The sequence below is a fragment of the Anaerovirgula multivorans genome, from assembly GCF_900188145.1.
In the GTDB taxonomy this organism is placed as follows: domain Bacteria; phylum Bacillota; class Clostridia; order Peptostreptococcales; family Natronincolaceae; genus Anaerovirgula; species Anaerovirgula multivorans.
The window spans coordinates 1-57,671 of the sequence record NZ_FZOJ01000007.1 but is presented as its reverse complement, the minus strand read 5'-3'; the positions used below and the strand labels follow the sequence as shown (position 1 = coordinate 57,671).

At 34.2% G+C, this 57,671-nt stretch carries 51 protein-coding genes and 2 riboswitches (1 of these 53 running past the window's edge); of the genes, 42 read left to right on the top strand and 9 right to left on the bottom strand.

What is annotated here, in order from left to right:
- The 6 genes from CHB72_RS09040 to CHB72_RS09020 all read left to right on the top strand — a co-directional run.
- Positions 1-7 carry the 3' portion of a response regulator transcription factor gene (locus tag CHB72_RS09040; RefSeq protein WP_089282566.1) on the top strand. The gene continues 668 nt to the left of window position 1, outside the view, so 7 of the gene's 675 nt are visible here — the last part of the coding sequence; the start codon falls outside the window, past its left edge; its stop codon occupies positions 5-7.
- Entirely contained in the window at positions 4-1,299 is a 1,296-nt protein-coding gene (locus CHB72_RS09035; RefSeq protein ID WP_089282565.1) for a sensor histidine kinase, read from the top strand. The genes CHB72_RS09040 and CHB72_RS09035 overlap by 4 nt, the downstream gene beginning before the upstream one ends.
- 306 nt (positions 1,300-1,605) lie before the next feature.
- A complete protein-coding gene (locus CHB72_RS09030) occupies positions 1,606-2,355 on the top strand; it encodes a GTP pyrophosphokinase (protein ID WP_089282564.1) in 750 nt (249 codons plus the stop codon).
- Positions 2,356-2,434: 79 nt separating this feature from the next.
- Positions 2,435-3,136, top strand: coding sequence for a zinc metallopeptidase (locus tag CHB72_RS09025; protein WP_089282563.1), 702 nt, complete (start codon positions 2,435-2,437; stop codon positions 3,134-3,136).
- A 456-nt stretch (positions 3,137-3,592) separates the two neighbouring features.
- Entirely contained in the window at positions 3,593-3,754 is a 162-nt protein-coding gene (locus CHB72_RS26485) for a hypothetical protein (RefSeq protein WP_176431285.1), read from the top strand.
- A 63-nt stretch (positions 3,755-3,817) separates the two neighbouring features.
- Positions 3,818-4,936, top strand: a complete 1,119-nt coding sequence (locus CHB72_RS09020; protein ID WP_089282562.1) for a TMEM165/GDT1 family protein — start codon at positions 3,818-3,820, stop codon at positions 4,934-4,936.
- Positions 4,937-5,087: 151 nt separating this feature from the next.
- Here CHB72_RS09020 and CHB72_RS09015 read toward each other — a convergent pair whose 3' ends face one another.
- Positions 5,088-5,315 (bottom strand): hypothetical protein, encoded by a 228-nt coding sequence (locus tag CHB72_RS09015; RefSeq protein ID WP_089282561.1) that lies wholly within the window; start codon positions 5,313-5,315, stop codon positions 5,088-5,090.
- A 130-nt stretch (positions 5,316-5,445) separates the two neighbouring features.
- Positions 5,446-6,030 carry a pentapeptide repeat-containing protein gene (locus CHB72_RS09010; protein ID WP_089282560.1) on the bottom strand — a complete coding sequence of 195 codons (585 nt, stop codon included), beginning with the start codon at positions 6,028-6,030 and terminating at the stop codon, positions 5,446-5,448.
- Positions 6,031-6,765: 735 nt separating this feature from the next.
- Between CHB72_RS09010 and CHB72_RS09005 the strand changes: the two genes are divergently transcribed.
- From CHB72_RS09005 to CHB72_RS08945, 13 genes are all read left to right on the top strand, one after another.
- Entirely contained in the window at positions 6,766-7,203 is a 438-nt protein-coding gene (locus CHB72_RS09005; protein WP_089282559.1) for an N-acetyltransferase, read from the top strand.
- A gap of 457 nt (positions 7,204-7,660) precedes the next feature.
- The gene (locus CHB72_RS09000; RefSeq protein WP_089282558.1) at positions 7,661-9,271 is read left to right on the top strand and encodes a response regulator transcription factor; all 1,611 of its coding nucleotides are present in this window, start codon (positions 7,661-7,663) and stop codon (positions 9,269-9,271) included.
- Positions 9,272-9,280: 9 nt separating this feature from the next.
- Positions 9,281-10,288: a sensor histidine kinase gene (locus tag CHB72_RS08995; RefSeq protein ID WP_089282557.1), complete on the top strand. Its 1,008-nt coding sequence runs from the start codon at positions 9,281-9,283 to the stop codon at positions 10,286-10,288.
- Positions 10,289-10,321: 33 nt separating this feature from the next.
- Entirely contained in the window at positions 10,322-11,758 is a 1,437-nt protein-coding gene (locus CHB72_RS08990; protein WP_089282556.1) for an ATP-binding cassette domain-containing protein, read from the top strand.
- A gap of 120 nt (positions 11,759-11,878) precedes the next feature.
- Positions 11,879-13,396 (top strand): sugar ABC transporter ATP-binding protein, encoded by a 1,518-nt coding sequence (locus CHB72_RS08985; protein ID WP_089282555.1) that lies wholly within the window; start codon positions 11,879-11,881, stop codon positions 13,394-13,396.
- A gap of 23 nt (positions 13,397-13,419) precedes the next feature.
- Positions 13,420-14,433 carry an ABC transporter permease gene (locus tag CHB72_RS08980; RefSeq protein WP_089282680.1) on the top strand — a complete coding sequence of 338 codons (1,014 nt, stop codon included), beginning with the start codon at positions 13,420-13,422 and terminating at the stop codon, positions 14,431-14,433.
- A gap of 55 nt (positions 14,434-14,488) precedes the next feature.
- On the top strand, positions 14,489-15,424 hold the full coding sequence (locus CHB72_RS08975) for an ABC transporter substrate-binding protein (protein WP_089282554.1): 936 nt from the start codon (positions 14,489-14,491) through the stop codon (positions 15,422-15,424).
- A 61-nt stretch (positions 15,425-15,485) separates the two neighbouring features.
- On the top strand, positions 15,486-16,142 hold the full coding sequence (locus CHB72_RS08970; RefSeq protein WP_242975084.1) for a D-sedoheptulose-7-phosphate isomerase: 657 nt from the start codon (positions 15,486-15,488) through the stop codon (positions 16,140-16,142).
- Positions 16,139-17,089, top strand: a complete 951-nt coding sequence (locus tag CHB72_RS08965; protein ID WP_089282553.1) for an ROK family protein — start codon at positions 16,139-16,141, stop codon at positions 17,087-17,089. Before CHB72_RS08970 ends, CHB72_RS08965 begins: the two co-directional genes overlap by 4 nt.
- A gap of 99 nt (positions 17,090-17,188) precedes the next feature.
- A complete protein-coding gene (locus CHB72_RS08960; RefSeq protein WP_089282552.1) occupies positions 17,189-18,046 on the top strand; it encodes an ROK family protein in 858 nt (285 codons plus the stop codon).
- A gap of 235 nt (positions 18,047-18,281) precedes the next feature.
- Complete coding sequence (locus CHB72_RS08955) at positions 18,282-19,217, top strand: hypothetical protein (RefSeq protein ID WP_089282551.1); 936 nt, start codon at positions 18,282-18,284, stop codon at positions 19,215-19,217.
- Positions 19,218-21,440 (top strand): DUF3160 domain-containing protein, encoded by a 2,223-nt coding sequence (locus CHB72_RS08950; protein ID WP_089282550.1) that lies wholly within the window; start codon positions 19,218-19,220, stop codon positions 21,438-21,440.
- An 11-nt stretch (positions 21,441-21,451) separates the two neighbouring features.
- Complete coding sequence (locus CHB72_RS08945) at positions 21,452-22,486, top strand: CapA family protein (protein ID WP_176431283.1); 1,035 nt, start codon at positions 21,452-21,454, stop codon at positions 22,484-22,486.
- Positions 22,487-22,715: 229 nt separating this feature from the next.
- On the opposite strand, the gene CHB72_RS08940 is transcribed toward CHB72_RS08945, so the two are convergent.
- Together CHB72_RS08940 and CHB72_RS08935 are read right to left on the bottom strand one after the other, a co-directional pair.
- On the bottom strand, positions 22,716-23,144 hold the full coding sequence (locus CHB72_RS08940; protein ID WP_089282548.1) for an ImmA/IrrE family metallo-endopeptidase: 429 nt from the start codon (positions 23,142-23,144) through the stop codon (positions 22,716-22,718).
- A 14-nt stretch (positions 23,145-23,158) separates the two neighbouring features.
- Positions 23,159-23,626, bottom strand: a complete 468-nt coding sequence (locus tag CHB72_RS08935) for a helix-turn-helix domain-containing protein (RefSeq protein ID WP_089282547.1) — start codon at positions 23,624-23,626, stop codon at positions 23,159-23,161.
- Positions 23,627-23,778: 152 nt separating this feature from the next.
- Here CHB72_RS08935 and CHB72_RS08930 point away from each other — a divergent pair, with 152 nt between their 5' ends.
- The 3 genes from CHB72_RS08930 to CHB72_RS08920 all read left to right on the top strand — a co-directional run bounded on the left by CHB72_RS08930 (position 23,779) and on the right by CHB72_RS08920 (position 27,236).
- Complete coding sequence (locus CHB72_RS08930) at positions 23,779-23,979, top strand: helix-turn-helix transcriptional regulator (protein ID WP_089282546.1); 201 nt, start codon at positions 23,779-23,781, stop codon at positions 23,977-23,979.
- A gap of 258 nt (positions 23,980-24,237) precedes the next feature.
- On the top strand, positions 24,238-25,620 hold the full coding sequence (locus CHB72_RS08925) for a uroporphyrinogen decarboxylase family protein (protein WP_089282545.1): 1,383 nt from the start codon (positions 24,238-24,240) through the stop codon (positions 25,618-25,620).
- A 218-nt stretch (positions 25,621-25,838) separates the two neighbouring features.
- Positions 25,839-27,236, top strand: coding sequence for an MFS transporter (locus CHB72_RS08920; protein WP_176431282.1), 1,398 nt, complete (start codon positions 25,839-25,841; stop codon positions 27,234-27,236).
- Between the two features lie 126 nt (positions 27,237-27,362).
- Here CHB72_RS08920 and CHB72_RS08915 read toward each other — a convergent pair whose 3' ends face one another.
- The 3 genes from CHB72_RS08915 to CHB72_RS08905 form a co-directional block, all read right to left on the bottom strand.
- Positions 27,363-29,990 carry a PEP/pyruvate-binding domain-containing protein gene (locus tag CHB72_RS08915; protein ID WP_089282543.1) on the bottom strand — a complete coding sequence of 876 codons (2,628 nt, stop codon included), beginning with the start codon at positions 29,988-29,990 and terminating at the stop codon, positions 27,363-27,365.
- Positions 29,991-30,069: 79 nt separating this feature from the next.
- On the bottom strand, positions 30,070-30,741 hold the full coding sequence (locus CHB72_RS08910) for a TetR/AcrR family transcriptional regulator (protein WP_089282542.1): 672 nt from the start codon (positions 30,739-30,741) through the stop codon (positions 30,070-30,072).
- A 442-nt stretch (positions 30,742-31,183) separates the two neighbouring features.
- A complete protein-coding gene (locus CHB72_RS08905; protein WP_089282541.1) occupies positions 31,184-32,146 on the bottom strand; it encodes a M15 family metallopeptidase in 963 nt (320 codons plus the stop codon).
- Positions 32,147-32,585: 439 nt separating this feature from the next.
- Between CHB72_RS08905 and CHB72_RS08900 the strand changes: the two genes are divergently transcribed.
- The 12 genes from CHB72_RS08900 (at position 32,586) to CHB72_RS08845 (ending at position 46,125) form a co-directional block, all read left to right on the top strand.
- The gene (locus CHB72_RS08900) at positions 32,586-33,965 is read left to right on the top strand and encodes an MATE family efflux transporter (protein WP_242975083.1); all 1,380 of its coding nucleotides are present in this window, start codon (positions 32,586-32,588) and stop codon (positions 33,963-33,965) included.
- Positions 33,966-34,464: 499 nt separating this feature from the next.
- Positions 34,465-35,679 (top strand): branched-chain amino acid ABC transporter substrate-binding protein, encoded by a 1,215-nt coding sequence (locus CHB72_RS08895; RefSeq protein ID WP_089282540.1) that lies wholly within the window; start codon positions 34,465-34,467, stop codon positions 35,677-35,679.
- Positions 35,680-35,758: 79 nt separating this feature from the next.
- On the top strand, positions 35,759-36,718 hold the full coding sequence (locus tag CHB72_RS08890; RefSeq protein ID WP_242975082.1) for a branched-chain amino acid ABC transporter permease: 960 nt from the start codon (positions 35,759-35,761) through the stop codon (positions 36,716-36,718).
- Positions 36,719-36,721: 3 nt separating this feature from the next.
- Positions 36,722-37,990, top strand: a complete 1,269-nt coding sequence (locus CHB72_RS08885) for a branched-chain amino acid ABC transporter permease (protein ID WP_089282539.1) — start codon at positions 36,722-36,724, stop codon at positions 37,988-37,990.
- Between the two features lie 11 nt (positions 37,991-38,001).
- The gene (locus tag CHB72_RS08880) at positions 38,002-38,784 is read left to right on the top strand and encodes an ABC transporter ATP-binding protein (protein WP_089282538.1); all 783 of its coding nucleotides are present in this window, start codon (positions 38,002-38,004) and stop codon (positions 38,782-38,784) included.
- 15 nt (positions 38,785-38,799) lie between these two features.
- Positions 38,800-39,513 carry an ABC transporter ATP-binding protein gene (locus CHB72_RS08875; protein ID WP_089282537.1) on the top strand — a complete coding sequence of 238 codons (714 nt, stop codon included), beginning with the start codon at positions 38,800-38,802 and terminating at the stop codon, positions 39,511-39,513.
- A gap of 341 nt (positions 39,514-39,854) precedes the next feature.
- Complete coding sequence (locus CHB72_RS08870) at positions 39,855-40,946, top strand: TMEM165/GDT1 family protein (RefSeq protein WP_089282536.1); 1,092 nt, start codon at positions 39,855-39,857, stop codon at positions 40,944-40,946.
- Positions 40,947-41,280: 334 nt separating this feature from the next.
- Positions 41,281-41,760 (top strand): flavodoxin domain-containing protein, encoded by a 480-nt coding sequence (locus CHB72_RS08865; RefSeq protein WP_089282535.1) that lies wholly within the window; start codon positions 41,281-41,283, stop codon positions 41,758-41,760.
- 109 nt (positions 41,761-41,869) lie between these two features.
- Positions 41,870-42,454 carry an HDIG domain-containing metalloprotein gene (locus tag CHB72_RS08860; protein ID WP_089282534.1) on the top strand — a complete coding sequence of 195 codons (585 nt, stop codon included), beginning with the start codon at positions 41,870-41,872 and terminating at the stop codon, positions 42,452-42,454.
- Between the two features lie 61 nt (positions 42,455-42,515).
- Positions 42,516-43,283, top strand: coding sequence for an MBL fold metallo-hydrolase (locus CHB72_RS08855; protein ID WP_089282533.1), 768 nt, complete (start codon positions 42,516-42,518; stop codon positions 43,281-43,283).
- 231 nt (positions 43,284-43,514) lie between these two features.
- Positions 43,515-45,008: an aminotransferase class I/II-fold pyridoxal phosphate-dependent enzyme gene (locus CHB72_RS08850; protein ID WP_089282532.1), complete on the top strand. Its 1,494-nt coding sequence runs from the start codon at positions 43,515-43,517 to the stop codon at positions 45,006-45,008.
- Positions 45,009-45,183: 175 nt separating this feature from the next.
- Complete coding sequence (locus CHB72_RS08845; RefSeq protein WP_089282531.1) at positions 45,184-46,125, top strand: AEC family transporter; 942 nt, start codon at positions 45,184-45,186, stop codon at positions 46,123-46,125.
- 3 nt (positions 46,126-46,128) lie between these two features.
- Here the strand turns inward: CHB72_RS08845 and CHB72_RS08840 are convergent, their stop codons facing one another.
- On the bottom strand, positions 46,129-47,256 hold the full coding sequence (locus tag CHB72_RS08840) for an amidase domain-containing protein (protein ID WP_089282530.1): 1,128 nt from the start codon (positions 47,254-47,256) through the stop codon (positions 46,129-46,131).
- A gap of 635 nt (positions 47,257-47,891) precedes the next feature.
- On the opposite strand from CHB72_RS08840, the gene CHB72_RS08835 reads away from it, so the two are divergent.
- The 8 genes from CHB72_RS08835 to CHB72_RS08800 all read left to right on the top strand — a co-directional run bounded on the left by CHB72_RS08835 (position 47,892) and on the right by CHB72_RS08800 (position 56,921).
- Positions 47,892-48,833 (top strand): AEC family transporter, encoded by a 942-nt coding sequence (locus tag CHB72_RS08835; RefSeq protein ID WP_089282529.1) that lies wholly within the window; start codon positions 47,892-47,894, stop codon positions 48,831-48,833.
- Between the two features lie 228 nt (positions 48,834-49,061).
- The gene (locus CHB72_RS08830) at positions 49,062-49,994 is read left to right on the top strand and encodes a helix-turn-helix transcriptional regulator (protein ID WP_089282528.1); all 933 of its coding nucleotides are present in this window, start codon (positions 49,062-49,064) and stop codon (positions 49,992-49,994) included.
- A 127-nt stretch (positions 49,995-50,121) separates the two neighbouring features.
- Positions 50,122-50,568, top strand: a complete 447-nt coding sequence (locus tag CHB72_RS08825) for a DUF3788 domain-containing protein (protein ID WP_089282527.1) — start codon at positions 50,122-50,124, stop codon at positions 50,566-50,568.
- A gap of 184 nt (positions 50,569-50,752) precedes the next feature.
- On the top strand, positions 50,753-52,333 hold the full coding sequence (locus tag CHB72_RS08820; RefSeq protein WP_207652530.1) for a glycoside hydrolase family 26 protein: 1,581 nt from the start codon (positions 50,753-50,755) through the stop codon (positions 52,331-52,333).
- A gap of 10 nt (positions 52,334-52,343) precedes the next feature.
- The gene (locus tag CHB72_RS08815; protein ID WP_089282525.1) at positions 52,344-53,471 is read left to right on the top strand and encodes a leucine-rich repeat domain-containing protein; all 1,128 of its coding nucleotides are present in this window, start codon (positions 52,344-52,346) and stop codon (positions 53,469-53,471) included.
- Positions 53,472-53,555: 84 nt separating this feature from the next.
- Positions 53,556-53,646, top strand: a riboswitch (SAM riboswitch).
- A 110-nt stretch (positions 53,647-53,756) separates the two neighbouring features.
- A riboswitch (SAM riboswitch) is annotated at positions 53,757-53,873 on the top strand.
- Between the two features lie 113 nt (positions 53,874-53,986).
- Positions 53,987-55,219 (top strand): homoserine dehydrogenase, encoded by a 1,233-nt coding sequence (locus tag CHB72_RS08810; RefSeq protein WP_089282524.1) that lies wholly within the window; start codon positions 53,987-53,989, stop codon positions 55,217-55,219.
- A gap of 209 nt (positions 55,220-55,428) precedes the next feature.
- Complete coding sequence (locus tag CHB72_RS08805; RefSeq protein WP_089282523.1) at positions 55,429-55,971, top strand: TDE2712 family protein; 543 nt, start codon at positions 55,429-55,431, stop codon at positions 55,969-55,971.
- 107 nt (positions 55,972-56,078) lie between these two features.
- Positions 56,079-56,921, top strand: a complete 843-nt coding sequence (locus CHB72_RS08800; protein WP_089282522.1) for a CvfB family protein — start codon at positions 56,079-56,081, stop codon at positions 56,919-56,921.
- A gap of 78 nt (positions 56,922-56,999) precedes the next feature.
- Here CHB72_RS08800 and CHB72_RS08795 read toward each other — a convergent pair whose 3' ends face one another.
- Entirely contained in the window at positions 57,000-57,194 is a 195-nt protein-coding gene (locus tag CHB72_RS08795; RefSeq protein WP_089282521.1) for a zinc-ribbon domain-containing protein, read from the bottom strand.
- Positions 57,195-57,671: the final 477 nt, after the last annotated feature.

Genomic DNA, 57,671 nt, shown 5'->3' with positions numbered 1-57,671 from the left:
AATATGAAAAGGATTACCGTGAAATTAGCCTTGTTTTTTATTTTTCTCATTTGTATTTCCTCAGCTTTATCTTTTTTTGTATCAACTCTTTTTACTCATAATATCGAAAATGAAATGAAATTGAATCAAGAAGTAATAGCCATTTCTATATTAGGATTAGAACAAAAAACAGATTTAAGTATAGAGGAAATTGTTAACATTATACCTACTTCTATGTATGATGTCCGTAGAATTGAAGATATTGGCTTAATGGAAATAACCAAGGAGGAATTAGAAAAAATCCAAAATCATGAAATTCTTTTTATGTCCCACAGCAGATTTCGTGATCCAACTACAATACTAATGTTAGGGGATGATTATATCCAAATCAGTCTTCATCCTCATAATACGATCTTTAAAATTGTTGCATCTCGTGTATGGTTTTCACTGTTTTTATACGTTGTTATAGGAGCATTGTTAATTATATTATTAGCTAAAAGAGTAGTTAAACCAATATTAAAACTAACTTCAGCTACACAAGAAGTGGCAAAGGGTAATTTTGATATACAGGTTGAAAATAAAAGTTATGATGAGATTGGACAGCTTACAAAGAACTTCAACAAAATGACAAGGGAACTAAAAAATATAGAATATCTTCGCAAGGATTTTATCACCAATGTATCCCATGAGTTTAAAACACCGATTGCATCGATCCAAGGCTTTGCTAAATTGTTACAAAAAGGCAATTTATCCGAGGAGGAGAAACAGGAATACACCAATATTATTGTTGAAGAAACGGCGAGATTGTCTAATCTTTCTTCCAATATATTAAAGCTCTCAAAGCTTGAAAATCAGGAAAAAGTCGAGAAAAAGATTGCATTCTCTTTGGATGAACAAATAAGAAAAAGTATTTTACTTCTTGAGCATCAGTGGAGTAAAAAGAATATTGAATTTGATATTGAACTTGATAAAGTTCAGTATCAAGGAGATGAGGAACTACTTCAACAGGTTTGGATGAATCTTTTAGGTAATGCCATCAAGTTTTCAAATAGCAATAGCATAATCGATATAAGACTTAATCAAACAGCCACTACTGTAAAAGTCAAAATAACTGATCATGGCATCGGTATGAGTGAAAAAACCATGGTGCGTATTTTTGAGAAGTTTTATCAAGGGGACAAAGCTCATTCTTATGAGGGCAGCGGGCTAGGCTTATCCCTTGTAAAGCGTATTCTGGATTTGTGTGGTGGTAATGTCTATGTGGAAAGCAAGCTGAATGAAGGATCTACCTTTACTGTTAAGTTACCGTTACAGTATTGAAAAGTTGTAGGCTCTCTAGGATTTCGTGTCAGTCGCTTACTTGTTTCATCGAAAGCCAACCTATGGATCTTCCAAAGGAAGGCTTTTTTATGGCTAAGATAAATTCTTGTTTACAATAGTTCATATTTAGTTCACATTAAATTTATATAATAAAGTTATAACCTAAAAAATCATGCAAGAGAGTGGTAAAAAATATCGACAGAAAATTATTTTGCAAAAGGGAGTTGTGACTTGAAAAAAGAAAAAAATCCGAAAAAGCCAATAATTTATTATTATATGGCAACGATGATAAAGGAGTGAGAGAAAATGGAAATCAAACAAAAAAACATTGACTTAAAGCAAATAGAATCAATAAAAACAGAGTTAACTCGATTTATGATGTCTTATAAATTTGCATTGGATGAGGTAAATACAAAAATTGATATTTTGAAGCAAGAATTTCATTATATTCATGATTATAATCCCATTGAACATGTTAAATCTCGACTTAAAACACCAGAGAGTATTGTAAAAAAAGTTTATAGAAAAGGATATGGGCTTTCATTGTCTTCGATAAAAGAAAATATTCAAGATATCGCTGGCATTCGAATTACTTGTTCTTTTATCTCTGATATTTACGAATTAAGTGACATGCTACAAAATCAAAGTGATATAAAAGTTATTGAATGCAAGGACTATATAAAAAATCCTAAGCCTAATGGCTACAAAAGCCTGCATTTGATATTACAAATTCCCATTTTTATGTCTGACAGAGTAGAAGAAACCTATGTAGAAGTGCAAATTAGAACTATCGCTATGGATTTTTGGGCAAGTTTAGAACACAAAATTTACTATAAGTATGGTAAAGAGATTCCTGAAAGATTAGTGACAGAGCTTAAGGAAACAGCAAATTCAATATCACAATTAGATAAGAAAATGGAAAACATCCATAAGGAGATCAATGAAATTAAAGAAGCAATTGATTTCAATGATGGTACTCAAGAAATCTTTATTAATAATGAAAGATTTTATCTTCCCCATGATTTTTTAACACAACATTTCAATTTAACAAAATAGATTGATAGTTAATATTGAATGAAAGAAATATGTTTGTTTTAATAAGAAGTTTATCAAATTATATTAAGGAGTGAGAAAAATGTTTTTTCCATATGGTTTTTTTCGATTTGATCCAACGATGATTATTTTAATTCCTGCAATTATCTTTACCCTCTATGCTCAAGGAAAAGTAAAATCAAATTTTGCCAAATATTTAAGGGTACCAACACGAAAGGGATATACAGGGGTTCAAGTAGCCAGAACACTTTTAGATCAACATGGATTACAGCATATACCGATTGAGCTTGCAAGGGGACAGTTAAGTGATCATTATGATCCAACAAAGCGTGTATTAAGGCTGTCTGGGGAAGTATACCAAGGCAGTTCTATTGCCTCAGTTAGTGTTGCTGCCCATGAGGTAGGGCATGCAATTCAGCATGCAAATGGATATATACCATTGTCTCTAAGAAATATGGTTTTTCCTGTGGCAAGATTTGGATCTTCTGCTGCTTGGTTTTTCATTATGATAGGGTTACTGATCCCAAGTCTTGGAGGGTTAATGGATGTAGGCATTTTACTCTTTGGAGCAGCAGTTGTTTTTCAACTTATTACCCTACCAGTAGAATTTAACGCTAGTAGTCGGGCTTTACGGTTACTTGACGCCAATGGACTTATTGTGGATGAAGAAGCAAAGGGAGCACAGAGTGTACTTAAGGCTGCAGCTTTAACTTATGTGGCAGCTATGGCAAGTGGAATCGCACAACTACTGAGACTTATTTTGATCAGAAATAGAAGAAGATAATAAAGTAAGACACAGTAGGCTTAATGAACGCTATGGAATATTGAAGTCATATTCTATAAGCATAATTTTTTTGCTGGCCTATTACCCTCCATAGAAGGATATGAAGAGCATCAATTTAAAAATTTATAACGGATTAAGAGGGCTGTAAGCGAACAAATTACTAGAGAATAATATTTGATAATTTGGCAGCAGACAAATCCCTGTCCCTTAGTCTGTCCTTCAAAAATGATGAATTGTTATTGACATGATATTAACTGTGTGTTAAATTATGGGTAGATTCTAAAAGGGAGTAGCTGTGGCTAAGCCAAAAATAAAATCAACACACTGGAGAAATCCTGGTTTTATTTGCTTTAAGACTATCTTAAAGAAGCGAGACTTTTAGATTAGTAAGTCATTGATAAATGGCTTGTTAATCTAAAAGTCTCGCTTTTTAATTTTTAAAGAAGGAGGAGTAATATGTATACTGGAAGTGATTACTGGAAGAATTATATAGAAAGATGGTTTGGAAAAGAGGTGATTGAAAAATGGGAAAAGCACGTAGTAATTGAAAATGCATCTCATTTTCCAACTGATAAAAACACTATGATTAATGGGCGGAGGAAGTTGATAGTTTTATAAAAAGCATAGAGGGATAATTATTAAGTAATCTTATTGAAATATTAATATGATGAGGTGGAGACTATGATCCAAGAATTATTAAAGGCATTTATTCTTATTTTTATAGCTGAAATGGGGGATAAGACTCAAATACTAGCAATGGCTTTTGCTACAAGATATCCAGTAAAAAAGGTGTTACTAGGCATCTTTCTGGGAGCTTTTTTGAACCATGGTTTAGCTGTACTTCTAGGTAATTATATTTCTTATTTTATTCCAATAAATACAATTCATATAGTTGCTGGTTTCGCATTTGTTGGGTTTTCTCTTTGGACATTAAAGTCAGATGGAGATAAGGATACAGATGAAGAACAAAAATTTAACTTTGGACCAGTTATAACTGTAGCCTTAGCTTTTTTTATAGGAGAATTAGGAGATAAGACTCAACTAACTGCGATAACCCTAGCAATTAGTGCTACCTACCCATTAGTTATATTAGGAGGAACTGTTTTAGGTATGATTGTTACTGGTGGAATAGGTATTGTAATCGGAAAAAAATTAGGAGATAAGACACCTGATTTTGTCATAAAAATAATGGCAGCTTCTGTATTTATGTTCTTCGGAATAACTAAGCTCTACCAAACCTTACCAAGTGAATATTTAAACTTACGAAATGGTTCTATCTTTATTGGAATATTAACTATTATAGTTTTAACGATGCTAAGACCAATGATAGTAAGAAGACAGCAGGGTCAGGAATCTGTATTCAGAAGAAAATCTAGAGAACTATATAATTATTATCATCAAGTTGAAGAAAATATAGATAAAATCTGTTTAGGACTAGACACATGTGGAGAATGTCGAGGTAATAACTGCATAGTAGGTTATACCAAAACATTAATTAAGAATGGCTTAGAAGAAAATGAACCATTTAAACAGGAAATTTTTATATTTAGAGAGGAAACTTTAAACAAGCATTATGATAAAGAAAAGGTATTGGAGAGCTTAAGAATAACACTTGTATTACTGAAAAAAGATCTCTGTAGTAATGAATATGATAATATACATGAAATAAGAAAGAAGCTTGAAACGATATTATTTGGGAGAAGTGTTGAACATATGGATAGCTGGGAGGAATATAAAAGATGTTTGATAGACATTGATGAAACTATTGCTATTAGGATTTTTGAAGCTATGAATCATTAGTACTATTTATACAGGGGGAATAATATGGAGATTATTAATATTGGCAATCGCATAAGCAACAACTATATAATAAAGCTGGAAAAAGGTTGTTCGGGTCAAAAATATCTTTCATCATTTTTAAAAGGTTAGTAGACTGTGCATTTTTGTTAAGCTAAAGCTTTGACCAGATACCGTATGGTCTAGAGAAATATGTTCCCATACCAGAAAATTCTTCACTGGCTGTGGTAAACAATTTTTCCATTCTGTTTGCCTCATTTTTATTTTCGGGATTATATGGAAGACTGAATTCACAATGGTAGGATGTTCTCATATCCTGAGGCTGTAGGTATACGCCGATGTCCTGGTAGGGATAGCTTGCCTCTTCCACTAATGAGTACATTTTTTCAATGAATTCTGGAGCCGTATCTAATGTAGTCGCATATACCTAAAATCCTTAAGGCAATGATACAATAAGCATGTTTATAGAATAATTAAAAAGAGGGCAGTTTAAAATGATCATAGCTTTACCTTTATTTTATAATAAGGTCGAAATGCTTTAAAAGCGATATTGCATCAGGTAACGTAACTATGGTTTTATTTGTTTTATTATTCGATGGGTTTATCTCATAATCCTTAGCAAAAGAAAAATCTGCCTTTGACAAATTTGAATTACTAAATTTTGTTCCAGTTAATATTGAATAGGTAAAATTACTTTCTGATAAGTCTGTATTGATGAAGTCACTTTCTAATATCTTACATTGTTGAAAAATACCTTTTCTTAAGATAAGGTCAGAAAAATTACAATTTTGAATTAAACAATCTTTAAAGCTTATATCAATAATAAATGAATCAATTTTATTAAAGCTTATACCTAATAATTTACAGTTTTCAAATTCAACAGTTCTTAGTTTTGAATCACTAAATTGTGCCAAGCTTAAATTACACTCTTTAAATGAACAATCTTCAAAGAATGCCAAAGAAAAATCTGATTGTGAGAAGTCACAGTTTGTAAATTGACAATTGACAAATGTTTTATTGGCCATGTTTTGATTAATTGCCTTTATATGTGTAAAAACTATATCTTCATGTTCACTTTCGTATAATATATCTATCATTTCTATTCTCCTTTTTATCTTCTATATTGTTTAGAACACATTCTTTGAAACATTTTTTCTATCAACTATAATATGTGACATTAAAGTATTCCACATAGATTTGCAAAATTCCTTTACAAAGAATATAAATATGCTGATAGGGAGAGGGTTTACCAGATCAGTTCTTCTAAATGGTAAATCTAAAAAGTATTAGTCAGTATTATGTGGTTAATATATAAAATATAAATTGCTTTAATTGATTAGGAGAGTTCAGTATACCGAAACATGTATAAGTAACGGGGTATAATATAGATCTAATTAATTAAAGATTGGTAGAGTATGAAAATATTTGACATAACAAGTAATGTATATTAATATTACTATGGATGGATTTAAGATAAATAAGTGAGGTGTTTGATGCGCAGAGTAGTTCTTTAATATTTATATTTAGAGATATATTTTAATTTGTCATAAATTAGGTGGATATAGCACCTTTATTTGTGATGTCATTATTCTAAATAACTATGAAGATACTATGTCCGCTCGTCAAATACTATTATAATAGATTAAATATATATCTACTTTTCTTTTTAAAGTTTTGATATATGATAATTTTATATATTGTATAGTTTTGACATTAAGCTGTGGACCATTGCTACAGCTTTTTATTTTTTTAGAAAAAATCTTAAACCCATCTAGTGGATATATATTTTCATAGTGAAAATAAAAGACACTATGAATTTGGAGGAAAGTATTATGATAAGAAAGTTGAATGTAAATGAACAAGAAATAAATAAAATCATGGAAATCTGGAGAGAGTCAACTATTGAGGCACACAGATTTATTTCCCAGGAATATTGGTTAAAAAGCTATGAAGTTGTAAAAGAAAAATATCTCCCAATGGCTGAAACTTATGTGTATTTAGACGAAAATGAAATAAAAGGTTTTATCAGCATATTACAAGGGGAACATATAGGAGCATTGTTTATTGATATAAATTGTCAAGGTAAGGGTATTGGGAAAAAATTGATTGAGCATATCAAGGAAATATATGATAGCTTAACATTAGCAGTTTACAAGGAAAATAAAAAGGCAGTCAATTTCTATGAAAAAGTTGGATTTATTAAAAAGTATGAGAAATTAAATGAAGAAACTAATGAATCAGAATATAGTATGAGTTTTGAAAAGCACTAAAAGTAAAGCTTAAGGCAGGGAGTTAATCCCTGCCTTAAATTTGTTTTCTTCTGAGTAGTAACATCCTTTCTCCTAAAAGTGCTTGAAGGATGTTTTTCTTTTTAAGAGAGAATATAGATGCAAAAAACACCGAATATTGATACAATAAGATTATTATAACCAATAGGAAATTAAATCAATTTTATTAATTAAAGATTAAAAGGAAAAAATTGATAAAACTAGCGTTATAAACATTTTAAATCTGTAGAAAAGTTATAATTTTCGTTATTGGTTTCAAATAAGTCAACCAATAAACCTTTCAAAGGAAGACTTGTTTATAACCAATAGGAAATTATAAACATTTTAAATCTGTAGAAAAGTTATAATTTTCGTTATTGGTTTCAAATAAGTCAACCAATAAACCTTTCAAAGGAAGACTTGTTTATAAAGCAAAATTCTATAATAGGGGTTGAAGCATATGATTAGAGTGATAATAGCAGATGACGAAACTCGAATATGCAAGCTTATAATCAAATTTATAGATTGGGATAAACTAGATATGCTTATCGTGGGAACTGCCAATAATGGCATCGAAGCACTTGAACTTATTGAAAAAGAAAAACCAGACATCGTTATTACCGACATAAGAATGCCTGGTTACGATGGGATAGATATGATAGAAAAAGCAAAAAAAATGAATAATGATTTGGAATTTATTATAATAAGTGGATATGGCCAATTTGAATATGCTAAGAAAGCAATAGAGTTTGGCGTAAAAGATTATCTTCTTAAGCCTATAAATAGAGATGACTTACTTAAAGCACTGCTTAAAGTAATGGGATGCGTAAAAAAGAAAAACGGACAAATTAGCTTAGAGAAAGAGTATGAATTAATCCTTAAAAATGATGTAAATAAAATCAGAGAATCATTTTTAAATAATTTTATATTATTTAATTCAGAAAGCTTTAAAGAGTATACTTTAAATGAGGTCAATGAAAATTATCATTTTAATTTTCAAGAGGGCTTTTTTAGTATCGTTGCATTAAAAATTGATTATATGGGTAAAGAGGATTCAAATATTATAAAAAATATCATTGATAACACAGTAGATATGACTAAACCAAAGTTGCAAAACATTACTTACGAATTAGGCATCATTAAAGATAAAAGCAATTTATATATTCTAATTAACTATAATCCAAATGAGAAAAAACAAATTGAGGCAGTTCTTTTAAAGATTTTAGAATATTTTAATCAAAGGATTTCTACTGCTGAGAAAATTGAGGTCACAGTTGCATTGGGAGAAGAAGTAGCAGATTTAAAGGACATTACACAATCATTTAAATCAGCAAAACTATTAATAGAAGATAGAATACTAAAAGGAACAGGAAAAATAATAGAAATTGATGGGAGAAGAACGGATCAGACTGAAATAGAAGATATTTTCTATTATTTCTCCAAGAAATTTATTAAAGCTGTAGAATTATTAGATATAGATGAGGTAAAGAAAATAATATTCAATTTCAAAAAGGATATAAGCTCTAAAAATATAAGGGGTGCTGAATTAAAAAAATTGCTCAATGAGGTAGGAAATATTTATGATATAACGATGAAAAGCAATAATATGAAAATTGATCATGTTCCTGAAAACGATAAAAAATTAAAAAATATAATAGACAATTGTAACTCTATTGACTGTTTGTTTAATGAGTTATTGGCGTATATTACTTCTTCTTTAATGATTTTAGCTGGAGATAAACCCTACAATAATCTTAGACAAATAAGGCAGGCCAAAAAATATATAGAAGAGAACTACATGAAAAATATCACTTTAGAGGATTTAGGTGCGCATATAGGATTTAATCCAAGCTATTTCAGCAGTCTTTTTAAGAAAGAAACTGGAACCTCCTATATCGAGTATCTTTCTAAGATTAGGATTGAGAAGGCCAAGGATTTGTTAAAAGAATCAGATTTAAGGATACAGGATATATGCCTCATGGTGGGATATAATGATGCCAAATACTTTACCAAATCATTTATTAAACACACAGGCTTAAAACCTAATGAATATAGAAAAATATTTGCATAGGAGAATGAGATGAAGGATAAAAAAAGACTTTATTTATTTGATAGAATTTTTATTGTTCTCATTACCATGACTATTATGCTTCTAATAGCTTTTTTACACTTAATATCTAGTTCTATAAGTAATGGAACCTATATTTTTTTATTCATCTATACACTTTTTATAGCCGGGGTTTTATATCTCTCCTATGAATGGATATACAGACCCTATAAAGAAAGCAACAAGGTATTAAGACTCTTTCATGAAGGATATATTTTTAAAGGGGTCTTCGACCTTAGAGTACCTTTCAATCACGAATCATTACTTGCCTTTCAAAAGTTTAAAGAGATTATTGATACAAAAGAACTTATAGAAGGCTCTAAGAAGCATGCTGAATATTTAGCTCTTCAGAATCAGATTAATCCACACTTTCTATATAATACACTGGAAGGGATAAGAAGTGAAGCTTTAATTGAAGGTGTAGATAGTATTGCTAATATGACTGAAGCCTTGGCAACTTTTTTCAGATATACAATATCAAATGTGGATAAACTTGTAAGCCTTGAAGATGAAATAACAAATGTGGAGAACTATTATAAAATACAAAAATTCAGGTTTGGTGAAAAACTAGATTTTAGTACCGACTTTCAAGTTGATCATGATAAAGAAATACTTAAAGCAAGAATTCCAAAACTTACTTTACAGCCTATTTTTGAAAATGCTATTTTCCATGGAGTAGAACGAAAAATGGGAATGGGGATATTGACATTGAAGGTTCTTGCCACAAGTAAAAGGCTTATTATTACAATATCTGATAATGGTGTAGGGATAGAAGAAGAAAGAGTTAGAAAACTGAATAAAAAGTTTAGGGGAGCCTCTCTTGAATATATGAAAGAAGATAAAAATAAAGGCGGGATTGCATTACTCAATGTAAACAATCGGATTAAGCTTATTTTTGGCGATGAATATGGAATTTATGTGTATAGCAAAGTAGGGGCAGGAACAGATGTTGAAATAACAATACCTTTTATAATGGATTAATATTTTTAATGGGTTCAATATGAGGATGGGATCATGAGAGAAGAAATATTAAGAATTGAGAATGTAACAAGAAAGATAGAGGGCATTACATACTTAGATAATATAAACTTCCATGTTTTTAAAGGGGAAATTATGGGTTTAATCCCTCTTAATAATCATGGGAAAAGGCAGCTTATAGAACTTATATCACAAAATCTATCCATTAATTTTGGGAGAATATATTTTAATGAGGAGCTTGTAAATTATTATGAGCACAGCAACATGACCAATAACAAAGTTTATTCAATTGATAAAGAGACGAAATTAGTAGAAGATCTTAAGGTGACAGATAATATTAATGTTCTTAATCATACTTTTCACGATTATATTATAAGAGAAAAGAAGCTAAAAACAAAAACTGATGAATTACTAAAACAACTGGAAATAAAGATAGAGACATATGAATATGTTTCTGAATTATCTCTCTTTCAAAAAACAGTGATTGAACTTATTAAAGCAGTGATAAGTGGGGCACAACTCATCATATTTAATGAACTGTCAAGCTTTTTAAGTATTGAAGAACTTTCCAATTTTCAAAAGTTAATCTTATATTATACGAAGCGAGGTATATCCTTTCTCTATATGGCCAATCATCATGAAGAGGCTTTTAAGATATGTGATAGGGTTTGCCTTTTAGAAAATGGAGGGATCATCAAGGTAATCGATAAAAAAGATTTTTCTGATGAAATTTTAAAACCTTATATTATATCCTTCGATAATAGCACAGAGCTAAATGAACTAAGTGAAAATTCAGGAATTTTTGAATTCAGAAATTTTATCACAGAAAATCTTAAAGGCATAAGTTTTTCTGTAAAGAGAAGTGAATGTATAACGATTCTTGATATTAATAATAAAGGGATTCAAGATATTGTTGAAATATTTAGTGGGCTCAATCAACCTATAAGTGGGGACATCCTATTAGATCATCATACTATCGATCCTATAAATGCTAATAATCTATTGATAAACAAAGTAGTGTTTATACCTGAAAACCCTGTTAATAAAACATTATTTTATGATATGTCCTATTTGGAAAATTTAACATTTCTTATAGATCGTAAACTAAATAAAAGTATTATCAATAGAAAGATATTAAGAAATATAAAGGAAGAATATAGATCATTCGTAGGAGATAATGTAGATGTAAGGAATCTTAGAGGAATGGATGCTACATCCTTGTATGAACTAGTATATTTCAAAATACATATATTTAGCCCTAAGGTTGTTTTTATCATGCAGCCCTTTTCTGATGCGGATATGTATTTAAGAGGAAGAATCATAGAACTTATCAATAAACTTAAGAAAAAAGGGATTGCAGTGATCATTCTTGCTGTCAATATATCTGATACCTTAACTGTTTCTGATAGACTTTTAGTCATGGAGAATGGAAAACTCTTAAGAAATTATGATAAAAAAGATTTAGCACTTTAAAAAAGTAAACATCTAATAAATGTCCCCCTAATTCAAAAGAATCTCTACCATGTAATTTTTTAAATTGTGATATGATTTATTTAAAGAATTACATCGTAGAAGTTGAATTAGGGGGTTTTTATGGATAATTATATTGTTGAATTAGAAAACGTTTGCAAAAAATTTCCGGGAGTAAAGGCTCTTGATCATGTCTCTTTTAAATTAAAGTCAGGAGAAGTTCTTGCGTTGCTTGGAGAAAACGGAGCAGGTAAATCTACACTGATGAAAATATTATCCGGTGTGTATACCAGAGATCAAGGTATAATGAAAATATTCGGTGAGGCCATTGATGATATGAATCCAGTTAAAGCCCAGGAACTAGGCATAGCAATTATTCATCAGGAACTTAATATGTGTGATCATCTTACAGTTGCACAAAATATTTTTCTAGGAAGAGAAGTAACAAAAAAGGGTGTTTTATCTGAAAAAGAAATGAATGATGAGGGTGGGAAGATTCTAAAAGGATTAAATATGAATATTGATCCTGAAACAATCGTTGGAGATCTATCTGTATCTAAACAGCAAATGGTAGAAATCGCAAAAGCACTATCTACAAAGGCAAAAATACTGATCATGGATGAACCTACATCAGCTTTAACATCAAAGGAAATTGGCGATTTATTTACCATTATTAAAAGGTTGAAGAATGAAGGCCATGGTATCGTATATATATCCCATAGACTTGAAGAACTTCAGTATATCGTTGATAGAGTGATGATTCTAAGAGACGGACAATATATAACTTCCATGGACTATAAAGATACAAGTCTTAGAGAGATTATATCTTATATGGTGGGAAGAGAAATCACTGAGAAATTTCCGCGAATAGATAAAAATGTAAAAGAGAAAATACTTGAAGTTAAAAATTTAAATGCAGGAAAAATGGTTAGGGATATTAATTTTTCTCTTTATGAAGGTGAAATAGTTGGGATAGCTGGGTTAATGGGGGCAGGTAGAACAGAAACCACCAGAGCATTATTTGGAGCTAATCCCATGGAATCGGGAGAAATCATCATTGACGGAGTAGAAGTCAAAATTAATAAGCCCATAGATGCAATAAAATCTGGAATTGTACTAGTACCAGAGGACAGAAAAAAAGACGGACTATGTACAAAGCTTAGTATAAGGGATAATATAGCTCTTCCTAATCTTGATATCATAGCTAATAAACTAGGGATTGTGAATAGAAAAAAAGAGGAAGAGATGACAACAAGTTCAGTAGAGAATCTTGACATAAGATTAGCTAATACAGAGATAGATGCAGACAGCCTTTCAGGTGGTAATCAGCAAAAGGTTGTTGTAGGTAAATGGCTAGTAAGAAATTCTAGGGTGGTTATATTTGATGAACCTACAAGGGGCATTGACGTCGCTTCAAAGGTTGAAATCTATAATCTCATGAATGAATTAAAGAGTCAAGGGATCGGAGTGCTTTTCGTTTCATCTGAAATGCCGGAGATACTTGGGATCAGCGACAGAATACTAGTTATGGCGGATGGAAGAATTACGAAAGAACTTGATATTAAAGAGGCTACGCAGGACATTATTCTTGAATATGCCACCAAATTTGACAGAAAGATTAAAGAAGGAATGGAAGCTTGAGAAAAGATGGGAGCGATTATAGTATGGAAAACAAAAAAATACCTAGTAAATTAAGGAGACTTTTTTCTAAAAGAGGAATGGGGCAAGTTGTTACGGTAACAATTGGGCTTTTGGTTCTTATTATCGTGTTTGGTATATTGAATCCTAACTTTTTTTCCAATAGGAATATTTCCAACTTATTAAGACAGATTGCGCCTATTATATTAATTGGTATCGGACAGTCCTATGTACTAATTACAGGGAATATTGATTTGTCAATTGGATCTGTTGTAGGAATGAGCTGTATGATTTCAGCCACACTTATGACGAAGGGCATGAACCCCTGGCTTGCAGTAGGTGTTACTTACATATCAGCTCTTGCTATAGGATTATTAAACGGACAGCTAATATCAAAAGCTAAGCTTCCAGCCTTTATAGCAACACTAGGTACTATGACCATAGCAAGAGGTATAGCGCAGATTGTCAATAATAACTATAATACTGATTCTATAGGACCAGGGGCTGAAGGATTTAGAAATTTCTTTTATTATGGCAAAACCTTTGGGTTATATAATACCATATGGATTGCTCTTGCTCTTTGGATGGTATTCAATTTTCTACTTAGTAGAACTAGAACAGGAAGACATATATACGCAGTAGGAAGCAATATTCATGCTGCACATCTTTCAGGAGTAAGCATATCAAGTACAATTACCAAAGCTTATCTAGTAAGTTCAGTATGCTCTGCTACTGTAGGACTTGTGATGACAGCTATTAGTGGTATGGGTACGATGGATGCTGGAACAACCTATGAACTTTATGCAGTAGCAGCATCAGTGATAGGGGGAGTCAGCACCCTCGGTGGTCAAGGAATACTTCTTGGAACAATTATTGGTGCATCAATCTGGGGGGTATTACAAAATGGACTTCAATTTGCCGGTGCTCCTGTAGCTATAAGGAATATAGTCATAGGAATTATAGTTATTATCTCTGTTCTTCTTGATATCGTTGTAAGAGCCAATAAAAACAAAGCAAAAAAAGTAAAAGTCAAAGCTTAATACATTCAAGTTATTAAAGCGAAAGCTTTAAAATAAATGAAATGGGGGGATTAATGTGAAGAAGAAACTTATAGCAGTGGTTTTAACATTAGTACTTATTATTGGAGTAGTGGGATGCTCCAGCGATACTGGTACAAGTAACCAAGGTAGTGAAGGGGGAAACTATAAGGTTTACCTTATAACCATGGATCAGATGGATCAGCACTGGGTTACTGTTGACGGAGGGGCAAAAAAAGCCGCAGAGGAACTTGGCAATGTAGACTATACATGGCTTGCTCCTGATGTTAAAGATGATGCAAAGCAAATTGAAAGTATCAATAATGCCATCGCTGGAGGAGCAGATGCAATACTTCTTGCAGCAAATGGACCAACCGCAGTAACATCAGCACTTAGAGAGGCAGAGGCAGAAGGCGTTAAAATAGTATATGTTGATTCACCTGCTGATTTTCCAGCAGTACAGACACTAGCTACTGATAATGAAGCAGCTGGTAAAATTGCAGGAATAGAAATGTTGGAAGCTTTAAAAGGTAAGAGTGTAACATCAGGTAAGATTGGAATAGTAAATGTAAACGCATCAACAGCATCTACTGTAGCAAGAGAAAAAGGATTTAGATCAGCATTTGAAGGAACAGTTTTTGAAATTCTTGAGACACAGTATGGAGATGGAGATGCAGCAAGATCAAAGGATATAGCAGCTAACTATATTACTGAAGGTGTTGTTGGTATTTTTGGAGGAAACGAAGGATCGACTGTAGGAACAGGAAACGCAATTAAAGAAGCAGGTGGAGAAGTTATAGGTGTTGGTTTTGATAAATCTGATACAATACTACAGCTTATAAAAGAAGGACATCTTTTAGCTACAATGTCACAGAACCCTGATGTTATGGGATATGAAGGTGTGAAGACAGCTGTTAAAGTTCTTGAAGGAAATACAATTGACAAGGACTATGTGGATACAGGAGTTTCTGTTATAAAGAAAGATTCTTTATAGAAAAACATTCATTTTAAGGGGTTACCTAGGTAGCCTCTTTAACATATAAGGGTGAGATAATTTGACAAATAAAACAGAATTTATTATAGATGAATTTAAAGAAAAGTATCCTATGATGACCTATCTTGAAAAAGATATTAGAAGGTTAATAGATGAATTAGTATATAGAATAAAGCTGGGTGGTAAAATACTTGTTTGTGGAAATGGTGGAAGTGCTTCGGATAGTGAACATATTGTAGGGGAACTTCTGAAAGAATTTTATATAAGAAGACCAGTTGATGAAGTTTTTAAAGAAAGACTCAAAGGGAATGTCCATGAGGAAGACTTCGAGTACATAACAGGATGTCTTCAGGGAGCAATACCTGCAGTGTCATTGGTATCACAGACAGGATTTATAACAGCCTATGGGAATGATGTAAACTTTGATATGGCTTATGCACAGCAGGTTTATGCCTATGGAAAGAAAAACGATGTATTGATTGTATTATCTACATCAGGAAACGCATCTAATCTTTGTTATGCTGCAAAGATAGCTAAGACAAAAGATATTTTAGTAGTTTCACTTACTGGAGAAACAGGAGGAGAACTTAGAAAATTAAGTGATATTTTATTAAACGTCCCCGCGCAGGAGACCTATAGGGTACAGGAATACCATCTTCCTTTGTATCATTTTATTTGTAGAGCTCTGGAATACGAAATATTTGGAGGGGATTTATGATTGTTTTAGGATTTGATATTGGAGGAACAAAGTCAGCTGTTATGTTAGCAGAAGTATATAGTGACAGCGTTAATTTTCTAGATAGAAAAGAAATTAAAACCACAAGGAATTGGAAGGAAATTGTTGATAATTTAATAATAGAAGGAAAAAATATGTTGAAAATCAATGGTACAAGGGATAGAAATTTTAAAATCGGTATTTCCTGTGGTGGACCACTTGATAGCAAAAATGGTATTATACAATCACCACCTAATCTTCCAGGATGGGATCATGTTCCCATCATTGATTATATCTATGAAAAGCTAGGTGTTAGGGGAAAGCTTCAAAATGATGCAGATGCTTGTGCTCTAGCAGAATGGAAATATGGAGCAGGAAGAGACTATGAAAATTTAATTTTTCTAACCTTTGGAACAGGGTTAGGCGCAGGATTGATTCTTAACGGGAATTTATATACTGGTGTTAGTAATATGGCTGGGGAAGTAGGACATATACTTTTAGAGGATGACGGGCCAATAGGGTATGGAAAGCAAGGAAGCTTTGAAGGGTTTTGTAGTGGTGGTGGAATTGCCCAAATAGCAAAATTAAAAGCATATGAGCTAGAAGAACAAGGAATAAAAGCATCATTTATTAAAGCAGAAATTAAGGATATTACAACAAAGGATGTTGCTGAATCTGCTGAAGCAGGAAACAGAGATGCATTGGATGTATTTAGAATTTCAGGTAAGTATTTTGGAAGAGGGTTATCAATACTTATAGACATCTTAAATCCTGAAATAATCATAGTAGGTAGTATATATGTACGAGCAGGAAAATTTTTAAATGAAGAAATGTACAAAGAGATTGGAATTCAAGCATTGGAGCTTTCCAGAAAAGTGGTTAAAATCGTTCCGGCAGAATTAGGTGAAAAAATTGGAGATTATGGGGCAGTAGTAACTGCACTAGTATAAAATGAGACTTAATTCATAAGTGACTGCCACTGACTAAGCGGCAGTCTTAGTACTACACCGAAGAGGAAAATTAATTGTTTTAAGTGGGGAGTGATGGACATGTTGGGTGCTATCGAAGCAGGTGGAACAAAATTTGTTTGTGCAGTCGGGGACGATGATTTTAAAATAATTGACAAAATTTCTTTTCCTACAACATACCCAGAGGAAACTTTACAAAGAATTTTTAACTTCTTTGATATATATGCTAATCTAAATGCTATAGGAATAGGTTCTTTTGGACCTATTGATACAAATAAAAAATCAGAAAAATATGGTTATATTACTTCTACGCCTAAAACAAACTGGAGAAATTTTAACTTTCTTGGTGAAATGAAAAGGCATTACAGCATACCAATCGGATGGACTACTGATGTAAACGCAGCTTGTTTAGGGGAATATGAGGTTGGAAGCGCTTCATATAATAATAGTTGTCTTTATTTAACTGTGGGTACTGGAATAGGTGGCGGCGCTATACTAAATGGAACAATTGTAGAAGGGTTTGGTCATACGGAAATGGGACATATTATCATTAGAAATCATCCTGATGATGATTTTGAAGGCGTGTGCCCCTATCATAAAAATTGTCTCGAAGGACTTGCAGCTGGCCCATCAATTGAAAAACGATATGGAGTAAAGGCTGAAAATTTAGATTCTAATCACAAAATTTGGGGGATTCTTGCATATTATTTAGCGCAAGCTCTGGTTAACTATACACTCATATTAAGACCAGAAAAGATTATATTAGGAGGAGGCGTTATGAATCAGGCTAGCATGCTGGATTTAGTAAAGGAAGAGTTTTCTTTGCTATTGGCAAACTATATTGAAACGCCAGATTTAGATTCATACATAGTAAGACCTTCCTTAGGAAATAATGTAGGAATTGCTGGTGGTTTAATATTAGCTCATCAAATTTTATAAAACATCATAAATCTTTAAAAATTTGATTAAATTGAGTTAATAAACTATGATAGTATTGGTAAAATATGTTATAATAAATCAAGGAAATATTTGGAATTTATTACAATGTTTTTTGCCTAATAGATAGATAAAGCTTTTGTCTTTAAAATAAGAATTTAAGTTTTGCTCTTGTTAAATATTTGAATGTTTTTGTAAAGAAGGTGGTTTTATTCACAGAAGGATTCTGATACTTATAATGATTTTGTTAATGACTTTTTACTCCCTTAATTTTATTAAGAAGGGAGTAAATTTTTTAACTGTAAACACAAGTGACGGAGGATCTTTTTTTATTTTTAAATTGCTTTCAGTACATATTTTAGGTACAACATCAGGAGGGAGTTATCAGATAGTAGATGTTTCTTTAGAAAAGAAAGCGGAGGTAGAACAATTAAAATTTGAAGAACAAATATATGCTGCCTATCTGAAGGACCAGACAGTACTTATCTTATCTTCAAATGGTGAAATTCTAGAAAGGTACCATCTGACAGGAGGGAACAGGAGTATTATTAGTAGTTTTATTGATGATCTAAACAATGATGGCGATGACAAGATACTCTTAGTCATTGGTGAAAAAGGGTCGGAATTTGGCGATACTCTGATTATTTTAGGCTTTGATGGAGAAATGCTTAAAGAAGTATATAGTCAGTCTTTCCAAACTCTTAACCCATGGAAGGTGCAAACCTGTGATGTAGATGGCGATGGTCAAAAGGAAATTTCCCTAGGTGTTTATAAGGAAGCTCAATTACATCCGGTTATGGCTAAAAGGCCATTTATCTATGAATGGCAGGACAATGAGCTAGTTCCAAAGTGGAGGGGCTCCAGGTTATCTAGGCCTTTTACTGACTATATTTTTTCTGATATGGACGGAAGCGGTAGCGATGAGCTAATAGCCATTGAGATTTTGGAGCGTGGAGAAAAAGTTCTCCATGTTTATAAATGGAAAGGCTTTGGTTTTGAAGGTGTGGGGGAATCTCTACCTTATGAAGATATTGAGACAATCAAAAAAGTACAAGAAGAGAATACCTCCTTCCTTTATGCTTTAATAAAGGAAGGAGGCAGTGCAAAATGGCATTCATTTTGTTTAGAAGGAGAAGAAATACAGGTTTTTATGAAAACCAAGGGGGAAAGATAAATGAGTTGTAACCAAAAAAATTCTGCAAGAGTGGTAAGTTTCTTATTAGTTATTATGATGCTGGTATCTATCGTTGGATGTAGTAAACAGGAGGAACCAGTAGAGCAGGAAAAGGTTGTAGCTAATTCTTTGCTAGACGAATTTAAAGTAGTTTTTACTGGAGAAGAGAATCGTAGGACGGTAGATGTTCCTTATGAACAGGTAAAATTTACTGCTCAGGTGAAACCTTATCAAGTAAAAGAGGACCTTTCCAATATAGTAAACTTACAGCAGTTTGGAGAATTTACTACAGAACAGCGACAGTTAATTGCAAAGAATGGTTTTGTTGTCATGCCTACTCAAGAAGAACAGTTATTTTATATATATGAAAATAATGAGTACAAAAAACTGCCATCCTTTGTTACCACTGATTCAGTCCTACAGGTTTATCATGTATTTTTTGACTATTCCCTAAGGACCTTAGAAAGTGAAAAGCTCTTAGGCATTTTGGAGGAGCTGACGGAAAGCATGTATAAAAAGTCATTGGCTCTTTACAATGCTGTTACTAATGAGGAGCTCAAAGATCCCCTTATAAAAAATATTGCTTTTTTCACTGTTGCATTGCAAACATTGGAAAAGCCCCTGCCTGCTGATTTGCCTGCCCAGGCCAAACAATTGGCAATAGAGGAGTATCAACTGATTAAAGGGGAACAGGGATATACTGGTTCGGCAATTTTTCCTTATGATTTGGACTATAGTCAGTATAAGCCCCGGGGACATTATACCCGCAGTGAAGAGCTCCAAAGGTTTTTTAGAACAATGATGTGGTACGGGCAAGCACCCTTCCCTTTATATAAAGATATAGAAGAGACTACCAGAAATGTTGAGCAGACCCTGCAGGCTCTTTTGATTACCTATAGCCTCTTTATGGAGAACGGAGGCACATCCGATGTAACCAGGTGGGAGAATATCTATGACCCTACAGTATTTTATGTAGGTAATACCGATGATTTAAATATTTATCATTATCAAGATTTGATTGTAAAAGTATATGGTGCAGATTTTGACTTAAACATTCTGAATCATCCAGAAAAACTGGATGTATTGTATCAAGAGGTCAAAAAGTTGCCAGAACCCAAAATAAAGGCAAAATATACCTCGGTAACCACCCCCGTAGGTAAACAGTTTCGCTTAATGGGTCAAAGGTATATTCCTGATTCTGAAGCTATACAGGAACTGACTGAGCCTATAGCAAGGCCTATCCCTTCGGGGCTGGATGTTATGGCAGTGCTAGGGTCACAGCGGGCTTATGATCTGGCAGTTAATGAGCTAAAGGCTATAGAAAAATGGCTTGGTTATGAAAAAGCCTATAAAAAATATAAAGAGGAATTTTCGCTTCTATCAGAAGAAACCTGGCGGTCAAATATGTATTATGGCTGGCTGTGGGTTGTCAAAAGTCTCTTAGAGCCCTTTGGTGAAGGATATCCCTCCTTTATGACTAATGAGGCTTGGGCAGATAAATCCTTAAGTACTGCTTTAGGCAGCTGGGCAGAGCTTCGTCATGATACGATCCTCTACGGCAAGCAAAGCGGTGCAGAGTGCGGGGGTGGGGAAGAACCGCCTCAGGTGCGGGGTTATGTAGAACCTAATATTGACGTTTATGAAAAGCTTTTATGGCTGACCCAGTATTCCAGAACCAATCTACAGGAAAGGGACATTTTAACCGGCAGCTTAGAAAGCAAAATGCAGCACTTTGAAGACCTTTTGCAATTTCTAATTAATTGTTCGGTAAAACAGCTGCGAAATGAAGAATTAACTACAGATGAATATTATCAGCTGTTAACCTACGGAGGCATGCTTGAGTATTTAACCAGTTCCTTTGCCGGTGATGAAATGCGCTGGTTTGAGATTACCTCCGACACCGATAAAAATATGGCGGTCATTGCCGACATCCATACCATTGCTCCTAATGCTTTTGGTTTAGGGGGATATTTCCATGTAGGTGTAGGCCCTGCTTACGAAATTTATGTGGTTGTTTCTATTGGAGAAGAACTACAACTGACTCGAGGGGCAGTATTTAGCTATTATGAATTTGATGCCACAGAGCGGTTCACTGATGAACAGTGGCAGAAGATGCTAAAAGAAGATAAAGCTCCGGCCCAGCCCAATTGGTTAAAAAGCTTTATTAATGGCGTTGAAAAAGACACGCCATTGCCAGCCAACCCCTATAGTTCTGGATGCTGATGGGGGAGGAGATGAAGAAGATTCTAATGATCGTCTGTCTTTCCTTGGTTATTTTCGCTCTATTGTTTATTGGGACTGATAATGATAGGGATATTACCCTGGTGGCTGTTGGAGATATTCTGTTAGACAGAGGGGTTAGAAGGAGTATAGAAAGACACGATCGCAATTATCCTTATCTTAATGTGCAGGAATATTTTCAAAAAGGGGATATCTCTTTTGCTAATCTAGAGTGCCCTCTGACCCCAGGGGGTACCTCTGTCCTAAAGGACAGAACACTGATCTTCAAAGGAGATATTGAAAATGGCAGAGTTCTAAAGGAGGTTGGATTCACCATACTTAATCTGACCAATAATCATACCCTAGATTATGGTCCAGAAGGCCTGGTGGATACCTTAGAGGTACTAAAGGAAAATGGAATTTTCTCCTTAGGTGTAGGGCTGAATGCTCAGGAAGCTAGACAGCCAGTGTTTATTAGCATCAAGGGCTCCACCATTGGTTTCTTGGGATATTCCCAGTTTCCGCCGGAAGGCTATTTCTACTTTCCTGATAGACCGGAAGTGGCTCGAATAGATCCAGACCTTATGCCAGAAGAAATTACTAGAGCCAAAGAAAGCTGCGACTTTCTAGTGGTTTCCTTCCATTGGGGTAAAGAATATGATTTTTATCCCAGTGAACAACAAAAAGCCTTAGCTCACCTTGCGGTGGACAGTGGAGCTGATCTGATCTTAGGTCACCACCCCCATGTCCTACAGAGTATAGAGCAGTACCAGGATAAGCTGATTTTTTACAGTTTAGGTAATTTTGTTTTTGATCGACAGATACAGCCGGGAGCCGATGAAACTGTTATTCTTAATCTTAAAATAAGCAAAGGCCAGTGGCAGGAGGCTATCCTTATTCCAGTGAAGATAATAGATTGTCAGCCTACCCCTGTAGATGGTGAGGAGGGGGAACAGATTTTAAGACGTTTGCAAAAATATTCAGAAGGGCGCAATAGCTTCATGGTTATTCGGGATGAGAAAGGTTATATTGTTCCTCTTTCATATTGAAATCAATAGACGGTTCTATCGATTAATTATTCTTGATGAAGTATAATAAAGGAAAAATCAGGAGTAATCAATATGCCACCGATTGTTAGATAGTGAGTTAATACTGGGATTATTCTCAGAAGATAAGGACATTGCAATAAAAAGATTCAAAGAATTTAATGAGGAAGAAAATGAAGATATTACCTAAAATAATCGCAAGAACTATCCCGGTAATAAGTCATTAGTTATTTTAAAGAAGCTTCACCTTATACTCTACCAACTTTTTTTGCACACCGAATACAGCTGCAACATGATCTAAACTGTACCCTTCATATTGCATCAATTCATCATCAATAAGCAGCTCAGCAGCGAAGGTGTTCGCCTCTATTTCAATTTTATCGACAAGTAAATAAGTACACGTATCCCAAAAAATTGTATTTATCTTCTTATGTAATAAGGCGTGCCCAAGTTCGTGGGCACATATTTGACGTTGGATGATTGGATCAAGATTGCAATTTATATAAATAATTTTTTTACAGTACTTATGTTGAAATATTCCTCTTACATTCCCAAGATCTTTGAATAATACTATGATACCCAATTCAGCGCATATTTCAAATGGATTATTTGATCCACATCTACGAATAAGCCTTCTGACAATCCCCTTTATATCTGGCATGAAAATCACGCCCCTTATTCTTTTTTATTTCTGTATTTTTTAGGGGTATACTTTTCCTTTGCTTCTTTTTTTGCAAGTGATAAGCCTTCTTCAAGGGCTTGCATGATTTTAACGAGGGTTTCTTCGTCATCTGCTTTCCCATCAAAAGCAAGCCCAACTGAACTCATTAAACTATTTTTAATATGTTCGGCTTGTTGCTTTATTTCCTTCCTATCCTTTTCAGTAAGAGTAGCTTCATATGATTCTTGTTTTTCAAACTCCCTTTTTTGAGAATGCTCCCTACCAAGTAAGTAATCAATACTCACATTAAAAAAATCAGCAAGTTTTCTAACTGTTTCAAAATCAGGCTCGCTATCTCCAGTTTCATATTTTGAATATGTGCTTCTGTCTACGCCTATTGCTTGGGCTACAGTAGCTTGATTGATTTTCTTATTCCCTCCGATACTAGTTCGCAACTCTTTTAGCTTGTCTTTAAATTCCATAACAACACCTCTTAAGTATATTTTATGTGAAAATAATTCACATTACAATTATAGTGAAGAAGTTTCACGTTGTCTATTGACACGTGAAGATACTTCACATATAATTATAGACAAATATGTGCCGTATCTTCACATATGCTGGAGGTGATTGCATGAACCTAATGAGGAAAAAACGTGAAGAACTAAACCTTACGCAGGAAAAATTAGCTGAAATTGTTGGTGTTGATAGGTCAACCATTACAAAAATTGAAAATGGCGGAAGAACATCGGTAAAAACTGCAAAGAAAATTTCCGGCATACTGGGTTTTGAATGGACAAGTTTTTTTGAAAAACAGGAAAAATATTCTGCCTGATCAGAAAGGAGGTAAAAGATTTTGAATCGGGCTTAGGTCCGTCTGCCGGTGATGGCCTACCGGTGCTGATGAGACAGGCCAGAAAGGAATGGAGAAAGCATGAAAACTATTACTATTAACATCGTGAACTTATAACCATAATAAAAGAGGCATCGACCGATACCTCTGAAAGAGAGATTGATTTTAAAAGAATGTGTGAAAATGCTAAACCAACGTCTGCAGAGGGCGTAAAAATTTGTCAAGGGTGGGTGAAAGAATATGTCAAGTGCTAAAGTGTTACAAGATGCTAAAGAATTACAAAAGGAAAGAATAAGCATTTTTCAGAATGTATATGACAATAAGATTCCAGAGAGGCTGCCAGTAAATATAAGTGTTCCCTTTGAGTTATTAGCTGAATTTGGTGAACTCGATATTGTAGAAGCCCAGTGGAATCCTATAATCGTAGAGGAAGCCTTAGATAAGCTTTGTCAGACATTATATACCGATGTTTGTCCTGGTGGAAGCTCTCTGCGATACCCTTCTTATTATCAAACTCTACAATCTCAATCTTTCGTAATGGGTTCCAATGGATTTTTCCAACATCCGGAGGTAGTGGGAATGTTGCCGGAGGAGTACGATTATTTAATCGAGAAGCCTTATGATTGTTTGCTTGAAAAGGTAATTCCGAGGCAATACAAGGCCCTCAACTTAGGGGAGCCTGTTAAAATGATGCTAAGTTTTGCTAAGGCAGTCTTTGGTTATACTAATGACTTGATGACAGGTGGTGCCCTTATGGGTAAAATGATCGAAAAATATGGGTATTATCCTGGAGGGCCTGTGGCATCTGGAGGCTTTACAGAAGCTCCCTTCGACTTTTTAGCAGATCAATTGAGAAGTTTTAAAGGAATCAGCATGGATGTAAGAAGAATGCCTGAAAAGGTAGCGGAGGCATGCGAAGCTCTTTATCCAATTGTGCTTAAAAAAGGTATGCCTAAGACAATTTCAAATTACTCTCAGGTATTTTTACCACTTCACATGCCTACCTTTATGCGGGAAAAGGATTTTGCAAAATTATGGTGGCCAAGCTTCAAGAAACTAATTGAGGAGTATGCTTCCATGGGGATCCACTGTAGAATTTTCTGTGAGGATAACTGGGATCGATACCTTGATTATCTTTATGACCTGCCGACAGACACTGTTATCATGTTTGAATATGGCAATCCTAAGTTGATTAAGGAGAAATTGGGTAAGAAACATATCATCACAGGTCTATATCCAGTAACCATGCTTAAGACTCACACGAAGGAAGCTTGTGTAAATAAGGCCAAGGAATTGATCGATATTCTGGCTCCAGGCGGCAAATACATATTTGCCTTGGATAAAAATCCACTTTCTATTAAAGATATCAATATCGAGAACTTCAATGCCGTTACAGAATGTGTTCGTGACTATGGGGTATACAGTAATTCTGGAGAAACCACTGGTCTTCAGTTTAATAAAGAAGATTATAAACCATCACCTTCTAGAAAATTAGAAAGCAAATACTACAAAACCTGGGAACAGTATAAGGCTGAAAATCCAACAGTATCTGATTTCGGGAAAGAAAAACTTCAAGGTTTTGAGGAAAGAATGTTCCAATTCCTGATGTTCTTGTTACTATAATAATTCCTTCAGAAAAGACATTATGTTTAAAACAGTAAACGTTTTTTGACTGCTAAAGACAATAGTACTGTTTACTGTGAAAACTCTAAAAAGGAGTATAACTCTATTGATATAGCAAAATTCAATAGAGTTGTATTCCTGGAGAAATAAAGTTTTAGACTTTTCGATTTATGAAGAAGTTGGATTTTTATAAACAAACATTGAGGAGTGAGTATTTTATGAAAAAACCATTAAGTAAAGCTATAAAAAATTTTTATGGTATCGGGGATATGGGTTTTGCTCTAATGACCAGTGTTGAACTTTTCTGTTTCGTATTTTTCTTGACAAACGTAGCAAAATTCTCTCTTCCTATGGTTGCCCTCATCGGATCTGTGACAAGTATCGTTGATGCGGTTCTATCTCCATTTTATGGTGCTATCATCAGTGGTACAAAAGCATTAAAATGGGGACGAAACCGTTCCTGGATGCTCATAGCCCCACCAGTAGTTGTAGTATTATATATGTTTCAGTTTACAAGAATTGGACCGGAACCAGTTGCAGCAGCCATTGTATGTGCTGGATTTATTCTAAGTCATATTATCTGGAATATAGCATGGGTTGGAAACGTTTCCTTAATTTCTGTCTTGGCAAATAATCCTGAGGAACGTAGCTTTTTGGCTGCAAAGCGAGGTACTTGGACCAGTTTGGCAGGGGTGTTTTTCTCTTACATAGGTATGCCTTTAGCTTTGCTTCTCGGTAGCGTTACCGGTAACGAAGTATTAGGATTTACAGTATTAGCAGGGATTATGGCCTTCCTGATGATGCTTGGTTATTGGACTGTATTTAAAATAACAGAAGGATATGAGCCAATAGAAGAAGAAAAGGAAAGTACTGCTGTAGGTGCTCCAAAATCAGAGAAAATATCTGTTAGTATTATGTTGAAGAGCATTTTTCAAAATCCACCCCTTATCGTATTACTAATAGGAGATTTTTTTAGATATATGGTAAACTTTATTATGACAGCTGCCGCCGCATATTATTTCATCTATGTAGCACAAAATATGGAGCTGTTTCCGATTTATCTTTTAGTTGGAGCTATAGGGCAGGTAATAGGTGCGTACTTCAGTGGAATAATTGCCCAAAAATTGACTACAAGAACTGCAGCAATTGTTGGTCTCTTTGGACTGGCTGCATCCTTGATTGCATGTAAATTTGTAGCAATGAATATAACAATGTTTTTTGTATTTGTTTCAGTCTCAAGAGTATTCCTTGGACTATTGACAGCAGTTATGGTAGGGCTTTATTCAGATGTAGTTGTATATGGCGAATGGAAAACAGGAAAAAATGCCAATGCCTTTATTATGGGTCTGATGAATTTATCTCTTAAAACAGCTATCATCTCAAGAGGAACAATCATTCCTATCGTATTAGCCGCAGCAGGCTTTGTCGCAGAAGTTGATCCGGCAGTTGCTACCCTTGAGCTGAAAACAGCAGTTATTAATGTATTCTTATTTATCCCTGGCATATTTGCACTAGTGGCCGCATTCATTATAACAGTAGGCTATAGGCTAACAAGAGAAAAAGTTGTTGCCTATCAGAGGGAAATAGATCAAAGAAAAGTACAAGCAGAAATCTAATCTATGGGACGGTTTGATTAAACATTAGAACCGAGACTGCAATTAAGGGCAGGGAGCTAATCCCTGCCTTTAATTTTCTGAGTAGTAGTGATATTTTTTCTCTTACGATATATTAAATATGAAATTCTATAGCAGTTTAATTGTACCATTCAGTCCATCAATTTCTACCATTTGACCATCCTTTAAAATGGAAATGGCATCTTCTATTCCTGAAACACAGGGCTTGCCATACTCCCTTGCCACAAGGGCTCCATGCTGCAGCATGCCTCCTACTTCTAGGATGATCCCTCCTGCATTGATAAATAAAGGGGTCCAGCCTGGATCGGTAGCCCTTGCTACTAAGATATCCCCTGGTAGTATAGGCTTTTCATCAGGACTTCTGAGCACTTTCACTTTTCCTCTTACTGTGCCTGGTGAGATTGGCTCTCCAACTAGTTTACCTTCCCGGGCTTCCTTTTTAGGTGGAGGTAATATTTTTCCTCTGGAGTCTATTACCCTTGGAAACTCTTTAATGTTTGCAAGCTTTTTTAGAAAGATTGTATTTTGGGAAGCCAGTGCCCTAAGATCAACAGATGGATTAGTCATTCCCATATTTAGGTCATCTATGGTGAGATCGAATATCTGGTCCCTGTGATCAATGCGACCCGATGCTGTTAGCATTTCTGCAGCTTCCATTACTTTCTTTCTTAGCTCAGCAACAGTCATGATCCAGTAATATTTGGGTGCTTCTCTATATCCTGAAAAAGTAATTAGCATTTCATAATACTTCTTAAATTTTTTTGCCTTTCCTTTCTTCTCTGCTTCTTTCAGCAACTCTATAAAATCATTTTCACGTTGCTGCCTTGCTTCATCAAAGATTACCTGTGGATTATGCTTTGCATTCGTATTTTGGGCCATTGTTTTCAACTGGTTATAGAATATTTCAACCTGCTCATAATAACGTGGCGTAGCGATATCAAGTTCCTTAGGGCACCTGAAACCGTATTTTTCCATAAAGCTTTCCCATGCATTTATAAAAGCTTTTGAAAAAGATTTTGCTTCTAACCCTTTCTTAAAGACTTCAAAAGATGAGCTTTGATTAACTTCTTCAAAAAGGGAGAGACGGTACATGCTAAGACCCATCTGGGTGGTAACATTATTTGGTAAAGCCTTCTCAAGAAATGTTACCTTACTCTTTATCTCTGGGCTGCTGTCTTTGAAAATTTTTACTATACCTGATTTTGCAGCTGCTATAGCTGCCAGTATTGGAAGAGCAATAACAAAGAAAGAAACAAACTTCTCCGTAGTCCTTTCTGCAAATTCCTTGATGGTTAGATCCTTCTTTCTCTCATTTTTCAATTCTTCAATATACTGTTCCGCCCTTTCAAGAAACACTTTCTCATATTTTGCAGGGGCTTTCAGGGCCTTGAGAACATTGAAACCCATACCAAAACTGTTCAATATTGTTCCCCGTAAGACCCCTCGTAGTTTCGGAGGCAGTACTTTTGGAATATACTCATCCTCGTCTATATTTGCTATGATTTCGGCAGACGTCATATCCAGGAGACTGTAGGTATCTATTAATTTCTTTTTTCCGTAAAGCTTGATATTGTTGGAGATATTTAAATACATTCTACCTTGAAAGAATCCTTGTATACCATCCATAACTCCAGAGATATTTTTACCAGTCATAGCTCCCTCTATTTTTGACTGAAATATGGAAAGATAGTCTGTACCCATAAAGGATAGGGGGTCATGAATTCCTTGTTTGGCAAGAGTAGCATCAAGGTATAATAGTTTCTGTTGACCTGGAGCCGTTTGCATCTCTTCAGGAAGCGGTATATATGCCGTAATGGGACGGGCTTGAAGCAGATACAGCTTTCCCTCTGCAAATGCCCATTCGATATCAACGGGTTTTTGGTAATAGTTTTCTACATTTGAAATCATCTTTAGTAAGGATAATAGGTCTTTATCCTTTAAACAGATACCCTTTCGAGAAGGGGAAGGTTTTTCATAGGTTCCACCATTAGGAGCCAACCAAATAGAAGTTTCCTTTCTTCCAAGTCTCTTCTCTATGATTTTTTCAGACACCTTGTCTAGAATGAATGTATCAGGAGAAGCTAAGCCCGACACAACGGTCTCTCCTTGACCAAAGTTACCATTGATCACCACTTCGTCGTAGCAGTTGTTAATCGGATTTAGAGAAAAGGCCACACCAGCAGTCTCAGATGGAATCTGAAGCTGTACAACAACGGCAATTCTAGGGTTCTCTAGGGGGAAACCATGTTCCTTTTTATATAAAAAGACACGTTCATCGAGGCTTGAGGCAAAGGAATGACGTAGGGCGTCCTCGATTGTTTCTCTTTTCACGCCAAGGGTCGTTTCGTAGCCTCCTGCAAAGGAAGCTCCCTCAAGATCTTCTTCAGGGGAAGAGGATCTTACTGCAAATAAGAGATTTTTACTGTTTCCTTCAAAAACATTTAATGCTACTTCAAAGGCCTTTCTACGATCTGGATATAACTTTAGATGTATACACAGCTTTTTTAAAGCATCTGTATGGATCTTAAGCTCTCTAGAAGAAGAGTTAATGACCTTTTGCCATTCCGGAGTACATTTTATATAATCGAACCAAGGTTTAAAGAAGTCCACTGATAGGACAAACCCAGGAGGAACAGGTAATCCCTGCTGGGTCATAAGTATCAGCGACATTCCCTTTCCACCAACTTCTGTAAGTTTGGGAGGCTCTTTAAAATCAAAACTATACACAAATCTCATAGGATACACCTCCTTAAATTTTCACTCTAGCAATATAGTGGTTCTAATTTTCATTGACTATAATTATACAGTCTATAGTCTATAGGTGTTTTTCAAATATTTTAATGATTTCTGAAAGGTTGATGGAGCCCCTTTGTATTCCTAGAATTCTTTCAATTGCATCTCCATAAGCTTCAATTTTTTGCACGATGATTTCAACGTTATGAGGTTTTTCTTCAATGTTAGCGGCCAATCTTGTAACTGCTGAATTTAAAATCACAATCAGGTGCATGATTTGTTCTACTGTTTCTTCCGTGTGAAAAGGGTGGAAGGTACCTTCACTGATTCCTTGCTCTATAATAACTCTATAAGGTAGATGTAATATTTTAAATTTGTTTTCTACAACTTTACGTTGAAATTTTACATTCCCCTCATCTTGTAAAACGCTGGAGATTTTTAAGCGCTTCTTTATGTTTAAAGTTTTATATCCCAGTACTTCATTGATTAGTCGACTAAGTTTTTCTATAGCATTTAAATCATTGTTCGCCGCAATGTCGTGGGTGATTTCGATTTCTTTCTCAATATGTTGCTCTACTACTGCCTCCAGTACTTCTTCTTTTGATTTAAAGTAATGATAAAAGGCTCCCTTTGAAACACCAACCTTCTCGATAATGGCATTTACTGAAGTGGCATCATAACCCTTCTTATAGAAGAGCTCCATAGCAGTATTGAGAAGTGCTTGTTTCACATCACTCTCTTTTTCTACCGGCATATTTCTACCTCCTTAATCAATTGATGTTATCTTCTAACATACCAACCGTCGGTATGTCAATTATAAAAAACTATTGTCATAAAGTCAAGGGGTAATTTCCTTAAACCCAGAATAAGATCAGGGCTGCACTATATGATTTGTCAATAGGACTGTTACTTTTCAGCATATTTACAGCAGTGATTGTACGCTTTGCTACAGGGGAAATATATATTGCAATTGCTTCTTTAATGGTATTTTCTCTAATAGGAATAGGATTGTCTCTATTTTTAATACTTACGGGAACTGATCGTCGTAAGATTGGATAATATAACCAAGAAAAAATATGATAAACAACAATAATGCCAGTAATCTAAGCTAAGGTAGTAGAATAACTCCTTTGTTTTTAGATTACTGGCATTTTAATTAATGCAGAGAAACGAAGACATATGATTAGAGGATGATATTAATCTGTCCCATTAGGAGAAGAAAGGTGTTGGAGTCTTTCTTCTATTAACCATATTGCTTCTGATACACCTGTATTTTCTACTGGAAGATTTTCATACCAGAGATCTTTTTCCTCATTAGCAAAGTACAGTGCCTTTATTATGATTTCTGGTCGATACTCGAAATGAAATATATCGAATTGGCCCCATTTACCTCCCCATATAAAGTAGTTACTCTCCATGACATTTACTATAGCTTCAGGATAATTTTTTAAGCGTTTTTCTCCTGTAGCTCTTGTCGTCCATTGCCAGTAATCATTTGGGTTGCTGGACAAGTCTATTGATATACCAAAGGAATGAGGGCTTAGCCGATTGGTTTGGGCTATATACCTAAAATTATAAGTGCCACCTATGGGGTAAAGATAAGACCAAAGCTCAGGATTATTATTTGCTCTTTTATTTAATTCTGTAATGGCATGATTAAGAAAATCTGCTGCTGAGTTATTTCCATTAAAACGATGGTGAGAAGAATTTATTCTTATTCCTGTAAGATTTTTTTCGATCTCTAATTGATTAGCTCCATACACTTCTTTCAATAGGGGATATACTCTTATTCTACCAGGATTATAATCCTGTGGCATAAGAGCATCTATGGAGCCAAGGAAATACTCCTGCGACAGCATATCTTGTAGGTCAGGATTTTCTAGCTTTTCTAACTCGTTTTTTTCTTTTCTGTCATCATATAATAATCTTTTACCTGATTTTAGAATAAGGTATACTTGATTGTTATCTACCACTTTTATATCTACAATATATTCTGGATAAGCCATCATTAGCGAGAATAGATCCTTTCTTAATGTTTTCCCATATTCTTCATTTGAAGTAATAGATACTTTTTCTGCTGTTTTCCCAAAAAGGAATATTGTTTTTACGCCAAACATTCCTAGTAGAATGAATATTAGTATAACTATATATTTTTTCATTACCCACCTGCTTTTTAAGATTTTCTTCTATTTTTCACTATTAATATCATCTATTTAAATACTATTCAATTCCTTTAATTTTTTTCCTAATATTTTAAATTTTAGCCTTGTGGGATGATGCCTTTGGCAGATCATGAAGGTGACAAATATAGATGATCTAATGCCTTAGAATGATCAATATATCAAGAGGCACCGAATTACTAGGCTATAGATATATAGAATTAAGAGCATCAATTAGGAGAGAAATGCAATTAAATAAAAAATAGGATAAATAGATGAAGTTATTACGACCCATTAGGAGATATTTTTTAAAAAAAAATCAGCTTGAAGGAAATATTATTGTACTGTATAATATTAAAGGCTTATAAAACTAATGCAGAATAGTAATGTACAAAAAGATAGATCTTATTTTATTGGATAGAAGGGAGTCGGGTTTCCAGTGAGAAAAATTAATCAGTTGATAGAAGGTAATATTTCGCAAGCCTTAATAAGATTGGCCTTACCTATTATGGGAACATCTTTTGTCCAAATGGCCTACAATATGACAGATATGATCTGGATTGGCAGGGTAGGAAGTAGTGCAGTAGCAGCTGTAGGAACAGCAGGTTTTTATACTTGGTTAGCATTTGCATTTATTCTTATTCCTAAAATTGGAGCTGAAGTAGGCGTAGCTCAGTCTGTTGGAAGGGAAGATTTTAAGGAAGCTAAACGCTATATTCGGCATACTCTTCAGTTAATAATAGCTTTGGCTGTTCTTTATGGAACCAGTCTCATAGTATTTAGAAACCCTTTAATTGGTTTTTTTAATCTAGGGGATATGGAAATAACAGAAATGGCTATATCTTATTTAGTTATTGTATCATTTGGAATGATTTTCTATTTCATTAATCCAGTACTTACTGGAATTTTAAATGGATATGGAAACAGCAGGATACCATTTAAACTCAATGTTATTGGATTAATAGTGAACATGATCCTCGATCCTATGATGATCCTTGGATTAGGCCCGTTTCCAGCTTTGGGAGTAAAGGGAGCTGCATTAGCAACAGTGATAGCACAATCTATCGTAACCTTTTGTTTTGTGTACAATATTATTAAAGCTAAGGGAGAAATTTTTTCTGGAATCTATCTGCTTAGAACACCAGATTTGGTTCATATGAAAAGCATAGTGAAACTAGGATTACCAGTGGCTATACAGAGTGGACTTTTTACTGTTTTTTCAATGATCATTGCAAGAATTATTGCTCAGTGGGGGGCAATACCAATTGCTGTTCAAAAAGTAGGATCCCAAATTGAAGCAATTTCATGGATGACAGCAGGAGGTTTTTCAACGGCGATTAGTGCATTTATAGGACAAAATTATGGAGCTCATAAGTGGGATCGAATTCAGCAGGGATACTATGTAGCATTACGAATTGTTGGGATCATTGGTATAGGCGCAACCTGTTTATTGATATTTGGTGCTGGGCCGATATTTAGCTTCTTTCTTCCGGAAGCAGAAGCGATAGCTTATGGTGTAGTGTATTTACGAATTTTAGGTTTATCCCAACTCTTTATGTGTATTGAAATTGCCACCTCTGGAGCCTTTAATGGATTAGGAAGAACTGTACCGCCTTCTATTATAGGGATTTTGTTTAATGGCCTCAGAATACCTCTTGCTCTAATCCTTTCGTCAAGCACTTTCTTAGGTCTAAATGGAGTATGGTGGAGTATTAGTATGACGAGTATATCGAAGGGAATTGTATTAGCTGCTTGGTTTATGGTTTTATTGCGGAGACAATCTTACAAACTTGTGAATAAAGATATACACTCCATCTAATATTAAATGGAGTTAGCATAGTTCAACTTCTAATCAAGCCCAGTACATCTTTGTGCTGGGTTTGATTAAATAATCTCATTAAAAAAAACTAAAAAGTTTGAACTTTTTAACTTGACATAATATTTCTAATATATTATTATATTTTATATGAATTAGCTATTTCATAAAAATAAATATTGGACAGTAAGTACTAGCTTAGTGATAGCAGTTCATCAAGCGTTTCCAGAAGGCGATGGAGTCTTCCCATGATGGTTTCACCTTGATGAAAGCGATCAATAGAGCATTTTAAGAAGGCAACGAAGTCTTCTCATTACTATTATTGTAATGGGAAGACTTTTTTTGTTTAGAAAAGTAATGTTATTCAAAGATATAATTATATTTTGCTGAGGAATATGTTTTTGCTATGATTTATTCTTTATAAATTACATGAATAGATTTCGGGTTCTACTTAAAATTTAGTGTTTAATGTAATACAAAATAAAATGTTAGGGGAGTGTAAATGATGAAAATGAAAAAGATTAGTTTGATTGTTTTAGTAGCTTTAATTATGCTTTCTGTAGTAGGATGTGCAGGCGCTACAAAGGCAGCTGATACTGGAACTAATGGTGAAGAAACTAATATAATTAAAGTTGCCTCAGTAACTCCATTATCTGGTTCACAGGCAGCAGTTGGGGAGTCCATCAAAAATGGAGCCCAATTGGCACTTGAAGAAAGAGTAGCAGAGTTCAAAGAATTAGGCTTTGAGCTTCAATTTGCACCTCAAGATGATCAGGCTGACCCCAAAATTGGAGTTGCAGTAGCTCAGAAATTAATTATGGACAATGATTTGTTGGCTGTAGTGGGTCATTGGAATTCTGGTGTTGCCATACCGTCATCAGAAGTATATGCTAAAGGCAATTTGGTTATGGTATCTCCTGCAAACACTGCTAATGATGTGACAGACAGAGGACTTGAAAATGTAAATCGTATCTGTGCTAGAGATGATGCTCAGGGTCCTGCAGGTGCTGATTATCTCTACAATGAATTAAATGCTAAAACAGTTTTTATTCTACAGGATAAAACCACATATGGGCAAGGGGTAGCAGATGAATTCAAGAAGCAGTTTGAAAACATCGGAGGAGAAGTATTAGGTTATGAAGGAATTACCCCTGGAGAATCTGATTTTAGTGCAGTGTTGGAAAAAATAAGGGTATCAAAAGCAGAAGCAGTCTATTTTGGTGGTATATATCCTGAAGGTTCATTAGTATTAAAACAGTTGAAGGAAAAGGAAATCGAAGTAAAGTTTATTGGTCCTGATGGAATGGATTCAGGTGAAGTGATTAAAATTGCAGGTGAAGCAGCAATTGGTATGTTCTACACGTCCTTAGCTGCTGATATTTCAGGAACACCAGAAGGAAAAGTATTTGTTGAAAATTATACGAAAATGTTTAACAAAGCTCCAGAAGCATACTCTTCCTATGGGTATGATGCCATGAATGTTACTTTGAATGGTATTGTAGCCGCAATAAAAGAGAAGGGTGGAGAAAAGCCAACTAGAGAGGGAATTGTTGCTGCTGTACGCGCCACAAATGGATTTAAGGGACTTGCCACTAATGTTACCTTTAACCAAATAGGAGATAATACAGAAGCCAATATTTATGTTTTATCCTTCGAAGAAGCTAAATATCCAGCAAGTGTTGCTAAAGAGATTTCTGCAAAAAGCTACTTAAAGTAATAGTAATTTATAGAAGGAGAGGAAATATTGAAATATTTCTTCTCTCTCTTTTATCACAATACAGAAAGGTTGTCTGCATATGGAAGAAATGACTGGAATGATACCACAGTTATTAATAGACGGATTAACGCTTGGCTTTGTTTATGCTATCGTCGCATTAGGATACACAATGGTATATGGAATTCTTGAATTTATTAACTTTGCTCACAGTGAAATATTTATGGTAGGAGCTTTTGCTGGAACAGAAGTACTTTTATTTATGCAAAGTGCAGGATACCTTGAAAAAATACCAGCACCGTTAGCTCTTCTTATTGCAATAATCATCGCTATGGTATTCAGTGGAGCTCTTGGAGTATTTATTGAACGTGTTGCCTATAAACCAGTACGAAGCGCACCGAAATTGGTGGCTTTTATATCTGCAATAGGGGTTTCATTTTTTCTGCAGGATGCAGTAAGGCTGGTAGAGGGTTTGTGGAAAAATGCTTTTTATCTTTCCACTCCTACACTTTTCACTACAAGTATAAATATTACAAATACCTTAAAAATGCCTGTAAAGGTTATTTATATAATGATTATAGCAATAATAATTATGGTTTCTCTGAATCTATTCGTAAACAAGCATAGGTTGGGGAAAGCTATGAGGGCTGTAGCACAGGATCGTGACACTGCATCATTAATGGCTATTAATGTGAACTCTATCATTTCGCTGACATTTCTTATTGGTGCAGGACTAGGAGGAGCTGCAGGAACTCTTTTTTCGGTACAGTATGCTTTAATACATCCCTACGTAGGTTTCATTATTGGAATGAAGGCTTTTACAGCAGCGGTTTTTGGAGGAATTGGAAGTATACCTGGTGCGATGCTAGGAGGCATATTATTGGGTCTTTTGGAGGTCTTCGGGGCAGGGTTTCTAGGAATACTTACTAATGGTGTTCTTGGTGCTGAGTATAAGGACGTTTTTGCTTTTGCAATACTCATTATCATACTGATTTTTAAACCCAGCGGGCTTCTAGGAAAAACAGTTAGAGAGAAGGTGTAGAACATGGAAAATATCTCAAAACTTTTTCATGAATATATAAAAAGAGAAATCATTCAATTAGGAATTATCTTCTTATCACCTATATTGTTGTATGTTTTTAATGGTAATGGTATTGCCTTTATCCTATTTTTACTATCATTATTTTTACTTCATCAGTCGAATAAATTGAACACTAAAATTAAAGCCATCATTGCCATAGTGGATTTAATCGTTATAATACCTTTAGTAGGGTTTGCCAATAGTTATTATTTAGATGTCATTACCCAGATAGGGATTTACGCTATTCTTGCTATTGGTTTAAATGTGGTGGTAGGGTTTACGGGCTTGCTTAACCTAGGTTATGTGGGGTTTTATGCGGTGGGTGCATACACATACGCTATTTTTGCCACATCTCAGGCCAACAATTTCATCTCTCCTGCCATTCTGAAATTTCCTATATCAGGCAACTGGTTCTGGTTGTTTTTAATTATTGGGATGGTTGTATCAGGATTCGTAGGGTTTCTATTAGGATTACCAGTACTTAGGTTAAGGGGCGATTACCTTGCTATCGTAACATTAGGCTTCGCAGAAATCATTCGAATTGTACTAAACAACTTGGATAAACCAATCAATTTTACAAATGGACCAAAGGGAATCACACCAGTTCAGCCGCCAGCGTTTTTCGGGATTGTTTTAAATCAAACGATTCATTATTACTTTATCGTATTGGTTCTGTTAGGCTTGACAATTATTGCTGCCAACAGACTGAACAATTCCCGTGTGGGAAGAGCATGGACGGCTATCCGGGAAGACGAGCTGGCTGCCAGAACAATGGGTATACCGATAGTAAAGATGAAACTTCTAGCTTTTTCAATAGGAGCTGCATTTGCTGGAATGATGGGGGTTTTGTTCGCCGCCAAGCAGAGTTTTATAGATCCTTCAAGCTTTGGTTTCATGGAATCCATAGGAATCCTAGCCATGGTGATTATGGGAGGGATGGGTAATATATCTGGTGTTATCATTGGAGCATTGGCGGTGGTTGTTCTTCAGCTTCATATCTTGAAGGAGTTTTCAAATTTTTTAAGACAGCTTACTGTTGCAGGCATTATAAATATTCCTTCCCAATTGGATCCAGCAAAATACGAAAGACTAGTTTTTGGTTTAATTTTAGTTCTTATGTGTATATTTAGACCTCAGGGATTTCTGCCGGCAAAGAGGACGATGGAATATATAAAGAAGCATGTGAAAAAATTAAAGAAAACTGAGAATAAAAAAGATGTATTTGTAGAATAGGAGGGTATAATATGGCATTGCTAGATGTAAAGGGACTGACAAAAACTTTTGGAGGGCTGGTAGCTGTTAATAATATTGATTTCCAAATGGAGGATAAGCAAATTGTCAGTGTAATTGGTCCTAATGGTGCAGGCAAAACTACTTTTTTTAATGTTATTAGTGGATATTATCCTGATCATGTTGGAACAATTACATTTGGTGGACACAATCTTAAGGACCTCAATCCTGAAAAGGTAGCAGCTTATAGAATGGCTCGTACCTTTCAAAACATAAGATTATTTCCTGATATGTTAACGGTAGAGAATATACTTGTAGGTATGCACCTTCATTTATCTTCAAATCTATTTGATATTGTATTAAATACTAAACGGTTAAAGAGAGAAGAGAAGGAAGCATACGAAAGAGCTATGGAGCTTCTTAACTATGTAGGTTTAGAGGGGAAGGATAATGAACTTGCCAAAAATCTGCCCTATGGAGAACAAAGGCTGCTGGAAATAGCCCGTGCACTTGCTATCAAGCCTAAACTCTTATTACTTGATGAACCAGCTGCAGGACTAAACCCAAAAGAGACTGAAGCTATGAAGAACTTTATTATAAAAATACGGGATGAACTTGGACACTCTATCCTTTTGATAGAACATGATATGAAACTAGTTATGGGACTTTCAGATAAGATCACAGTAATCAATTATGGTGTTAAAATTGCAGAGGGAACCCCTGATGAAATAAAGAATAATCCAGAAGTAATAAAGGCATATCTTGGTGATGACACTACAACAGATGCAGTAGCATAAGGAGAGGGTAATTGTATGAACAAGACAATACTTGAAATAAATAATGTAGATACTTATTATGGTCAAATACATGCTTTAAAGAATATCTCTTTTGAGGTGAAGGAAGGTGAAATTGTTTCATTGATAGGTAGTAATGGGGCAGGTAAGACCACCACATTAAAAACAATTTCATCCCTTTTAAAGCCTGCAAAGGGAGAAGTGATTTTAAAAGAAAAAGTTATTAGTCGTATTCCTTCACATCTGGTTGCAGAAGGTGGTATTGCCCATGTACCAGAGGGAAGAAAAATATTCCCAAGAATGACTGTAGAGGAAAACCTTGAAATGGGTGGGTTTCGTTTTAAAGATATAAATAAGACAAAGAAAAATATGGATTATGCCTTTGAACTGTTTCCTAGATTGCAAGAGAGGCGGAAACAAAAGGGTGGTACCTTAAGTGGAGGAGAACAACAGATGCTGGCAATGGGTCGAGCCCTTATGAGTGAACCATCGCTACTTTTATTAGATGAGCCTTCAATGGGTTTGGCACCGCTATTAGTTGAGTTGATCTTCCAATCTATCCAAAAATTAAATTCAGAAGGAATAACCATACTATTGGTTGAACAAAATGCACATAAAGCATTAAAAATTGCCCACAGGGGATATGTACTTCAAACTGGAAGCATTGTTCTTACGGGAACAGGAGAAGAACTACTGCAGAATAATATGGTGAAAGAAGCATATTTAGGTTAAAGGTGTGTTAGGAGATATGCTTGATAGTATTAAATTACAGAATAAAAAAGGATATTTTACCTTGAAAACTACCATAACCTATGTTAAAATAATATTTATCAAAATTGAATAAACATACATTTGCAAACGAAAAAGGGAGTAGCTGTAGTGTAACTACGGATAGGATCAACATACTGACCTTTGGTCTGGTGCTATTCACTTTAGATTATCTAAAGGAGCGAGACTTTTACGTTTAATGAACCAGTATTATTCTAATACTAGTTTATTAAGCATAAAAGTTTCGCTTTTTTGTTTTAAATTTTGAAAACTAAGATACAGTATTGCAAGAAAGGAGCGTTTTCATGGTTTATGAAACAATTCAAGCATTTCTCTTTATCATTATGGCTGAAATGGGAGATAAAACCCAAATGCTGGCTATGGCCTTTGCCACTAAATATTCTCTGGGCAAAGTTCTTTTAGGAGTTTTTATAGGTGCAGCGCTTAATCATGGACTAGCAGCACTGTTAGGCACATACTTAACCAATGTAATTCCTATTCATACAATAAAATTGTTGGCAGCCCTTGCCTTTATTGGCTTTGGCTTATGGTCTCTAAAAATCGAAGATAATGAGGAGGAGGAAACTAGATCCTCTAGATTTGGGCCTATATTAACCGTTGCATCGGCCTTTTTTATGGGAGAAATTGGGGACAAGACACAATTAACTGTAATTACCTTAGCATCTCAGGCTAACTACCCTCTATTTATATTACTAGGAACTGTGGGAGGCATGATAGTTACTAGTGCTATGGGTGTTTTTATAGGAAGTATGCTAGGTAAAAAGGTACCAGAAGTTGCTTTGAAAATAGCTTCAGCCTCTGTATTTATTTTATTTGGACTACTAGGTCTTAAAGAAACGGTACCACAGGAATTGATGACAATACCAAGTATAAGCATATTTTTAGTAATTCTTACTACCATTGTTTTATGGATGATAAATAATATTCGAAAACGATCTTCCTTAGAAGACACACCCTATAAAAAAGCAGCTTCAGAGTTATATTTAAATACAAAAAGAGTACAAGAAGCGTTGGCCAGAGTATATCAAAGCAATAAAGAGTGTGCTGGATGTAGTGAAGAGGAATGTACAATCCGCTGGCTTAATCGGTATTTGCAAGAAGCTCAGAAAAGGGAAAAATTTATTACGGAGGAAGAATGGCATATTCCTTTATGTAAAGGAATATCCTGTAATCCAGATAAGTTAAAGGAGAGTTTGATAGAGACAATAAATACTTGTATGGAGTGCACTGTCCATCAAAAAAACTGTGTAGGAAATCAAACGAGAAAAACTCTAGAAATTTTATATTTTGGCAAATCTATTCCTTATAGAGGTAATAGTAAGAAATACTATGCTCAAATTAAAAAAATAGATCCTCAGTTTTTTCAATTGGATTGATGGATTCTATAGGAATCCTAGCAAAAGAATCAGATTTATGCTTTATCGCAGCCAATCAGGATTACCAGGTACGAAAGATTTTTTGCCATATTTTTTCGTTGTAAGTAGAAATGTAGCAAGATTTTTAAATCAAAAAAAGAAGTTGCATTAATTAGGCGATTTTGAAAATTTTAATAAAATTTGATATAATATTTGTTATGATCCAATTATCTTTTAAAAGCAGAGATATACATATAGTATAGAACTTATCTAGAATAATTTCCAAAATTATCTAGTATAAACCTATGATAAAGAGGTGGTATATAATGAAAAAAGTATTGTTGGAGGTGAAAACATGAATACCTTAATTGTTTATGCAAGTAAGTACGGGTGTACGGAGAAATGTACTGCAAATTTATCAAAAAAGCTTACAGGAAAAGTTGATGTATGTAATCTAAAAACTATAAAGACTATTGATATTTTCCAATATGATAAGGTGGTTATCGGTGGATCCATATACATGGGAAAAATTCAAAAAGAAGTAAGTGAATTCTGTTCGAAAAATCTGGATGTGCTTAAAGATAAAAAAATTGGAGTTTTCATCTGTTGTATGAGGGATGGGGATACTGCACAAAGGGAATTGAATGATGCTTTTCCACAAGAGCTAATAGAAAACGCTGTCGCAAAAGAATACTTTGGAGGAGAGTTTATATTTAGCAAGATGAGCTTTTTAGATAAGATAATAACGAAGAAAGTGGCTAAGACAGATCAAGATGCCTCAACCATTTCAGAAGAACGAATTAGCAGGTTTGGACAGTTAATGAACAAAGCGTGACAAGGATTTTGTTGATTATTTTAGCAATCACTTGACATTTTTTCTATAAAAGCTTAGTATGTTCTTTAAAGGAAAAAACTGAAAATTTACACGAAAGAAGGAGTTTTTTATGGGGAAGACAATACCAACTCGACAAGAGGCATATGAGCTTCTAAAAAAATATAATAAAAATGATAGTCTCATCATTCATGCTTTGACGGTAGAAGCTGTAATGCTTCACTTTGCTGAACTATTAGGTGAAAGTGATAGAAAAAAGTGGGGAATCATTGGTTTAATCCATGATATTGATTATGAAATGTATCCAGAGGAACATTGTAAAAAGGCAAGAGAAATTTTGGAAGAAAATAATTATCCAGAAGAATATATCCACGCAGTTCAAAGTCATGGATGGGGCATATGTGTTGATGTTGAACCTGTTGAAACAATGGAAAAGGTACTATATACTATTGATGAATTAACAGGGTTGATTACCGCAACTGTGCTTCTTCGTCCAAGCAAAAGTATACTTGATTTAGAAATAAAATCAGTTAAGAAGAAGTGGAAGCAAAAGGGATTTGCTGCTGGAGTAAACCGTGAGGTTATAGAAAAGGGTGCTGGAATTCTAGGCATGGATATGGATACCATCATTGGAGAAACGATTAAAGGTATGCAAAAGGTGGCAGAAGATATTGGTTTAAAGGGAGCAGAGGCGTAAGAAGATATATAGATTGTAGGAATAGAGCCTGTAGAATGTACCAAGCAAGGGAGAGAATAAGTTGGGAGAATTCAACAAAGCAACGTATGTATCTAATGCGGGACTGCTGTTAGAACTATATGATAAGAAAATTTTAATCGATGGTTTTTGCAACTCAATATTGCCTATTTATAAAAACCCACCTAATAGGTTAAAGGAGAAAATGATTTTAGGAGTGCCTCCTTTTGACAATATTGATATACTATTATTTACGCATCATCATAGTGATCATTTTGATTCCAAAAGCACAGGTGAGTTTTTGAAAAACAACAAAAATACCCTTGTTGTATCTACCAGCAAGGTAATAGAGGAAATAAATAATGTATATTGTGAGATAGAAGAAGATAGATTGATTATAGCAAAGCCCCTCCTATATAGCGGAGAAGATACTTACATAAAAGGAATTAATATTCAATCAATCTCTATGTTGCATCAGGGAGAGGAATACCAGGATGTTGAAAACCTTGGGTTTCTTATTGAAATAGGTGGAAAGAAAGTTTTGCATGTGGGTGATGCAAAGCCTATAAAAGAAAATTATATGGAGTTAGGTTTGACACATAAAAACATAGATTTACTTGGAGTAACATTTCCCTACGTAGGTGTTCATACAGGTAGACAAGTGATTGAAAAATATATTAAACCCCAGAAAATTGCAGTAATCCACTTGCCTCACAGAGAACTTGATCAGTATGGGTGGATAGATGCCACAAGGAAAAGCTATAGGAGGGTTCAACATAGCTTTGTGGAAACAGTATTTTTAGAAGAAATAGAAGCTACTATAGAGATATAGTAGCAGATTAGGGAGTTGGTTAATCATCATCAAAGTGAATAAATGAAAAATATAAAGTGGAAAAAAATAATTATTATAAAAGCATTGTATTTTGCAGAAATTTGTCTTATAATTGTCTAAGAAATTTAAATATGGAAAGCCTAACTAGCGCTCTGCAAAAGCCCAAAACTAATGCAACGAAGTAGGGGCTTTTTTTCTTGAAACAAAACAAGGAAAGGCTGGTGTTGATTCATGTACAAATTTGATCAAACAAAAACTCCATTATTTGATGCTCTATTGGAGTATGTAAATAATGACACTATCCCCTTCCATGTGCCGGGTCATAAAAAGGGGCAAGGAATGGTAAGCAAATTTAAAGATTTTATTGGAACCAATGTAATGTCGATTGATGTTACTGTATTTAAGCAGGTTGATAGTCTGCATAAACCAACCGGAGCAATAAAGGAAGCTCAAGAGTTGGCTGCTGATGCCAATAATGCTGACCATACCTTTTTTTGTGTTCATGGTACTTCTGGAGCAATTCAGGCAATGATTATGAGTGTTGTAAAAGAAGGAGATAAAATTCTCGTCCCCAGAAATATCCATAAATCTGTTACAGCTGGCATTATATTAAGTGGTGCTATGCCTGTGTATATGCAGCCAGAGATTGACAGTAATGTGGGCGTTGCCCTTAATGTTACCCCTGAAACTGTCAAATCAACACTAGAGCAAAACAGAGATGCAAAGGCGGTTTTAATCATTAATCCAACATATTATGGCATTTCGACAGATATTGAGAGGATAGCGGACATTGTACACAGCTATGATATTCCTCTAATTGTTGATGAAGCCCATGGGCCACATTTACATTTTAATGATAAACTACCTATATCTGCGATGGGTGCTGGTGCAGATATATGTGCTCAAAGTACCCATAAGATTATTGGCTCCCTTACCCAGAGCTCTATGCTTCAGGTAAGAGAAGGATACGTAGATGTAAATAGAATAAAAACAGTAATGAGTCTTCTTCAAACTACGAGTCCATCTTACATTCTATTGGCTTCCTTAGATGCTGCAAGAATGCAAATGGCCACTGAGGGTCAAGAGCTTTTAGATGAAACCATTCGGTTAGCTAAATATGCTAGAGCTGAAATCAATAATATTGATGGATTGTTCTGTTTTGGTGAAGAGATCGTAGGTGAGGAAGGTGCTTATGACTTTGATCCTACTAAGATAACTATTACATGTAAAGACCTTGGAATTTCAGGCCATGAGCTTGAAAGAACTCTGGCTGAGCAATACTTTATTCAACCAGAAATGTCCGATTTATATAATATACTTTGCGTATTCTCAATAGGAGATACCCGTGAAAAAGTTGATGCATTACTAAGTGCATTAAAGGAAATAAGCAAGACTTATGCGAATAGAGATAGAAAGAAAATAGATATCATTGATGTTCCCAAAATTCCTCTAAGAGTCTTATCCCCACGGGATGCTTTTAATGGAAGCACAATTTCTATGGCTTTAGAAGACAGTGTGGGAGAAATAAGCGCAGAGTTTTTATTAGCATATCCTCCTGGGATTCCAGTGCTTTGCCCCGGCGAGATTATTACTGACGAAATTCTAGAATATGTAGAGACTCTTAAGGATGCTGGGCTTTATGTTCAAGGAACAGATGATCCTGAAGTGAATTATATTAAAGTAGTAAATGATTGCGATCAGCTAGACATAATAACATCTGCATAGCATTTAAAGCATCTACTTGAATTTAAGCCGCTAGTTTCTATAATTAGAAACTAGCGGCTTAATAATAAGCTTCAAAATATGAGGCAACTACCAGTAGTTTATATAAAGAGAAGACTGTGTTAATATTGTGATATATAAAAACACATAACATCTTGACTAGGAGGTATATTATCTAATGACTATTTTTAGCGCAATACAAAGTATTCTTAGCATTATTATTCTAATTTCAATTGGTTATATCTTAACAAGAAAAGGCTGGTTTGACAGTAATACGTCGAAAGTGTTTGCTAGACTTGTCACAACAATTTCACTTCCTGCACTAATGATTTATAATTTTACAACTTCTTTTAGCAAGCAAATGTTTTTAGATTCGGCTACCGCCCTTATTATTCCATTTTTATCTATACTTATATGTTTTATCATCAGCGTTATTCTTTCCTACTTTTTTGTAGATCCCAGCAGACGTGGAATGTTTGAAACAATGTTTACAGTAGCAAATACAGTTTTTGTGGGACTTCCAGTTAATATTGCTTTGTTTGGAGAGGTTAGTATCCCCTATGCTTTATTGTACTTTGCAGCCAACACTTTATTTTTTTGGACTATTGGTGTTATGAAAATTAGCCAGGATGGAGGAAAAGACAAGAAATATGTTTTTTCAATTCAAACCGTCAAATCTATTTGCTCTCCCCCTATGATAGGTTTTTTTATCGGTATACTTCTTGTTCTCTTAGAAATTAGATTACCAAGCTTTATAATTGATACAAGCAGATATCTGGGAAACTTAACGACACCGCTATCTTTACTATTTATTGGGATGACTTTTCATTCTATCGACCTTAAAAGACTTTCCTTCAATATGGATCAGTTATTATTGTTTGTAGGCCGATTTATTATTTCACCCCTTGTAGTGTATGTTTTATCTATGTTTTTTCCAGTTCCACCATTAATGCTTAAAGTATTTATTATTCAGGCTACAATGCCTATTATGGCACAAGTGGCTATTGTTGCTAAAGCCTATGATGGAGATTATGAATATGCAACAGTTATGATTACACTTACAACCTTAGCAAGTGCTTTGGTGATTCCTTTATACATGGTGTTATTGAGTAAGATGTAATAACTAATAATGTACACGAACTAACGAAAATTTTATTCCATTATCACTCCAGCCTAAGTCCCAGGGAACCCTATATCGGTCTGAATTATGGGAATTTACTAGAATATATCCCTTTGAATCCATGCCAGTTACAACGGATATATGGGTAACCTTTCCCTTTTTTTCATAAGCAATATAATCCCCAGGCAACAGTCGATAGGAGGACTCTAATACTTTTTCATAGGATCCATGGGTCATAACAGATCCTCTACCACTATAAACCATATAGTTATGAAAAGCACGAGCATTTACCCAGGCTTTACTACCCGCCCCTCGCTCATAGTTCCATGTCCCATTCTTTCTAAAGCCTCCTCCTTCATATAGCATTTGAGATGCAAAGTTCGCACAATCTCCCCCTTGGGGATTATAATCTCTATATTTGGAGTTATATTTAAAGCCATACTCTGGCAAGCCAGCAGCACCACAGTATTGGTCTGTATAATCCACTGCTTTCACTCTTCTCTCATTAAGGTCTGAAAGATTTTTTGGTTCTCCTGAAAGAATAATTTGCTGTACATCCTGGCTTTCAATTTCATCTAAATGCAAAGAATCAGCAAAGGGATCGGTATACCATTCCCTTGTTATGCCCCAGCCTTCTCCGTAAGGCATTAGGTCTAGGGAGTGGTATGTGCCGATTCTAAAGGAATTATCTACATTAGATGTGTCCTCATAAACATATTGATATTCTGTGGAAACCAATAGATTTAGTGAGAATCCATCCTGCTTCTTGCTAGCATTTCTTACAATGATTTGAGAATCTATCTTTGTAATTTTTATAGATTGTTTAGCTGACCAATTATGGAGATACTTCATTTTTTTTAGTTCATGCTCATAGGCCCATAATCCATTTCGAACCTGTATGTTATATAAACTTTCGAGAGTGGCTCTATCCCCCTTTAATAAGGCTGTATTTCTTATTTCAAATATTTCTTCTATTTTTAGTGCTAACATCTTATTGATATTTTCATCTAAAAATACTGCTGAGGTTTTTGAAGATAGATTCCATAAATGAATTCCTAATCCACAGATTACTATGAAAATAGTGACCAATAGAAGAATAATAATTTTTTTAAATCTAATGATAATGATCATCTGGTTCCCTCCAAAACATACTCATAGGAGTATATGTGTAAAGCTTAGCTACTATGACCAGCGATTTTATTTCTCAATGGATTTAATTTTAAACTTAAATTTTTTCTCATCTATAAATAATTTAGTTCCTGAAACTATAGATAACCAATTTTAAACTTTAATTGCACTCTGTGAAAGTGACTGACAGCAAATCAAAGATTTGGGTCATCTACTTTTGATATACACGGTCTACGGTTTCGCCCAAAACCACGGGCTGCAAATGTAGCCCTTAGTATATCAAAAATTCACCTTGTATAAGCGACTGACATGAAATCATAGATTTCAGTCATCTGCTTAAGTTCTATAGTTGGTTACCCATATAATAGAATGATTGAATTAATAACAGAGAACAACTCAAACACTAGAAAACCTACCTAAAAGGAAAATAGAGTCTATTTGACAATATAAGGCGTTGGAGGTATAATACGATGATAATATTAATATGGAAATTTATTTCGGAGATGTAGTGATTGATCTCCTGCTTTCATATTGTATAAGCGACTAATACCAAATTATAGATTCGGGTGATCAACTTATGGAAGCAGCAGGCTAAGAGCAATACACCGAAGGATCAAACAGAGAAAGGTACACTATTTATGACTAATATTTTTGCAAAAGTAATACCAATACTTTTATTGATTTCGCTTGGACAGTACTTAAGGTATAAGGAAATTCTTCATCAGAGTAGTATTGATGAAATTAAAAAAGTAGTAATTGATATAGCTCTTTCAGCAGTGCTTTTTATAGCATTTATTAATATGGAGCTAAAGGCTGAATATTTTCTTGTCTTTATCATCATGTTTATTTTAATGAACATTTTTTATTTTGTGGGAGGGGCATTAAATCGAATAAATCGACTAAGTCATCCTTTACTGCCCTTTATTACATCAGGATTTACCTTTGGTTTGTTAGGAATACCATTATTTACTACGGTTTTTGGCATCGAGAATATTGGAAAGTTATCTATTTTAGGGGTTGGACATGAATTTTTCGTATGGCTTTTATTCTATCCCTCCATGGCTATGAAATTTAAAAACCAAAAATTTTCTCTAAAGACTGTAAAAGAAATTTTTCAATCTCCTTTAATGATTAGTATTATTTTGGGTATGACTTTCAATATTACAGGTTTAGGAATATGGATTCAAGAAAACCCCGTTGTAAATGGATTTTATACTACGATACAATATTTATCCAATTTAGCTACTCCATTAATTTTGATCATTGTGGGTTTTGGATTGAAATTTGATAAAAAATATATGAAGCAAAGCATAAAGTTTGTTATGGTTCGAATGATTAGCATTTTAACCGTAGGTTATGTGTGTAAATACTTAATTATTGATCGTATTATAACAGCAGATCTAATGTTTGATTATGCCTATTTCACTTTCTTGATTTTGCCACCACCACTTTCTTTGTCAATATTTGTTGGTGCTTATAGTACAAAGGAATATGAGGAATTAGCTAACAATACTGTTGTATTAAATACGGTAGTTAGTATAGCGATATTTATTTTATTTATTGTAATTAAGCAATTCTAGAAGTGTAAACCAACGAACACCTGCTAAAAGCTACTGCAGGTGTTTTTTTGTTGTACAAGAAGGCATAAGTTTTTTAGAAAAACAATAGTAGATGCTATAAAATGTGCAGATTTTTATGCTAATAAAGACTTCTGCTTTTTATCAATATTTTGGTAAGGTAAGAAAGCGCAATATATGGTATAATATGGATACAAATGTAAAGACTTGCTGAAATAGGCGGTGATTGATTTGAAACTGGATAGATTGATGTCTATTCTGGTGATTTTGCTTAGAAAAGAACGTGTACAGGCTAAAGAATTAGCTGAAATGTTTGATGTTTCTGTTAGAACAATACTCCGAGATGTGGATACTCTAAATCTTGCGGGGATACCTATTGTTACCTATCGAGGCTCAAAGGGTGGGATAGGGATTGTTGAAGGTTATCGCTTAGATAGAAGTATTCTTACTGATGAGGAGATGACTACAATTATAACTGCATTAAGAAGCTTAGCCACTACCATTTCTGATCCTAAACATGAGGTATTAATGGAAAAGTTCAAAAACACCTTGTCGGCATCTCAGTATAGTTTAATGAATTTTAAAATCAATCAGTTTATTGTGGATTTGTCTCCCTGGGGCGGTGGCGATGAATTAAAACTAAAAACTGATATTCTTCATCAGGCAATAGAAAAATGTAGAGAAGTTGTGTTTACATACAATGATTCTAAAGGTGTAAGCACAGACCGTAGGATAGAACCCTATTCACTTGTTTTAAAGACTCAGAAATGGTATTTATACGGATGGTGCTTTAAAAGAGAAGCGTTTCGTCTTTTCAAGCTATCAAGAATGAGAGAAATAGAAATACTAGACAGGGTTTTTATACCTAAGGAGGTGTCTTTAGAACAACTTCCCTGGGAAAGCCAATGGAAGCAGCCAGATAATATGATTCAGCTGCAATTGATCTTTGAAAAGGAAATGAAAAGTATTGTAGAGGAGTGGTTTGGTGCTGAGGCTATTATTCTGGATGATGAAAGGCTGATGATTAGTGCAACACTTCCAGAAAACAACTGGCTTTATGGTTTTATCTTAAGCTTTGGGACAGCAGTGGAGGTTATAAGTCCTCCTCATATTCGAAGAATTCTTGGGGAAATAGCAGAAGGAATTCAAAAAAAATATTTTTAGAAACATGACCGACTGTTGTCATGTTTGAAATGGTATAATTTAGAAAAACCTAAAGGAGGTACCTGAAAGTGAACTACTAACTAGGATTGTGTTTCCTATTAAATAAGAGAAGAAGGGATGAAGTATAATGATTGTAAGGGATTTGATTTTAGACGGTCTTCATACACCTACATATGATGAGATATGTCAATACATCAGTAAACCTGCAAGGATTCTGTGGCAGGATATCAATTCATTTATTCAGCAAGAATACAAAGCGTCCCCCAAGATCGCATACAGTAAGTGTTCTGGCAAACCTGGATGGAATGTAAAATATAAAAAATCTAACAAATCCCTTTGCACACTGTATCCTGAAAAGGAAGGCTTTGTTGTATTGCTTGTAATAACATTAGAGTTGCTGCCTGTTATTGAAGCTATGGAGAAGGAATTTGAGACTGATGTTTTGGAGGTAATAAGATCTGCAAAACCTTTCAATGGTACACTTTGGTTGATGATACCAGTAAATAAAGCTTCGAGCTTAGAAAATATAAAGCAACTTCTATTGATTAAGCATGATATAGTTTGTCATAAATAAATCAATAAAAAATTATTGTAACAGTGGATAGTTTTAAGGCTTAGTATAATTCTAAGTCTTATTTTTTTGCAATTGATGATAAAGGGAAAGGAATTGAAAGAAAAATGTCTAATTATAGTAGTTGAGGAACTTTTAACGTATACTAGAATTTTCATGAAAAACTACAACTAAGGGAGAGAAGATGATGCCAAAGAGAATTACTGTTTTTGTGGTTTTATTGATTTTCGGCATTTCAACAGCAAGTCTAAGTGCATATGGAAATGATTCTGCAACGATCTATATTAAAAATGGTCAACAAACAAAGTCATCTGATTTTAGCATTCAAGATGATTTCAAATCCATTAAACCTATTACCAGTACGCACAATCAATATATTGATTATTCCCATGGATATTCTATGTATTATCCTAATCATATGTCGGTAGATACGACGCTGTCAGAGGTTAGAACAGTTATCGCTGATCAAGATACACGAATTGAAATATATTATGATAATTTCAAAGGCACAATTCATAATGCTGATAGATATATTAATTATAGCAGCCGCTTCAAAACCAATAAAGAAGATCATACAGTGGAAAAGGATTTAAGCCTTCAGGTAAATGGTCTAAGGGCACACTTGTTAAAGTGGCAGAGGGAAAAGCTTGAAAGCCTAACAAATGATAAAAACTATTATGTTAATGCCAAGATTGTTAAAAATCAAAACGAGGTTTATACAATTTTTATTAAATCCGCCAAGCCAGTACAGGATTATATGACCATTATTAATAGTTTTAATGTAATTGAAAAAAAGGCAACCCCCAAAATTCATACTACCTATAAAGCTACAGAAAAAAAGCTGAATCAAGAAACAAGAGACTTTTATAATAAATATTTTCTAGAAAGTGATTCTCTAAAATGGGGAATATTTGAATGGACAGCAGCCTCCAATTACAATTTTTTAAATAGTCTAGAGGAAAGGTTAGATTATAATTTTGAATTTATAGTACGATATCAGGATTTAAGTACAAATTTTCCAATGGAGGAAATGATGCATGCCTATAATAATAACAAATATGTAGAGCTGACCCTTCAGACAAAGCATGCCCATCATAGTGATACTGATGATCCAAGCATTACCTATGATTTGCTCAATGGAAAATATGACGAATTTTTAAACCAATATGCTAGGGATGTAAAGGAGTTCGGGCATCCAGTGCTTTTTAGGTTAAATAATGAAATGAACGGAGATTGGTGTATCTATTCAAGTTATTTCACCTCAAATGATACAGAGTTATTCAAAGCAACCTGGCGTTATATTTATAATATCTTTCAAGAAAATGGAGTGGACAATGCATTGTGGGTATGGAATCCTCATGATCTGTCCTTTCCAGGATTTCAATGGAATCACTATTTAACCTATTATCCTGGAGACCAATATGTAGACATTATAGGGTTAACTGGATATAACCCGGGAAATTATTTCAAAGGTGAATCATGGAGAAGCTTTAATGAAATATATCCTAGCCTTTATAAGGAATATAGTTCTATTTTTCAACAGCCATTTATGATCACGGAATTTGGTTCCAATTCCTTTGGTGGAGATAAGTTGGGCTGGATTAGAGATATGTTTGACAATATTGATCAATTTGAAAATATAAAAGTCGCTATTTGGTGGAACGGCATAGACTATGATCATGAAGGTAATCCAGGAAGAATCTATAGGTTAGATCAGAGTGATGAAATGCTAGGAATTTTCAAAGATGGTTTGACAAAATATAAATAAGGAGGACAGTATGGGAAAACCACGGAATTATCAGAAGGATGCCTACTGGGGATTAGGATATCTATTTATATTAATGATATTGTATATACGGGGGATCAACGCTTTTCCTGATGGAGGATTTCCAGCTATATGGATAGGCTCTACGATTGGAGTTTCTCTTGGCTGTTTAATTCGAAAAGATAATTTAAAAGAATTAGAGTTTATGGCTGTTCCAATACTGATGCTAGTGAATTATATGCTTTTTAGAAATTCAATTTATATGCCTAATTATATCGTACTTTATGTAGGTATTACGGGATTAGTTATTTATTATTTTTACAAAGTTCCTTCTAGTTGGAGGCTGTATAAAATTATGGCTGTGATACTTTTGTTAATAGGGTTTCTAGCTTTAGATTATCATACATATTCCAATCGGATCATTAAAGATAGAAATTTTGATAGATACGTAAAAAAGGAGTTTGACATAGGAGGCAGTATCACAGAGGCGGATTTATGGGATATAGAGGAGTTATTTCTATCGGAGAGAGATAACATTGTAAGCCTTGAAGGTATCCATCATTTTAAGAATTTAAGAAAATTACATTTATGGGGTGGGAATATTATAACGGATTTTAGCCCTTTAGGGGATTTAAATAATTTAGAGAGATTAATGACTTGGTATATGGATATGGATAAGCTTATAGAAACAGGAGAAATGACTTCTTTAGAAGAACTTGAGCTTTTATATCCCAAAAGAGGTAAAATTACTGGCTTAGAAAACTTTCCTAATCTAAAAAGCTTCCGAATACAAGGAAAATCCTTTGAAGACCTAAGGGGATTGCAAGGACCAGAGGACTTAGAATTATTGTTTATTGGGGCTGGTCAAGTTATTAGTTTTGAAGGAATTGAAGCTTTTCCCAACCTAAGAGAGCTGGGCCTTTTCAACCTAAATGTAACAGATATCAGTGAAATATTTGATTTAGAAAAGCTAGAGAAGATTCAGTTTGAAGGAGGGCGTATACACAATCCAAAACAATTTGAGGAAATGGTAGAAGAACGGGGTATTTATCTGAAAAAAATCAAAACCCTCGAAGAACAAATAAGAGAAGAAATAAATGAGACAGCTCATCAAAAACAAAAATCGCCTAAATTGAAATAGATATAAAATAAAATATCTATGGAAAACATAAAAAATGTTTACAATAAAAATAGTATGTGATAGTATATTATTAATTTCATATGTAGCTTATCGAGAATTAGGGGAGAGAGTTGGCTCTATGATCCTATACCAACCTACTAATAACGTAAGGTGGTCCGGCTGACAACGATAAGAGGGTATACTTATTTATTAGATAATTAATAAATCCTTCTTAGTGTTGTGTTAAGAAGGATTTTTTCATTTGTATCCAAGTGAGGAGACCTTCATTAAAAATTGAATAAATAAATCTTATCAAGAGAGGTAGAGGGACTGGCCCGATGAAACCCGGCAACAGCTAGCTTAAAGTAAAGCTTTAGGCTGGAAATGTGCTAATTCCTGCAGCGTTAAGCTGAAAGATAAGAGTGTCCCCTATGCAACGCTATATCCTGTTGTTTAGAGCCACTTCTTATCCTAAGAAGTGGCTTTTATGATTTAAGGCAGAGACTAAAAATATAATTTGAAAGGAAAAATGAAAAATGAAAATTGGACTTTTAGGATTAGGTACAGTAGGGAGTGGTGTCTTTGAAATACTCCATGAAAGAAGAGGACATCTTGAAAAAATTTATGGAGAAACCATTGAAATATCTAAAGTTCTTGTAAAGAACCGTGAAAAGAAAAGAGGTATTTGTAGAGAAGGTGACCTTCTTACTACGAATCCTTATGAAATCCTAGATGATGAATCTATTGACTTAGTAGTGGAAGCAATTGGAGGAATAGAGGAGGCTTATGATTATATTCAATATGCTTTAAATAAAGGGAAACACGTAGTAACTGCCAACAAGGCAGTTGTAGCAAAACATATAGATGCGTTATTAACCTTAGCGGAAAATAATCATAGAGCTTTTCTATTTGAAGCTAGCGTAGGAGGAGGGATCCCCTTAATTAAACCTTTAAAACAGTGTAGCCTTATTAATGAATTTACTGAAATTAAAGGAATATTGAACGGAACCAGTAACTTTATTTTAACAAAGATGATGGAGGAGGATTTAGATTTTCAAGAAGCCTTAAAAATAGCACAAGAATTAGGATATGCAGAAGCAGACCCAAAAGATGATATCGAGGGAAATGATGTAGCAAGAAAATTGGCGATTTTAACTACAATTGCTTTTCAAAATAACATTAGATTAGAAGATGTTAAATACAGAGGAATCAGCAATATTTCAAGAAGAGATATAAAAACCTTCAAGAAAATGGGCTATTCTATTAAGCTGATAGGCAAAGCAATTGTGCAGGAGAAAAATATATCTGTACTGGTTGAACCAGTATTGATTAAAAATACTTCACAATTTGATAAAGTAAAAAATGCTTATAATATGGTCTTACTTAAGGGAAATAATGTAGGAGAATTGAGACTCTATGGAGAAGGGGCAGGAAAAAAGGCAACAGCAAATGCAGTAGTCTGTGATATTATTGATGTCATAACGGATGGATGCACAAAAAATACAATTCTTAGAGAGGAAAAATTTAAAGCAGCAGAGACTAAATTTTTTGAAGGTAAATACTATATTCGAGTTACTGAAATGAATGGAGATATAAAACAGGAAATTGATGATTTGCTTAAAAATAAGCAAGTGAGTTATAGGATTGCTGAAAAAGAAGATTTTACAATAGTAACAAGAGAGATACAGGGTGATGTTATGGAGGATATTGTAAAAAAACTAGCTGCTTATGGGTTAAGCTTCTTTTATGCAAGAATAGAGGAAGAATAGATTTTTGGTCATCTACTTTTCCGCCAAGGTCGAAACCGTAGACCGTGTATATTAAAATTCAAGTATAGAGTCACATTCCTATAGCATGAAGAGAGTGTAAATCATAACTTCAACCTATGCTTGATGATATTTCTTTTAAATTAGGTGGATTTGGGCATAAATATATCATATAATGAGTTTGATACAAATATGCTCAAGGGAGTGATCATATGATAAAAAGAATAGAGATAAAACTAGATGTGATTGAAGCCATGCTCTATTTTTGGCAGACAACGAATGAAAGAGAGAAGGTAGGAGAAGCATATATCAACAATATAGCTGAATTTCCTGCTATGACTTACATATACGATGAAGAGTTTAATAAAGAATCTGTTAGAAAGGTGCTTAGTGCTATTTCTAATAGAGAACTGATGAATAGTCCTGTTAAAAAGGAGAGAAAATTTTGGAACAACAATATGTGGATGATGGAGGATTTAGAGTATACAAATATGATGATATCGCCTCTAAAGGTTTTAAATCTAGATACTCTTATTTCAAAGCTGAATAGTAAAGAGATAAAGACAAAATATGAGATACTAGAGGTAGCATTTGTTCCTGGACATCAAGATGAGTATTTGATTCGTGAAAACAAACTAATCGTTAACTTTTTCAGAGTAAAGTCAGATTTGTATGAGGAAGGTAAAGTAACGATTGAGGATAAGCTACTGTTGGATTATATGGAGGAAAAGCTTACAGAATTAATTAACGACTAGACCTCCAATACAGATCGATTATTATATTAAGCAGAGTATTGAGGAATGATTAATTTGGAGTAGTATAATCTATATTATTCACTCTAAAAAGTCGGAGAGGATGGAATATGATAAAATTAGGTGAGTTACAAAAACTTCAGGTTGTAAAAAGCACGGAGATAGGAGTATATTTAAATTCAAAGGATCAGCCCAGTAGAGAAGGTATTCTATTACCACAAAATCAAGTGGAAGAGGGACTGAACATAGGTGATGAATTAGAAGTATTTGTTTATAAAGACTCTCAAGACCGAATGATTGCTACCACAAAGAAACCTAAAATTCACCTTGGGGAAGTCGCTTTTTTAAAGGTAGTGGAGGTTACGAAAATAGGTGCATTTTTGGACTGGGGATTAGAAAAGGATTTGTTGTTACCCTTCAAGGAACAAACGAAGAAAGTCCAACAGGGCAGAGAATACTTAGTAGGCATGTATATAGACAAAAGCGATAGACTATGTGCCACAATGAACATTTCTAAGATATTAAGTAGTGAATCACCCTATAAGGTGGATGACCGAGTTCGAGGAATAATTTATAGTCTTAATAGAGACATAGGCGCATTTGTAGCAGTTGAAAATAAATATCAAGGACTTATTCCTAAAAATGAACTCTATGGAGATTTTGAAAAGGGAGATAGAATAGAAGCAAGGGTAGCCAAGCTTAAAGAGGATGGCAAGCTAGATTTAAGTATAAGAGAAAGAGCATATAAGCATATCGAAGATGATGCTCAACTTATTTTGAATAGACTACAGATGAATAGAGGGTTCTTACAGTTAAACGATGATAGTTCACCACAAAAGATTAAAGAAGAATTAAATATTAGCAAAAATGCCTTCAAAAAAGCAGTAGGAAGATTATTAAAAGAAGGAAGAATTAAAATAAAAAATGATGGAATTGAAATAATAAGAAAATAAAATGAGGCTACAGTTCTGAGGGAGTATCAGCAATATATCGAAGGATAATTAAAGGGAGAGTATAGACTCCCCCTTTTTTTACCATTTTTTATTAAATCCACCATCTCTGTTACTGCTTCTACCACTGTTTCGTTGTTGCTTTCTTGCTTTTCTACAGGATGGGCATCTCTGAGGTTCATTATCAAATCCCTTTTCCTTATAGAAAGCTTGCTCGCTTTCGGTGAAAACGAAATCGGTGTTACAGTCTTTACAGCTGATTGTTTTATCTGCCATTGATATACCTCCATAATTTATTTGGGTTAATTAGTTTTTGTTCTTCATTCCAACTAAACTATAGAGCGTCTTACAAAAATTAATTAATCCGATAATTTAATTGACTAGTCTAATCATAATGCAAAAAACCAATATTTGCAAGATTAATTTCCAAAAATTATGAATTTTTTTTGGTATATTTTAGCAATAAAATTAATTGAACATCCATCTATAAAATGATGGGTGTTTCTTGTCTTTGAGGCCATAGAGAATGGTGTCAAAATATAATACATTTTGTAAACTTTACTATTTATTGTTAGAAAAAATCGAAAAAGAGAGATTATTTATGATTATACAATACAATGTTCGAGAAGTTTTTCAGGCTTTTTTTGTTACTATTTACTTACCTAAGTTTTGTACAAATAACTAAACTGTATTTAGAAAATCATGGAAGCTTAATTGAACATACTTAGGTTGTAATGCTTCAACAAATAGTTT

What these genes read in the sequence shown, in the direction of transcription:
- CHB72_RS09015 (WP_089282561.1), bottom strand. Translation starts at nt 5,315, where the DNA reads ATGTACTCATTAGTGGAAGAGGCAAGCTATCCCTACCAGGACATCGGC.
- CHB72_RS08815 (WP_089282525.1), top strand. Translation starts at nt 52,344, where the DNA reads ATGGGAAAACCACGGAATTATCAGAAGGATGCCTACTGGGGATTAGGA.
- CHB72_RS08865 (WP_089282535.1), top strand. Translation starts at nt 41,281, where the DNA reads ATGAATACCTTAATTGTTTATGCAAGTAAGTACGGGTGTACGGAGAAA.
- CHB72_RS08945 (WP_176431283.1), top strand. Translation starts at nt 21,452, where the DNA reads ATGAAGAAGATTCTAATGATCGTCTGTCTTTCCTTGGTTATTTTCGCT.
- CHB72_RS08845 (WP_089282531.1), top strand. Translation starts at nt 45,184, where the DNA reads ATGACTATTTTTAGCGCAATACAAAGTATTCTTAGCATTATTATTCTA.
- CHB72_RS08935 (WP_089282547.1), bottom strand. Translation starts at nt 23,626, where the DNA reads ATGGAATTTAAAGACAAGCTAAAAGAGTTGCGAACTAGTATCGGAGGG.
- CHB72_RS08990 (WP_089282556.1), top strand. Translation starts at nt 10,322, where the DNA reads ATGAGAGAAGAAATATTAAGAATTGAGAATGTAACAAGAAAGATAGAG.
- CHB72_RS09035 (WP_089282565.1), top strand. Translation starts at nt 4, where the DNA reads ATGAAAAGGATTACCGTGAAATTAGCCTTGTTTTTTATTTTTCTCATT.
- CHB72_RS08980 (WP_089282680.1), top strand. Translation starts at nt 13,420, where the DNA reads ATGGAAAACAAAAAAATACCTAGTAAATTAAGGAGACTTTTTTCTAAA.
- CHB72_RS08860 (WP_089282534.1), top strand. Translation starts at nt 41,870, where the DNA reads ATGGGGAAGACAATACCAACTCGACAAGAGGCATATGAGCTTCTAAAA.
- CHB72_RS09030 (WP_089282564.1), top strand. Translation starts at nt 1,606, where the DNA reads ATGGAAATCAAACAAAAAAACATTGACTTAAAGCAAATAGAATCAATA.
- CHB72_RS08825 (WP_089282527.1), top strand. Translation starts at nt 50,122, where the DNA reads ATGATTGTAAGGGATTTGATTTTAGACGGTCTTCATACACCTACATAT.
- CHB72_RS08885 (WP_089282539.1), top strand. Translation starts at nt 36,722, where the DNA reads ATGGAAAATATCTCAAAACTTTTTCATGAATATATAAAAAGAGAAATC.
- CHB72_RS08960 (WP_089282552.1), top strand. Translation starts at nt 17,189, where the DNA reads ATGTTGGGTGCTATCGAAGCAGGTGGAACAAAATTTGTTTGTGCAGTC.
- CHB72_RS08890 (WP_242975082.1), top strand. Translation starts at nt 35,759, where the DNA reads ATGGAAGAAATGACTGGAATGATACCACAGTTATTAATAGACGGATTA.
- CHB72_RS08920 (WP_176431282.1), top strand. Translation starts at nt 25,839, where the DNA reads ATGAAAAAACCATTAAGTAAAGCTATAAAAAATTTTTATGGTATCGGG.
- CHB72_RS09005 (WP_089282559.1), top strand. Translation starts at nt 6,766, where the DNA reads ATGATAAGAAAGTTGAATGTAAATGAACAAGAAATAAATAAAATCATG.
- CHB72_RS08875 (WP_089282537.1), top strand. Translation starts at nt 38,800, where the DNA reads ATGAACAAGACAATACTTGAAATAAATAATGTAGATACTTATTATGGT.
- CHB72_RS08955 (WP_089282551.1), top strand. Translation starts at nt 18,282, where the DNA reads ATGATTTTGTTAATGACTTTTTACTCCCTTAATTTTATTAAGAAGGGA.
- CHB72_RS08915 (WP_089282543.1), bottom strand. Translation starts at nt 29,990, where the DNA reads ATGAGATTTGTGTATAGTTTTGATTTTAAAGAGCCTCCCAAACTTACA.
- CHB72_RS08910 (WP_089282542.1), bottom strand. Translation starts at nt 30,741, where the DNA reads ATGCCGGTAGAAAAAGAGAGTGATGTGAAACAAGCACTTCTCAATACT.
- CHB72_RS08965 (WP_089282553.1), top strand. Translation starts at nt 16,139, where the DNA reads ATGATTGTTTTAGGATTTGATATTGGAGGAACAAAGTCAGCTGTTATG.
- CHB72_RS08895 (WP_089282540.1), top strand. Translation starts at nt 34,465, where the DNA reads ATGATGAAAATGAAAAAGATTAGTTTGATTGTTTTAGTAGCTTTAATT.
- CHB72_RS09025 (WP_089282563.1), top strand. Translation starts at nt 2,435, where the DNA reads ATGTTTTTTCCATATGGTTTTTTTCGATTTGATCCAACGATGATTATT.
- CHB72_RS08880 (WP_089282538.1), top strand. Translation starts at nt 38,002, where the DNA reads ATGGCATTGCTAGATGTAAAGGGACTGACAAAAACTTTTGGAGGGCTG.
- CHB72_RS08835 (WP_089282529.1), top strand. Translation starts at nt 47,892, where the DNA reads ATGACTAATATTTTTGCAAAAGTAATACCAATACTTTTATTGATTTCG.
- CHB72_RS08950 (WP_089282550.1), top strand. Translation starts at nt 19,218, where the DNA reads ATGAGTTGTAACCAAAAAAATTCTGCAAGAGTGGTAAGTTTCTTATTA.
- CHB72_RS08850 (WP_089282532.1), top strand. Translation starts at nt 43,515, where the DNA reads ATGTACAAATTTGATCAAACAAAAACTCCATTATTTGATGCTCTATTG.
- CHB72_RS08930 (WP_089282546.1), top strand. Translation starts at nt 23,779, where the DNA reads ATGAACCTAATGAGGAAAAAACGTGAAGAACTAAACCTTACGCAGGAA.
- CHB72_RS26485 (WP_176431285.1), top strand. Translation starts at nt 3,593, where the DNA reads ATGTATACTGGAAGTGATTACTGGAAGAATTATATAGAAAGATGGTTT.
- CHB72_RS08925 (WP_089282545.1), top strand. Translation starts at nt 24,238, where the DNA reads ATGTCAAGTGCTAAAGTGTTACAAGATGCTAAAGAATTACAAAAGGAA.
- CHB72_RS08985 (WP_089282555.1), top strand. Translation starts at nt 11,879, where the DNA reads ATGGATAATTATATTGTTGAATTAGAAAACGTTTGCAAAAAATTTCCG.
- CHB72_RS08940 (WP_089282548.1), bottom strand. Translation starts at nt 23,144, where the DNA reads ATGCCAGATATAAAGGGGATTGTCAGAAGGCTTATTCGTAGATGTGGA.
- CHB72_RS09010 (WP_089282560.1), bottom strand. Translation starts at nt 6,030, where the DNA reads ATGATAGATATATTATACGAAAGTGAACATGAAGATATAGTTTTTACA.
- CHB72_RS08870 (WP_089282536.1), top strand. Translation starts at nt 39,855, where the DNA reads ATGGTTTATGAAACAATTCAAGCATTTCTCTTTATCATTATGGCTGAA.
- CHB72_RS08805 (WP_089282523.1), top strand. Translation starts at nt 55,429, where the DNA reads ATGATAAAAAGAATAGAGATAAAACTAGATGTGATTGAAGCCATGCTC.
- CHB72_RS08810 (WP_089282524.1), top strand. Translation starts at nt 53,987, where the DNA reads ATGAAAATTGGACTTTTAGGATTAGGTACAGTAGGGAGTGGTGTCTTT.
- CHB72_RS08800 (WP_089282522.1), top strand. Translation starts at nt 56,079, where the DNA reads ATGATAAAATTAGGTGAGTTACAAAAACTTCAGGTTGTAAAAAGCACG.
- CHB72_RS09000 (WP_089282558.1), top strand. Translation starts at nt 7,661, where the DNA reads ATGATTAGAGTGATAATAGCAGATGACGAAACTCGAATATGCAAGCTT.
- CHB72_RS08840 (WP_089282530.1), bottom strand. Translation starts at nt 47,256, where the DNA reads ATGATCATTATCATTAGATTTAAAAAAATTATTATTCTTCTATTGGTC.
- CHB72_RS08795 (WP_089282521.1), bottom strand. Translation starts at nt 57,194, where the DNA reads ATGGCAGATAAAACAATCAGCTGTAAAGACTGTAACACCGATTTCGTT.
- CHB72_RS08995 (WP_089282557.1), top strand. Translation starts at nt 9,281, where the DNA reads ATGAAGGATAAAAAAAGACTTTATTTATTTGATAGAATTTTTATTGTT.
- CHB72_RS08820 (WP_207652530.1), top strand. Translation starts at nt 50,753, where the DNA reads ATGCCAAAGAGAATTACTGTTTTTGTGGTTTTATTGATTTTCGGCATT.
- CHB72_RS08905 (WP_089282541.1), bottom strand. Translation starts at nt 32,146, where the DNA reads ATGAAAAAATATATAGTTATACTAATATTCATTCTACTAGGAATGTTT.
- CHB72_RS09020 (WP_089282562.1), top strand. Translation starts at nt 3,818, where the DNA reads ATGATCCAAGAATTATTAAAGGCATTTATTCTTATTTTTATAGCTGAA.